Raw genomic sequence first — 56,364 nt, 5'->3', positions numbered from 1 at the left:
GTCGGGCACGGTCAGCCACTGCCCGACCAGCGTCTCGAGGTGGGTGGTGTCCGGCGTGGTCTGGTCGGACTGGGCGGAGGTGTCGTTCACGGGCACGAGTCTGCCACCGTTGGCCGAGCAACCGGTCACCGGTGGACCCAGCGCGTCAGCGTGTCCGGGTGTCCCTCGGGGTGTCAGCGGGAGCCGTGATCGACCGGGCCCGGTTGGTGAATTACACGGATGTACTTTTAGTTTAGTGCTCAAATGTGCGCTATCGTCACAGACGCCACAGCATTCACAGATGCAACAGCAGCCCCTCACGTGTGACGGCCCCACCCCTTCCGAACGCGCCTCCACGTCTTCTGCACCAGCACCGGGCCCCAGGAAAGGATTCCACCCCATGCCCTTCGCCGACGTCGCCGCGCTCGCCACGCCCGCCCACGCGGTCGTGGCCCCCGTGGCCGCCACGCCCTGGAAGACCGTCACCGTGCGTCCGGGCGACACCATCTGGCACCTCGCCATCGCCAACCACACGACCGTTCGCGCGATCGCCCAGAAGAACCGGCTCGCGCTCGGCGGCTCGCTCATCCACCCCGGGCAGAAGCTGCTCGTCCCCGGTCGAGACGCCTCGGCCGCGGCACCGACCAGATCCAGTGCGGCCGCGTCGAGCGCTCGCTCAGCCGCGCCGGCCCGGCCGTCGGCCCGCGACGCGGTCCACGTCGTGCGCACCGGCGACACCATGAGCGACATCGCGAAGAAGTACTCCGTGTCGCTGACCAAGCTGCTGGCAGCGAACAAGCTCCGCAGCAGCGCCCTCATCTTCGTCGGCCAGAAGGTCGTCGTCCCCGGGGCCGGATCCACGGCCGCCGCTGCCACCTCGGCACCCAAGCCCACCCCGGCGCCCCCGTCCGGATACTCCGTGTCGGCCCAGACGGCGAAGGCGGTTGCCGCCAGCAAGGCCAAGCTCGCAGCGGCGAAGGTTCCGAGCCGCACCGCGACGGCGGCGATCATCCGCGCCACGGCAACCCGACATGGGGTCGACCCCAAGCTCGCCCTCGCGATCGCCTGGCTCGAGTCGGGCTGGCACCAGCGATCCGTCTCCTACACGAACGCCGTCGGGGTCATGCAGATCATGCCCGTCTCGCAGAAGTGGGCCTCCGAGCTGGCCGGCCGGTCGCTCGACCGCTTCGACACCCGCGAGAACATCACGTCGGGCGTCCTCATCATCCGATCGCTCCAGGCGAGCGCCGATTCCCGTGAGCAGGCCATCGCCGGCTACTACCAAGGGCTCTACTCGGTTCGCACCAAGGGGCTGTACGAGGACACCAAGCGCTACGTGGCCAGCGTCCAGGCCATCTACGACCGCCTCTGACCGGGGTGCCGCTCCGCCAGCCGGCGGAGCGTCGGCGGGTGGTCTCGCGGCATCGTCGACGCGCCTCCGGGGCGGGCGGTGCGCCCGAGCCGCGAGACCCCTCCCCGGCTCGCCTGCGCGGGATGCGCCTCTTCAGCCCGTAAACTCCCGTGCGTGACGTCCAGCGTGGCGGACGCCCTCGTCGGTCGGGTGATCGACGGCCGGTACCGCATCCTCTCCCACCTCGCAGACGGAGGCATGGCCTCGGTCTACGTGGCGCTGGACGCACGGCTCGAGCGGGAGGTCGCGCTCAAGATCATGCGCCCCGGTCTCGCCGCCGACGACGTCTTCGTCGAACGCTTCCGCTCCGAGGCCCGCTCGGCGGCACGACTGAGCCACCCCAACGTCGTCGCCGTCTACGACCAGGGCCGGGACGACGGCGAGGTGTTCCTCGCGATGGAGCTCGTCGAGGGCAAGACCCTGCGCGACGTCATCCACGAGGAGGCGCCCCTCACCGCGCGGGAGTCGCTGGCCATCCTCGAGCCGATCCTGCTCGCCCTGCGGGCCGCCCACGCTGCGGGCATGATCCACCGCGACGTCAAGCCCGAGAACGTCATCGTGAGGCGCGACGGCGAGGTCAAGGTCGCCGACTTCGGGCTGGCGCGCGCGATCAGCAACCAGACCGCCACGAGCCAGACCGGGGTGCTGCTCGGCACGGTCTCGTACCTGTCGCCCGAGCAGGTCGAGAGCGGCGTGGCCGACCCTCGCAGCGACGTGTACGCGGCCGGGCTGCTGCTCTTCGAGATGCTCACGGGCCGCAAGGCGGTGACGGGCACCACGCCCATCCAGATCGCCTACAACCACGTCCACGGCTCCATCCCCTCCCCGTCGTCGCTCGTCTCGGCCGTCCCGGCCGACCTCGACGCCCTCGTGGCCCGGGCCACCGCAGTCGAGCCCGACGACCGCTTCGAGTCATCCGCCTCCTTCGTGGCGGCCGTCAGGTCGGTGCGACGCGGACTGTCCGCCGGAGAGCTCGACCGGCGCGGTGCGGTCGGCGGCTCGAACGCTCCCGGCTCGGCCACGTCCACGCTGCCCGCCCTGTCGACCACCAGCCGGCTGCCCGACGGCGTCCGCCGTCCCCCCGCCGAGTCAGGTGCTCCCGAGCGCAGCCGCACCCGGCCCAACGACGTACGCCGTCCAGGTGCCGTCGCCCTGGGCGGCCTACCGGTGCACGACGAGCGGTCCGGCCTCGAGCACACGGCCGCGATGCCCATCGACCGACGCACGCATCGCCGCAGGCGTCGGTGGCCCGTGTGGGCCGCGGTGGTCCTCCTCGTCGCCGGTGTCGGCTTCGGCGGCTGGTGGTTCACCGCCGGCCCCGGAGGCTCCACGCTCGTCCCCGGCGTGGTCGGACAGCAGGTCGGCAGCGCGGAGGCCGCCATGGAGCAGGCGTCGCTGCGCATGGACACCGTCGAGCAGTTCTCCGAGACCAAGGCGCAGGGGGTCGTGCTCCGGGTCGAGCCTTCCCCTGGCAGCGCACTGGGCAAGCAGTCGGTCGTGCGCGTCGTTGTCTCCAAGGGCAAGGAGCGCTACGCGGTCCCGCAGCTCGTGGGCACCGCCGTCACCACCGCAGGGCCCGCCCTCACCCCCGTCAACCTGCGCCTCGGCGAGACCCGCGAGGACTGGAGCGAGACCGTCCCCGAGGGCGTCGTCATCTCCCAGGATCCCGCTGCCGGGGCGTCGGTCCGGCGCAACGCCGAGGTCGCGGTCGTCGTCTCCAAAGGCCGTCAGCCGATCAAGGTCCCGACCGTGACCGGGGCCGGCTTCGACGCCGCGTCCGCTGCGATCACCAAGGCCGGCCTGACCGTCGCCCGCGCCGAGGACGTCAACAGCGACACCGTCCCGGCGGGCCAGGTCGTGTCGCAGAACCCGGCCAAGGGCACCGTGCACCGGGGAGACACCGTCACCGTCGTGGTGTCGAAGGGTCCAGTCATGGTGCCGGTGCCGAACGTCGTCGACCAGCAGGACACCGTCGCCGAGAAGACCCTGACCGACCTCGGGTTCAAGGTGCAGAAGCAGTACCCGTTCGGCGACCTCTTCGAGAAGAAGGTCCGCGCGCAGGACGTCCCGACCGGCACGCCTATGCCGAAGGGCAGCACGATCACCCTCACGATCGTCTGACGCACCGATGACACCCGTGGCGCGCACGCGCCTGGCCACGCTCCTCCTCGTCGCGCTCACCGCGGTGTGGGGCTCGACGTTCTTCCTCATCCGCGACCTCGTCGAGACCGTGCCTCCGGTCGACTTCCTCGCCCTGCGGTTCAGCCTCTCGGCGGTCATCATGGTCGTCGTCTTCTGGCGGCCGCTGCGTGCGCTGACCCGCAAACAGGTCCTCGTGGGCGTCGGTCTGGGCGCGCTCTACGGGCTCGCCCAGATCTTCCAGACCCAGGGGCTGGCGACGACGTCCGCCTCCGTCTCCGGCTTCATCACAGGCACCTACGTGGTGCTGACACCGGTCTTCACCGCGGTGCTGCTGCGCGAACGCGTCGCCGGATCCACTTGGGCGGCAGTCGGTCTCGCGACCGCGGGTCTGGCCCTGCTGTCGCTCAACGGCTTCGCCATCGGGGTCGGCGAAGCGATCACGTTGCTGGCGGCCGCCCTCTACGCCCTGCACATCGTCGGTTTGGGCCGCTACAGCGCCTCGGAGATAGCGACCGGGCTCTCGGTGGTCCAGATGGTCGTCATAGCCCTGCTCTGCGTCGTGGGCGCCGTGCCCGGTGGAATCGTCCTGCCGGCGTCACCGGGCCAGTGGGCGTCGGTGCTCTACATGGTCGTCTTCGCCAGCATCGCCTCGCTGTGGGTTCAGACCTGGGCGCAGGCCCACATGCCCGCCACCAGGGCCGCCATCGTGATGACCCTCGAGCCCGTCTTCGCCGCCTTCTTCGCCGTCACCCTGGGCGACGAGACCGCGACCCTGCGGATGGTGGCCGGCGGCGCACTCGTGCTGGCGGCGATGTATGCCGTCGAGCTCCTCGCCCGCCGCCGCCCCGGAGAGCTCCCCGTCGAGACCCTCCACCACGAGGTCTGACCCCGCGCTGCCGCGCGCCAACTGCGCCGAGGCGCACTTCCCGTCACCGCGCAACGCCAGAACACCGCGCCAACTGCGCCGTGGCGCACTTTTTGGTGACTCGGCGTGGGTCAGGCGCTGGGGGCGGACCGCAGCAGGGCGGTGAGGACGTCGATCGCGACGTCGGTGCCGGCGTCGTCGACGTCGAGGTGCCACACGAGGCGCACGGATCCGGGCCCGACGGCATACGTTCGCACTCCGGCGGAAAGGGCGGCATCGACGAAGGCAGCCGACGTCCAGCCTGCGGCAGCGACGTCGACGATGACGATGTTCGTCTCGACCGTGGCGAGGTCGACCGAGCCGGGCGCGGCCTCGGCCATCGCCTCGGCGGCGCGTCGCGCGCGGGCGTGGTCGTCGGCCAGGCGCTCGACGTTGTGCTCGAGGGCGTAGAGCCCCGCGGCCGCGAGGATGCCGGCCTGGCGCATGCCGCCACCGAAGCGCTTGCGCCAGATGCGCGACTCGGCCATCGCGTCGGCGGACCCGGCGAGCACACTGCCCACGGGCGCACCGAGACCCTTGCTCAGGCAGACCGACACGGTGTCGAACTCGCGCCCGTAGTCGCCGACCGTCACGCCTGACGCCACGGAGGCGTTGAAGAGCCTGGCGCCGTCGAGGTGCATGGCGACGCCGCGCTCGCGGGTGATGGTGCGCGCCCGGCGGATCTCGTCGAGCGACTGGACCGTGCCGCCGCCGAAGTTGTGGGTGTTCTMGACGATCACGAGCGCCGTGCAGACCTGGTAGGGCCCGGCGCCGGTGATCATGAGACCTGCAGCGTCGTCGGCCCGGAAGCGGCCGCGCGCGGACACCCAGGTGCGCGAGGAGATGCCGGAGAGCACGGCGGCAGCGCCGAGCTCGGCCCGGACCACGTGGGCCAGGGAGTCGCCGATGAGCTCCTCCCCCTGCTTGACGTGCAGGCGCACGCCGAGCTGGTTGGCCATCGAGCCCGACGGCGTGAAGAGCGCGTCCTCCTGTCCGAGCAGGCCGGCGACCCGCTCTTCGAGCGCACGCAGCGTGGGGTCCTCGCCGAAGACGTCGTCGCCGACCTCGGCGCCTGCCATGGCCGCGCGCATCGCCTCGCTGGGCTTGGTCAGGGTGTCGCTGAGCAGGTCCGCCTTGAACGTCGGCACAGTTGTCACGCGCGGGTCACGCCTGGCCGAGCATCTCGGCGACGACGAACGCGAGCTCGAGCGACTGCTGGTGGTTCAGGCGCGGGTCGCACACCGACTCGTAGCGCTTCTCGAGGTCGGAGTCGATGATCTTCTCCGCACCACCGAGGCACTCGGTGACGTCGTTGCCGGTGAGCTCGACGTGGATGCCGCCGGGGATCGTGCCGAGGGACTGGTGCACCTCGAAGAAGCCCCGCACCTCCTCGACGATGTCGTCGAAGTCGCGCGTCTTGTAGCCGGACGGGCTCTCGAAGGTGTTGCCGTGCATGGGGTCGCAGATCCACGTCACCGTGGCACCGGAGGACGTCACCTTGTCGACGATCGCGGGCAACGCGTCGCGGATCGTGCCGGCACCCATGCGCGTGATGAACGTCAGGCGGCCGGGCGTGCGGTTGGGGTCGACCTTGTCGATGAGGCGCAGCACTTCGTCGATGTCGGCCTTGGGCCCGAGCTTGACCCCGATCGGGTTGCTGATGCGGGACACGAAGTCGACGTGGGCACCGTCGAGCTGACGGGTGCGCTCGCCGACCCAGACGAAGTGGCTCGAGGTGTCGTAGAGCCGGCCCGAGCGGGAGTCGATGCGGGTGAGCGGGCGCTCGTAGTCGAGCAGGAGCGCCTCGTGGGCGGCGAAGAACTCGACCGTGCGCATGGCGTCGAAGTCGGCACCGCAGGCCGCCATGAAGCGCATGGCCTTGTCGATGTCCTTGGCGAGCTTCTCGTAGCGCGCGTTGGCCGAGTTGGCGACGAAGCCGCGGTTCCAGTCGTGCACGTGCCGCAGGTCGGCGAAACCGCCCGTGGTGAAGGCACGCACGAGGTTCAGGGTCGCCGAGCTCGCGTGGTAGGCGCGGACGAGACGCTGCGGGTCGGGGATGCGGGCCGCCTCGTGGAAGGCGAAGTCGTTGACCATGTCGCCGCGGAACGCCGGCAGCGTGACGCCCTCGCGGGTCTCGACCGTCGAGCTGCGCGGCTTGGCGTACTGCCCGGCCATGCGACCGATCTTGACGACGGGCACGGACGCGCCGTAGGTCAGGACGGCCGCCATCTGCAGGATCGTCTTGATGCGGTCGCGGATGTTGTCGGCGGTCGCCGACGCGAACGTCTCGGCGCAGTCGCCGCCCTGCAGCACGAAGGCCTCGCCGACGGCGGCCTGGGCCATGCGCTCGGTGAGGATGTCGCACTCGCCGGCGAAGACGAGCGGAGGATACGAGGCGAGCGTCTCGATGACCTCGGACAGCGCGGCGGTGTCGGGCCAGGCAGGCTGCTGCTGGGCCTCGAGCTCGGTGGCCGCAGCCGTGAGGGCGGCGAGGGCCTCGGACCCGTCAACGGGCTCGAGACCGACATCGGCGGTGACGCTCCTCATGTTCACCCCGCAAGCGTAGACGCCACCACGCGCGCTCCGGCCACGGGTCCGCATCCCGAAACCTTCGCGACGCGCGAGAACGTCCGAGAACGGCCGGGTACACCCGAGCCCGTATGCCGTCAGGCGGGCGACGTCGGGTCGGCGAGGTCGAGGCCGCGCTCCATGGCGAACCGGGCGAGCTCGACGCGGTTGTGCATCTGGAGCTTGCCGAAGATGTTCTGCACGTGGTTCTGGACGGTGCGGTGCGACAGGAACAGGGTCGCCGCGATCTCCTTGTAGCCCATGCCGGTGGCGACGTACTTCAGGATCTCGGTCTCGCGGTCGGTCAGCTCGGGAACCGGCCGCTCCGGGGTGCCGCCGCCAGCAGCCTTGACCCGTCGGAACTCGCCGAGGACGAGGCCGGCCAGCCCGGGTGTGAACACGGGCTCGCCGGCGGCGGTCGCGCGCACGGCGGCGAGGAACTCCTCGCGCCCCGCGGACTTCACGAGGTAGCCCAGGGCCCCGGACTTGACGGCGTCGAGGACGTCCTGGTGGTCGCCGCTCGCCGAGAGGATCAGGATGCGCGTGGGCACCTCTGCGTCCGCCAGGGCAGCGCAGACCTCGGCGCCGGTCAGCCCCGGCAGGTTGAGGTCGAGAACGAGCACGTCGGGCACCGTGGCTCGAGTGCGAGCGACGGCCGAACGCCCGTCGTCGGCCGTGGCGAGCACCTCGAAGCCGGCATCGGCGAGGTCGCGCGCCACGGCGTCGCGCCACATCGGGTGGTCGTCGGCGACGACGACGCGGATGTGCTCGGGCGGCGTGCCGCCGTCCTGGGGCATGGCGTCCTCCTGCTGCGTCACGGTGCTCCTCGTCGACGGGGCCGGGCGTCCGGTTCGTCACCATGGTGCCGGTTCGGACGTCGCTTCGTCCGCTGGTTCGGGATGCGCAGCTCGACGGTCGTGCCCCCGGCGGCTCCGGAGGTGATGCTCGCCGTGCCGCCGAGGTCGGCGAGCCGCCCGCGGATGCTGGACGAGACGCCGAGCCGGCCCTGACCCACTGCCTCGTCGAGCCGGCCGGCCGCGACCCCCCGGCCGGAGTCGCGGATCGTGACGGCGACGTCCTTCCCGTCGTCGTCGAGCAGCACCCAGGCTCGGGCGCTCTCGCCGGCGTGCTGGCGTACGTTGTCGAGGGCCGCCTCGACGGCGGCGACGACCTCGTCGGCGACACGGCGCGGCAGGAGCACCGCATCGGCGGGTGACACGAGCTGTACGCCGGTGCGCTCGACGTGCCGCAGCAGCACCCGCAGGTCGGCGTCACCGCTGACGGCGCGTCCGACCTCGGCGAGGTCGCTCTGGCTGACCAGGGTTCGCAGGATGCGCTCCTGCTCCCCCGCCATCGCTCCCAGGCGCGCGGCCTCACCACCGAGGTCGGACGCCCGACGGTGGATGAACGACAGGGTCTGGAGCACGCCGTCGTGCACGGTGCGTGCGAGACGGTCTCGCTCGTTGCGCGCCGCGTCGAGCCGCATGGCCTCCGCCAGTGCCTCGTGGCTGGCCCGGGCCAGGTCGACGCAGTAGCCGATGCAGCCTCCGAGCAGCAGGCCGAAGATCGAGTTCGAGATCGTGTTGGCGGTCGGCTGGACGACCTCGACGAACGAGGTCGCCGCCACGAGCGATGCGGCCGCCAGGCCACCTCGCCACCCGCGCAGGACGGCGAACCCGACGACCGCCGCCGTGGGCCAGATGGACGGGATGGTCTTGGCGCCTCCGGTGATGACGTCCGGGTCGTCGACGAGGCGCGTTGCGAGGATCGCGCCGCAGCCGATCACGAGCTCGGTCGTGTAGGCGCCGACCGTGCGCATGGGCCGCAACGCCTGGACCAGTGTCCAGACGGCCAGGACCGCGAGGATCGCGACGGCTCCGACGAGGTGGGCGATGTCCCCGTGCCGCTCCCACACCGCCCAGGTCGCATAGGCGAGGGCGAGCCACCGGAACACGTCGATGCCTCGCCACAGACCGCGCACGAGCACGTGCTCGTCGTCGAGGACAGGCGTCGACCGCTCCGGCTCGGCCGGGGCCGGCTGCTCCGGCGCCGCCGGGACGACGGCTGATACCGGCTCGATGGAACCCGAGCCCGCGTCGTGAGGGGCGCTCATGGGCTCAGGACGCCGCCACGACCGGGCCGTCGCCCTCGTCGTCGTCGTCGTCGAGCACAACAGTCGAGTCCTTGGGGGTCAGGTCGGCATCGAGGACTGGTCGCGCCTTGCCCTCCGCCGCGTCGAGAGCCTCCTCCAGCTCGGGCGCGGCGCTGCCGGGCTTGGCGGCCTCCTGCAGCTCTCGCGCCTTGGCGCGGGCCGCGGACACGAGGCGGTCCTTCATCGACGTGGCGTACATGTCGACGTACTCCTGGCCCGAGAGCAGCATCAGCTCGTACATGATCTCGTCGGTGATCGAGCGAAGGACGAAACGGTCGTCCTCCATGCCTTCGTAGCGTGAGAAGTCGAGGGGCTTGCCGACGCGCACGCCGACGCGCATGATCCGCGGGATGACCTTGCCGGTGGGCTGCGCCTTGTCGGTGCCGATCATCGCGACCGGGATGACCGTCACCTTGCCCTCGAGGGCCATCCGGGCCACCCCGGTGCGGCCGCGGTAGAGCCGGCCGTCGGGCGAACGGGTGCCCTCGGGATAGATGCCGAGCATCTCGCCGCGGCGCAGCACCTTGAGGCCGGAGCTGAGCGCGGCGTTGCTCGCCTTGCCGCCAGACCGGTCGACCGGCAGCTGGCCGACGCCCTTGAAGAAGGCAGCCGTGAGGCGGCCCTTGATGCCGCGACCGGTGAAGTAGTCGCTCTTGGCGAGGAAGGTCACGCGTCGCGAGACGACGAGCGGCAGGAAGATCGAGTCGGAGAACGACAGGTGGTTGCTCGCGAAGATCGCGGCGCCCTCCTCGGGGATGTTGTCCTCCCCCTCCACCCACGGTCGGAAGAGGAGCTTGATGATCGGCCCGATGACGATCGTCTTGAGGAACCAGTAGAACAACCGCGTCCGCCTTCCAACAGTGACGGCTCGAACTCTACGACACTCGCGCACTCACATCCGCGCATGCGAGGATCGACAGGTCCAGCCGTTTCGCCCGAGGAGCCCCTCCGTGACCCAAGCGACGGTCGTACCGACGCCCCGACTGGCGCCTGTGTGCTCACCGACTGCACCCATTGGGAGCCGTCGTGGCTGACCGCGACCTCGATGCCGAGTTCGAGCGCATCGTCGCGGGTTGGGACGACGAGGCGCCCGACCCCCAGGGCACCACGTCATCGGTCTCGACGGAGACCCCTGGCGCCGACGGCACCACGCGCAGCGAGCCGACGGACACCCTGACCGACGGCGCCGACCCAGCCGCCCAGACCGTCGCGCTGGAGCCGTCGCCCGCCGAGACCCAGCCTTCGGAGACCCCGGACGCCCCACCCCCCACCACGCCGTCATCCACCTCCGCGTCGTCCACCGGCGGGTCGGAGCGGCTGGAGCTGCCCATCGCCCCGACGACCTCGCACGCCTGGCGCGGCAACAGCCCTCGCCGTGACGACGCGGACGACCTGCTCGACGCGACCGACCCGGACGACGACCACTTCGTGCCTCCGTCGGAGATCGACCTCCCGTCCGCCGAGACCGACCCGATGTTCTGGGCCATCGTCGGAGGACTGGTGGGCGGCCCGCTGCTCCTGCTCTACGTGCTGTTCTTCGACCGCGACGGCAGCGGTTGGTGGGTGGTCACGGCCCTCGCCATGGTCGTCGTCGGATTCGTCCTGCTCGTCCTGCGTGGAGGCACCGAGCGCGACCCCTTCGACGACGGCACGCGGGTCTAGCTCGGCAGGTCCCCCACCGACCCATGGCTGAGGTCGAGGTCGACCCAGACCGGGCGGTGGTCCGAGCCGCGGGAGAGGTCCCGGTCTGTGACGTCGGCCGGCGCGTCGTCGAGGACCGTGAGGTCGGGGCTCGCGAAGACCATGTCGAGGGCCGACGTCGGTGCGTGAGCCGGGAAGGTCGGGGCCTGACCCGATACGAGACGCAGAGGCCCGGACACCACGGCAATGGCACGTCCGTCACTGCCTTCGTTGAGGTCGCCCGCGAGGACCAGGCCCGTAGCCGGCAACCAGGAGCCGCCGCTGGACGCGAACCGCTCCACCACCGCCGTCGCATGCCGGACGCGCTCGTCGGCTCGTAGGCCGAGGTGGACGCTCACGATCGTCACACGTCGGGCCGCGCCCTCGGTCACGGGCAGCGTGACGGTGGCGGCGGCATACCCTCGGCTGCGGTCGGGAAAGCGCACCGGAAGTCGGCCCCGAGTGCGCTCGACCTGGGCGACCCGCGGGCTGACGAGCACAGCCGTGCCTCCGGTGCCGAGGCGGCCTCGTCCCCACGCCATGCCGCAGGCCCGGGCGAACCGTGGAAGGCGGATCTCGGTGGTGAGGCGGCGCGGCACCTCCTGGAGGCAGAGGACGTCAGGCTCGACCGACCGGACCACTCGCGCCGCGGCCGCGGTGTCGTCGCCCAGGTCGTGCAGGTTGTAGCTCATGACCCGGAGGACGTGCCCGGGTCGTTGGCCGGCCATCGGTCAACGACCGGCCCGGGCCAGCTCGGCCGCCCCGATGAGTCCCGCATCGCTGCCGAGCACGGCACGCACGATCCTCGCCTCGGGCCGGTAGCCGCGGCCGGGCAGCTGCCGCCGGAAGGCCTCACGGGCCGGACCGATCAGCATCTCGTCGGCGGCGCTGACGCCTCCACCGATGACGAACAGTCCGGGGTCGAAGGCCGACGCAAGGTTGGCCAGGCCGATGCCGAGCCACCTGCCGATGTCGGCGAGCAGCTCGCGAGCCGTCGGGTCGCCGTCACGGGCGGCCTCGGTGATGAACGGCCCGGTGAGGGCCGTCGCGTCGCCACCGAGCCGGGACAGCAGGTCCGCCACCACCGGCGACCCGGCCTCGATCATCGCCCGTGCCTCGCGCACGAGGGCGTTGCCGCTGGCGTACTGCTCCCAGCAGCCGCGGTTGCCGCACTCGCAGCGCACGCCGCCGGGCATGATCTGCATGTGGCCGAACTCGCCGGCGATGCCGTGGCGGCCCCGCTGCACGGTGCCGTCGATGATGAGGGCGCCACCGATGCCGGTGCCGAGCGTGATGACGACGACGTGCGACTCTCCGCGGGCGGCCCCGAAGGTGGCCTCGGCCCAGGCGGCCGCGTTCGCGTCGTTGTCGACGGTGGTGGGCAGCGCGATGCGCTGCGCCAGTGAGTCACGCAGCGGCTCGTTGCGCCACGACAGGTGCGGGGCGAAGACGACGGTCGCGCGGTCCTCCGCGACGAAGCCGGCCGCCCCGATGCCGACGGCCACGACGTCGTCGCCGTCCACCTGCGCCAGCAGGTCCTCGACCGACTCGACGATGGTGTTCTCGACCACCGAGGGCGAGGTCGACCGGTGCGGCGTGTCGCGACGTGTGCGGTGGGTGATGACGCCGGCCTCGTCGACGACACCGCCCGCCACCTTGGTGCCGCCGATGTCGATGCCGATGGCGAGCCGTCTGCTCATGATGGGTCTCCCCGTCGCGTCGTGTCCGTCTCGTCGTCGCCCGCCTCGGGCCGTCGTTCGCGCTGAGCCGTGGCGAGGTCGCGCAGGGCTGTCGCCGCGAAGCCGACGAAGTCTGCGACCCGGTCGATGGTGTCGGGGTTGACCTGCTGCACGAAGGCGATCAGCTGGCACACCGGGCAGACACGGCAGGCCGCCGGCGTGGTGCCCCCGCACGTGCACTCCGACCCGGAGTTGCTCGGGCGATCCGTGGGGTCGCCGGCCGAGTGTCCACTCGTGTCGTGGGCCGAGCCACCGGCGGACTGGCCGTTGGCGTCCGGCGGGGCTGACGGCGTACGCGAGGAGCCTCCCCAGCCGCGCTGGGAGAGCAGGTCGACGAGGAGCGCCGCCTCCTCGGCTACGGTGCCCGGTCGGGTCTCCGACCCGGGCGCATCATGGGAGGTCACCGTCGCTCAGGCCTCGACGCGCTTCTTCAGCTCCTTGAGCGCGGTGTCGACGATGACCTTCTCCGCCTTGCGCTTCAGCAGCCCGATCATGGGGATCTTGACGTCGACCGCGAGGCGGTAGGTGACCTTGGTGCCGGTGCCGTCGCCGTCGCCGGCCAGCGTGTAGGAGCCGTTCATGGCCTTGAGCACCTGTGCCGACACGAGCGACCAGGAGATGACCCCGGTGCCGTCCTCGACGACGTCCCACTCGTAGTCGAGCACGTAGGTGTCCTTGATGGCGCCCGCGTCGAGCGTGAACTGCACCTGGTCGGCCCAGCCGTCGCCCTCCTCGGCGAGCACCGAGACGTCCTTCACCTCGGCCGCCCACTCGGGGTAGGCCTCGAAGTCCGCGATGACGTCGAGCACCTCACCGGGCGGTGCGTCGATGACGATGGAGGACTCCGTGCGATCGGCCATGCGCCGAAGGCTATCGCGTCACCCGCAGCACCACGGTGCTGGACCGGACGCCTGTCACGGCGCGTCGGCCGCATGCGAAGATGTGGTCGGCTGCCGCCTCAGGGGCCGGACTTTGCTCCGGATGCCGCTGTGACCTTCACGACGTGGCCCGGATAGTTACCGCTCGGTAAGGTGCAGCACAGCTTTCCCCACGCGATCAGGAGTGACAGTGAAGGACAACGTCGTCGCAGCACTTGCCCCCGTCACGACGGAGGGCAGCCTCGCCGATCTCCCGGCACGCAACGCCACGGAGTCCGGCGGTGAGACGGCGTTCTCACGCAAGACCCCTTCGGGCGGGTGGACGCACATCACGTGGTCCCAGTTCGCCGCCGACGTAGCCGCCGTCGCCAAGGGCCTCGTCGCCTCGGGCATCAATCCCGGCGACCGCGTGGCCCTCATGTCGCGCACCCGCTACGAGTGGACCCTCGTCGACTTCGCCGCCTGGAGCGCGGGGGCCGTCGTGGTCCCCATCTACGAGACCTCCTCGGCCGAGCAGGTGCAGTGGATCCTCTCGAACTCCGACGCCCACCTGGCCGTCGTCGAGACCGAGGCGCACCGGTCCGTCGTCGAGCAGGTCCGCAGCGACCTCCCGTCCCTGCACGAGATCGTCACCATCGACGGCGGCGGGCTCGACGCTCTGCGCGAGAAGGGCCGCGAGATCAGCGACACCGACCTCGACGAGCGCCGGGCCGGCCTCGACCGCGGTTCGCTCGCGACGATCATCTACACCTCGGGCACCACGGGGCGGCCCAAGGGCTGCGAGCTGACCCACGGCAACTTCCTCGACCTCGCCGAGAACGCCATCGAGAAGCTCGGGCAGGTCGTCCTCACCGACAACGCGTCCACGCTGCTGTTCCTGCCGCTCGCCCACGTCTTCGCCCGGTTCATCGAGGTGCTCTGCGTGGCCGGCAAGGCGCGCATGGGGCACTCGGCCGACATCAAGACACTCCTCGACGACTTCGCGGGCTTCCAGCCGACCTTCGTCCTGGCCGTGCCACGCGTGTTCGAGAAGATCTTCAACTCCGCGGAGGCCAAGGCGTCGGCCGACGGCAAGGGCAAGATCTTCCTGCGCGCCGCCACCGTCGCCATCGCCTACAGCGAGGCCCTCGACGCCGGCGGTCCCGGCCTGGGTCTTCGCGTGCAGCACGCGATCTTCGACCGGCTCGTCTACGGCAAGCTACGGGCGGCCATGGGCGGCAAGGTCCGCTACGCGGTCTCGGGCGGCGCGCCGCTCGGCACCCGCCTCGGCCACTTCTACCGCGGCATCGGCGTCGTCATCCTCGAGGGCTACGGGCTCACCGAGACCACCGCCCCCGTGGCGGTCAACACCCCCGACCGCATCAAGATCGGCACCGTCGGCCCGCCGCTGCCGGGCACCGGAATCCGCATCGCCGATGACGGCGAGGTGCTGCTCAAGGGTGTCGGCGTCTTCGGCAGCTACCACGGCAACCCCACCGCCACGGCGGACGCGCTCGTCGACGGCTGGTTCCACACCGGTGACATCGGCGAGATGGACGACGACGGCTACCTCCGCATCACCGGACGCAAGAAGGAGATCCTCGTGACGGCGGGCGGCAAGAACGTCGCCCCCGCCGTGCTCGAGGACCGCCTGCGCGCCCACCCGCTCGTGTCGCAGTGCATCGTCGTCGGCGACCAGAAGCCGTTCATCGGCGTGCTGCTGACGCTCGACGACGAGATGTGGCCGCTCTGGGCGAAGACGCACGGCCTCGACGCCGTCTCCCTCGAGCAGGCCCGTTCGAACCCCAAGGTCCTCGAGGCCCTGCAGGAGGCGGTCGACCGCGCCAACGAGGCCGTGTCCAAGGCAGAGTCCATCCGCAAGTTCGCGGTGCTTCCAGGTGACTTCACCGAGGCGAACGGCTACCTCACCCCGTCGCTCAAGCTCAAGCGCAACGTCGTCATGAAGGACTTCTCCGACCAGGTCGACGCGCTGTACTCCTGAGCCGTCTGCCTCGGACCAGGGCGACTCGCCGCGGCGGACCGCTCAGCGCAGCAGACCGCGTAGCCGTTCCTGCCACTCCATGACGAGGCGGCCCCGCGTGGTTCCGATGGTGCTCCTCAGGGCGTCGTCGACGATGCCTTCGCGGTCGTCGAGGCGGCCGGTGGGCACCGCGAGCCCGCCCGCCGCCGCACGGTAGAGGTCGACGACGGAGCGGGTGCCGTGTGCGTCGGCCAGGGTGCGCACGGCCAGCAGGGAGAGGCCGTATGCCGCCTGGAGGGTCGGGGTGCCCGGGGCGAAGTCGGCGTCCGTGGGCAAGGAGGAGGGCATCCCCGTGGTTCGGACCAGCGTGACCGCCGGAGCGACGACCGCCTTCTCGGGCAGGTCGATCGGCGTGTAGGCGACGAGCTCGGCGAACCCTTCCGAGAGCCACACCGGCACTCCGCGGGTGGTCGAGCCGCGGACGGTGACGTGGGTCAGCTCGTGCGTCATCACCACGTCACGCCCGTCGGGCCGGAGCGAGGTCCAGGCCTTGGGCACGAGGATGATGCGGTCTGCTCCGGCCGGCTCGCCGGGCGTCAGCGGCCCGTCGGTGGCTGCGGCAACACCGCCGAGGCCGGAGGGCCCTGCGCTCCGGCCGAGCAGCCGGCCGGCGTCGACGTCGCTGGCGGGCGCGATCCAGACCGCGGGGCGGGCGCTGCCCCACACCGTGGCGACCCGCGAGGCCGCTGTGCGTGCGCGGCGGGAGATCTCGTCGACCCGCGACACGTCGCCGACGGCAAGCACGAGAGCTGTCGGTGTGCGTCGGACCTTCAGGCCCTCGAGGTCCCAGGGCTGCGGGCGCCCTGACGGCGCGCTCGCGGTGATCTGCGGACGTTCCGGCACCGCCGGATCAGCCTTCAAGGTGAGGTCGAGGTCGAAAGCCCGGGACGCCGTGTCGAACCCGTGGATCCTGTAGCTGAGGCTGACCCTGACGTCCCACTCCACCGACGTGCCCGCCGGAGCCGGAACCGGCGCGGTCGTCTCACGCACGGCGCCGAGCCGGAGGTCGTCGACCCCGATGGCGGTCATCCGCTGGAGCACGGCGGCCTGCGTGCGTCGGAGTGGGGCCGGCGACGAGCCGCCGAGCGGCGCCAGCCACCCGGACTCGTCGCCGCGCTGCGCCGCCGCGAGCCGGTCGCGAACCAGCGCCGTGACGGACTGCTGCCTCGCGGATGCCCACTGTTCAGGTGCGATCCCCGCGTCGGGCGTGGCCGGCAGCGTGGCCGCACCGGCGGCGGGCGGAGCAGACGCGACGTTCGGCGCACCGGCGAGCGTGGACGGCTCGGCCGTGCACGCTGTCAGCGCGAGGCCAGCGAGTACCGCGCCGACGGCAGTCGGGAACGCCCGCCGCCTCGCGGCCGCGCTCGGTCGATGGGTCTGGCTCGGCACCGCGTCATCGTGCCACGGCCGCTCCCGAAGAGGATGGGCCTGAGGTCAGACCGCCCAACGGCCGGGATGAAGCTGCGTGGGGGCCGCCACCTCCTGGTCGAGCTCGGCACGGGCGGCGTTGGCGGTCGTGGTCGTGACCAGCCCGGCCGCGAGGAAGGCCGACACGGCGCGACGCTCGGCGCGGTCGAGCGGCACGGTGCCGGGCGTCGCGAGCGACGGCGCCGCGAGGTCGGGGCGTTCCGCGCCGGTCGGTCGAACGCCCGGTCGGAACGGGGTCGCGTGGAGCGCCGTCACCATGCAGTCGGCGCACTGGACGTCCCGCACGGGGCAGGTCTGGCAGTCGACGAGCATCATCGTTGTTTCCACCCTTCGTCTCTCGTTGCGATCTGTCGTGGAAGACGCTAGGGGCCCCCACCGACAACACCCGGCCGCGGCCGAGTCGGCACCCGTCCGGAGGTGCGGGTCCGGCACGAGCCGACCGGTCCAGGTCTTTCCACGGACGGACGCCGCGCCTCCGGGTCGATGTCGGCGCCCCCGCCTACCGTCGGGGGCATGCAGGCGATCCAGGCGACGTTCGATGACCTCGGCACCTCACTTGCCGGCGTCACCTTCGTCGTCGTCGACCTCGAGACCACCGGCGGCACCCCCGCGCAGTGCGGCATCACCGAGATAGGAGCCGTCAAGGTGCGCGGCGGTGAGGTGCTCGGCGAGTTCCAGACGCTCGTCAACCCGGCAGAGCCGATCCCGGCGTTCATCTCGGTGCTCACCGGCATCACCGACACGATGGTGCGCGACGCACCGCGCATCGAGAGCGCGCTGCCCGCCTTCCTCGAGTTCGCCGCGGGCAGCGTCCTGGTGGCCCACAACGCGGGCTTCGACATCGGCTTCCTCAAGGCGGCAGCCGCGCGGGTCGGCGCCCCGTGGCCGGGCTTCGCCGTGCTCGACACCCTGCAGCTCGCGCGACAGCTCGTCGTGCGCGACGAGTCGCCCAACCACCGGCTCGCCTCCCTGGCCCAGGTGTTCGGCTCCCCCACCACCCCCGACCACCGTGCGCTGCACGACGCCCGAGCCACCGTCGACGTCCTCCACGGCCTCATCGAACGTGTCGGCAACCTCGGCGTCCACACGCTCGAGGAGCTGTCCAGCTACAGCTCTCGCGTGACGCCGTCGCAGCGGCGCAAGCGCTTCCTCGCCGACCCGCTGCCCAGCTCCCCGGGGGTCTACCTCTTCAAGGACGGCGCCGATCGCGTCCTCTACGTCGGCACGAGCCGCGACATCCGCACCCGCGTGCGCACCTACTTCACCGCCTCGGAGCAACGCAGCAGGATGGCCGAGATGGTGCGGCTCGCTCACGTCGTCCACCCGATCGTCTGCCAGACCCCGCTCGAGGCCCAGGTGCGCGAGCTGCGCCTCATCGACGAGCACAAGCCCCGCTTCAACCGGCGGTCCAAGGACGGCCGCAGGGCGGTGTGGGTCAAGCTCACCCAGGAGCGGTTCCCCCGGCTGTCCATCGTCAAGCAGGTCCGCGACGACGACGCCCACTACATCGGCCCGTTCCGTTCCCGGGTCACCGCGCAGGCCGCGGTCGACGCGGTCCACGAGGTGGTCCCGCTGCGCCAGTGCACCGGCCGTGTCACCGGCCGCGGCACCGCCTGCGCTCTCGCCGACATGGGCCGCTGCGGCGCTCCCTGCACCGGCGCCCAGTCCGAGGGCGACTACGCCGTCGTCGTCGCCGACTGCCGCGCGATCTTCACGGGCAACGCCAGGCCCGGCGCCGAGCTGCTTCGCGCCCGACTCGAGGAGCTCGCCTCGCAGGAGCGTTTCGAGGACGCCGCCCGGGTGCGCGACCGGTTCCTCCAGCTGGTCCGTGGTGCGGCCCGGGCCCAGCGGCTCGCGCCCCTGACGCGATCTCCCGAGATCGTCGCGGCCCGGCGCAGTGACGCGGGCGGCTGGGAGCTCGTCACGATCCGCCACGGTCGCCTCGCGGGCACCGCTGTCAGCCCGCGGGGCGCCGACCCGATGCCCTTCGTGGCCTCCATGCAGGCCACGGCCGAGGTCGTGCCGGCACCGACGCCCGACCGTCCGTCCGCGCTGACCGAGGAGACCGAGATCCTGCTGCGCTGGCTCGAGGCCCCGGGCGTGCGCATCGTCGAGCTCGACGGCCTCTGGACCTGCCCCGTTGGCGGCGCCGGGTCCGTCCGCAGCGAGCTCGAGCCCGCAGTCGCCTCGGCACGCGACGTCGTCGGCTTCGACGACGACGTGGCCGCCGCTGGGAGCCCTGGACGCGCTGGCGGTGGGCCGTCCGGGCGGGGCGGTCACGGCCCGGGCGGCGGCCGACGCGGCGGCCTGCGCCGCGCCGGATAGGGGCCGGATCGCCTGGAGTCGCTACGGCTAGGGTGTCCTCGTGATCACCGCCATCGTCATGATCAGCTGCGAGGTCGACCGGATCCCCGAGGTGGCCGAGGCCATCGCCGAGATCCCTGCCGTGTCCGAGGTCTACTCGGTGACCGGCGACGCCGACCTCATCGCCATGGTGCGGGTCAAGGCGCACGAGGAGTTCGCCGACGTCATCGCCGACCGGCTCAACAAGGTCCAGGGCATCGTCGGAACCTCTACCCACATCGCCTTCCGCACCTACTCCTCGCACGACCTCGAGGCTGCCTTCAGCCTCGGCCTCGAAGGCGAGTAGCAGCGGCGTCGAGGGCTGAGCGGCTCGGCTCAGCCGGTCACCCTGAGGTGCCCGACCACCTTGTACTCGGAGTCGGAGAGCTCGTGCTCCGTGCCGGGCTCGAGCTCCATCTGCTTGAGTGCACCGGCCCAGAAGCGCAGGATCCGCCCGACCTCCTGCTCAGGAGCTCCGCTGACGGCGTCCAGGTCGATGTCGATGACGAAGCGCATGGCCACGACGCTAGACCCGACGGGCCGTCGGGTCGATGTCGAGGACGGCCCGCCTCGTGGACGCGGCCGGCGTCTGCGTCAGCGGGAGGTTGCCGCCACCCAGCGCTCGACGAGAGCCGCCGCCGCACCGGTGTCGATGGCGTCGGCTGCGAGGTCCATGCCGGTGCGCAGGTCTGCGTCGAAGTCCGAGGACGACGTGCCCGAGTCGGGTCGGGTCAGGGCGAGGGCGATGCCGGCGTTGAGCAGCACCGCGTCGCGCACCGCACCGGTGGCGCCGGCGAACGTCGCACGCACGACCTCGGCGTTGTGCGCGGCGTCGCCGCCGCGCAGGGCCTCGATGGGGTGCAGCTCGAGCCCGAGCCGGGTGGGGTCCACCGAGCGCTCGGTGACCGCACCTGCGCGAACCCACCAGACGTGCGTCGTGGTGGAGACGGTGACCTCGTCGAGACCGTCGTCGCCGCGGAACACGGCGGCGTCCTTGCCGCGGTCGGCGAAGACCCCCGCCAGCAGCGGGGCCATGCGGGCGTCGGCACAGCCCACGGCGGCATACGTCGGCTGCGCGGGGTTGGTGAGCGGCCCGAGGAAGTTGAACGCCGTGCCGATTCCGAGGTCGCGCCGCGGGACGGCCGTGTGACGGAACGAGGGATGGAACGTCTGGGCGAAGCAGAAGGTGATGCCCGCCTCGTCGGCGACCTCGACCACCCGTTCGGGCGGAAGCGACAGGTCGATGCCGAGCGCCTCGAGGACGTCGGCCGAACCGGACGACGAGGAGGCGGCCCGGTTGCCGTGCTTGACCAGGCGTACGCCGGCGGCCGCGGCCACCATCGACGACATCGTCGAGATGTTCACGGTGTGGGCGCGGTCTCCCCCGGTGCCGACGATGTCGAGGCTCGGGCCGGGGACCTCGATGCGCCGGGCGTGGGCGAGCATCTGCTCGGCCAGGCCACGCATCTCGTCGATGCTCTCGCCCTTGGCGCGGAGTCCGACGAGGAACCCCGCGACCTGCGAAGGGGTCGCCTCCCCCTCCATGATCTGGTTCATGGCCCACTCGGCCGTGGGGCGGTCGAGGTCCCGACCCGCGATGAGGTCGGTCAGCAGCCCTGACCAGGTGGTGTCGTCCTGACCCACGATCAGGCGGTGGGCACGCCCGCGCGGGCGAGCGTGGCGATGGCCGAGGTCAACGCGATCGGGTCGAGCGGGTGCGGGACGGCCAGGTCGGCCTGCGACCACGCCGCGAGCCAGCTGTCCTGTGGGCGACCGGTGAGCACGATGATCGGCGGGCACTCGAAGATCTCGTTCTTCAGCTGGCGCGCGAGCCCGAGGCCGCCGACCTTCGCCGCCTCGCCGTCGAGCACGAGGATGTCGAAACGCTCGGAGTCGACCGACGAGACCACCGCGTCGGCGGTGGCGCACTCGTGCCAGCGGGTCACCTCGACGTCCTTGGCAGGTCGGCGACCGACGGCCGCGCGCACGGCGTCACGGGTGGTGAAGTCGTCGCTGTAGAGCAGCACGCTCACCTTCGCCACCTGGCTGGTCGACTCGTCGGTCGTGGCGATCTCGGTGGACGTTCCCTGCGCTGCACTGTCGTTCGAGGCGGTCATGCGCCTGATGCTACCGGGCAGGTCACGCCGCACCGCAGGGACCTCCCGGCCCTCGGGACGACGTCGTCGGACCCCGGCGAAGGTCGCGCCGGACGGCGTGGGAGGGTGGCTCCCGGACGGCCCCGAGCACGGCTGTTCAGGGTTCGTGTCGGAATGGTCACGAATCCTCTACACCCGCGCGAGAAACCTCCCCCTAGCGGGGGGTCCCTCGCACAGCCGGACAGGAATGTGGGAATAATGTCCAACGTGGCGACAGCATCAGCAGTTCCTTCAAGCGCAGTAGCGACTTCGGCCCACCACGGACCGGCGACCCGTCCCAACATGGTCGCCGTCGGCACCATCGTGTGGCTCTCCTCGGAGCTCATGTTCTTCGCGGGTCTGTTCGCCGTCTACTTCCAGCTCCGATCGGTGCGCGGCGACCTCTGGGCCGTGCAGACCGAGAAGCTGAACCTGCCGTTCGCGAGCGTCAACTGCCTCGTGCTCGTCATCTCCTCCGTGTGGTGCCAGCTCGGCGTCTGGAAGGCCGAGCGCGGCCAGAAGGCCCGCACCGGAAGGCTTTTCGACCTCAAGGGCTGGGGCATGCGCGAGTGGTACGTCCTCACGTACCTCTTCGGCGCCTTCTTCATCGCCGGCCAGGTGATGGAGTACTCCGAGCTCGTCCACGAGAACGTGACGCTCAGCTCCGACGCGTACGGCTCGGTGTTCTACATGGCCACCGGCTTCCACGGCCTGCACGTCACCGGCGGCCTGATCGCGTTCCTGCTCATCATCGCCCGCACGTTCACCACCCGGCGTTACACGCACGCCAACGCCACCGGCGCCGTCGTGACGTCCTACTACTGGCACTTCGTCGACGTCGTGTGGATCGCCCTCTTCGCGACCATCTACATCCTGCGCTGATTCGCGAGCCGGTTTCACGCATGAGCGCCCCGCTGCTGCACCCGACCACCACCACCATGGACGACAGGACCCCACAGTGAACGCCTTGGCCGCCCGACGTCGACACCCCGCCGCGATCGCGGTGCTGCTGCTGATCGGCCTTCTCGTGACCGGTGGCGCCTACTCCTTCCTGGCGCCCAGGGATGCCAACGCCGCAGCGCCCACCGCTGCGGCCGACGCGGTCTCCGAGGGCAAGGACCTCTTCGTGGCCAACTGCGCCACCTGCCACGGCCTCAACGCCCAGGGCACCAAGTCCGGCCCGTCCCTCGTGGGCGTGGGCGCGGCGTCGGTCGACTTCCAGGTCGGCACCGGACGTATGCCGCTCGCCGGTCCCAACGTCCAGGCCCCCGTCAACAAGGTGAAGTTCGACGACGAGCAGATCGGCGCCCTCGCCGCGTACGTCGCCTCGCTCGGCCCCGGCCCGTCGATCCCCGAGACCAAGTGGACGACCGTCATCGAGCCCGGCACGGCCGAGAACAACAAGGCGATCGCGGAGGGCGGCGAGATCTTCCGCGTCAACTGCGCCATGTGCCACAACTTCGCCGGCGCCGGTGGCGCCCTGACGCGCGGCAAGTACGCCCCGGCCCTCGACGAGACGACGCCCAAGCACATCTACGAGGCGATGGTCAGCGGTCCCCAGTCGATGCCCGTCTTCAACGACACCAACCTGACTCCCGAGGCGAAGCAGAAGGTCATCTCCTACCTCAAGGCCCAGGAGTCGCAGACGAACGTCGGCGGCCTGACGCTCGGCAACCTCGGCCCCGTCTCCGAGGGCCTCTTCGCCTGGGTCTTCGCCCTCGGCATCCTCATCGGCTGCGCCGTCTGGCTGGGCAAGAAGGCCGCATGACCCCGCGCTGCATCGTCCAGATCACGAACGACGACAGGACCACGACCCGATGAACGACCACGAGACCACGGAACACGGGACGAGCACCGCACTCGTCCCGGCTGCCGGCGACGGGCACGACCTGCTCCCCGCGTCGATGATCCGCGACGCCGACCAGTTCGAGAACCCCGGTCTGCCGCCGCACGTGCACCGTCTCGCCGACGACCACCCCGACGCCGCCAAGCGCGCCGAGCGCCAGGTCGCGACGATGTTCGGCCTGTCGATGCTTGCGACGCTGGTGTTCTTGGTCAGCTACTTCGCGGTCCCCGACGAGGCGACCTTCTTCTTCCCCGGCATCGGCGTGGCGAAGACGCAGAACGTCGTGCTCGGCCTCTCGCTCGGCTTCGCGATCTTCCTCATCGGCATCGGGGCCGTGCACTGGGCCAAGACGCTGATGTCCGACGAGGAGATCGTCGAGGAGCGCCACCTGCAGGCCTCCACCGGTGAGCAGCGGGCGAAGGCCGTCGCGGCGGTCACCGCGGGGGTCGAGTCCACGCAGCTGACGCGCCGTCCCGTCCTCAAGTACTCCCTCGGCGGGGCGCTCGGCCTCTTTGCGCTCCCCCTCGGCCTCCAGGTGGCCGGATCGCTCGGCCCGGTGACGGTCGAGGAGCTCAAGCACACCATCTGGGACCTCTCGGAGAACGGCGGCAAGCCGATCCGGCTCATGCGCGACCCGGAGATGACGCCGATCCGTTTCGACGAGGTCACCGCCGGCTCGGTCTTCCACGTCATGCCCGAGACGCTCCAGAAGCACATCGACGAGGGCAAGCACGTCCTCGAGGCCAAGGCCAAGGCTGCGGTCATCCTCATCCGTCTCGACCCCGACCTGATCAAGGTGCAGAAGACGAAGGACTGGGGCGTCGACGGCGTCGTCGCCTACTCCAAGATCTGCACCCACGTCGGCTGTGCGGTCGGCCTGTACGAGCAGCAGACGCACCACCTGCTCTGCCCGTGCCACCAGTCGACCTTCGACCTCACCGAGGACTGCGCAGTCATCTTCGGCCCGGCCAAGCGGCCCCTGCCGCAACTCAAGATCACCGTCGACGACGCGGGCTACCTCGTCGCCCCCGAGGGCTTCCACGAGCCCGTCGGACCGAGCTTCTGGGAGCGTGCGCGATGAGCACCACAGAGACCCGCCCCGCTGACGCCCTCCGCGCCGGCGACCGCCAGGCAGACGAACGAGCATCTGCCGCAAAGCCGCTCGGCGGCATCGCCGGCTGGGTCGACGACCGCGTCGGCGCCGCCAAGGGCGTCTCCTTCCTCGCGAAGAAGGTCTTCCCCGACCACTGGTCGTTCATGCTCGGCGAGATCGCCATGTACTCGATGATCGTCTGCCTGCTCACCGGTGCGTTCCTCACCTTCTGGTTCGTCCCGAGCGCCAGCCAGGTCGTCTACGACGGCAGCTACGTGCCGCTGCAGGGCGTGACGATGTCCGACGCCTATCGCTCCACGCTCGGCATCTCGTTCGACATCCGTGGTGGCCTGCTCATCCGGCAGATCCACCACTGGGCCGCGCTGATCTTCGTCGTGTCGGTCTTCGTGCACATGGCGCGCGTCTTCTTCACCGGCGCCTTCCGCAAGCCGCGTGAGATCAACTGGGTCTTCGGCACCATCCTGTCGATGCTCGCCTGCATCGAGGGCTTCGCGGGCTACTCGCTGCCCGACGACCTGCTCTCCGGCACCGGCATCCGGGCCATGAACGGCTTCGTGCAGTCGGTGCCGGTCATCGGCTCGTACATGTCCTACTTCATCTTCGGTGGGGCGTTCCCGGGCGAGGCGATCATCCCCCGCCTCTACTCGGCGCACGTTCTGCTCATCCCGGCCATCCTCGTGGGCCTTTTCACGGCACACATCCTGCTGGTGTTCGTGCACAAGCACACCCAGTTCCCCGGCCCGGGACGCACCAACAACAACGTCGTCGGCTACCCCCTCCTGCCGGTGTACATCGCCAAGGCGGGTGGCTTCTTCTTCATCGTCTTCGGCGTCATCACGCTGATCTCCGCGGTCGTGAGCATCAACCCGATCTGGGCCTACGGCCCCTACGACCCGTCGCCCATCACGGCCGGCTCCCAGCCGGACTGGTACATGGGCTTCGCGGACGGTGCGCTGCGACTGCTGCCCGGCTTCCTCGAGTTCCAGACGTTCGGCTTCACGTGGAGCATGAACATCTTCCCGGGCTCGATCCTGCTCCTGCCGATCATGTGGGGCATCATCGGCGCCTACCCGTTCGTCGAGGCCTGGGTCACCGGCGACAAGCGCGAGCACCACCTGCTCGACCGGCCGCGCAACGCCCCGACCCGCACCGCGATCGGTATCGCCGGCATCACGATGTACGTCGTGCTCTTCCTGGCCGCGGGCAACGACCTCATGGCGATCAAGCTGCACCTCTCGATCAACGACATCACGCAGACCCTGCGCGTGCTCTTCTTCATCGGGCCGCCGATCGCCTTCTGGATCACCAAGCGCATCTGCCTCAGCCTCCAGCGGGCCGACCGCCAGAAGGTGCTCCACGGTCGCGAGACCGGCACGATCTGGCGTCACGCCGACGGCAAGTTCGAGGAGATCCACGCCCCGCTCACGCCGCAGGAGCGCTGGGTCCTGGTCCAGCACGAGGCGCACGAGCCGCTCCAGCTCACGGCCGGAACCGACACCAACGGGGTCGACAGCCCGGTCGCCCGCAAGGAGCGCCTGCGCGCGAAGTTCTCGAACTTCTACTTCAAGGACCGCGTCGCGCCGGCCACGCCGAGCGAGCTGGAGGCCGCCCACCACGAGCACGACGGCCACGACGACCACGACGCTGCCGCGACGGGCGAGCACGAGGCCATCGAGTCACGTGGTGCGGGCCAGGAGCGCGAGACCATCAAGGCTCGCCAGCACGACTGAGCCGCAACGCATCTCGTGCGGAAGGGGCGCGACCCGCTGGGGTCGCGTCCCTTCCGCACGTGCGAGACTGCACAATGTGGTGCACCTCTCCGAAGCCGAGTTCGACGACGCCGTCGGCGATGCCCTCGACTCCATTCCGACGGGGCTGGCACGAGCGATGGACAACGTGGTCGTGCTGGTCGAGGACGAGCCGCCGGCTGACGACCCCGACCTGCTCGGGGTCTACGACGGCACGCCCCTCACCGAGCGTGACAGCTGGTGGGCCGCGGGCGCCCTCCCCGACCGCATCACCATCTTCAGGGGGCCGCTGCAGCGGATGTGCGAGACCTCCGAGGAGCTGCGTGAGGAGATCGCCGTCACGGTGGTGCACGAGGTCGCTCACCACTTCGGCATCGACGACGACCAGCTGCACGACCTCGGCTGGGGCTGAGTCACGGGGCGACACGGTGCCGCCTGACAGTCGTGCACCAAGGGTGGACAGAAGTCTTTACGGGGGCCCACAGGGGGTTTACCGTCGAGGGACACAACCGATCGGACGGAGGTGCCAATGTTCACTCCCATACGATCGCACTGCGAGCCCGAAGGGCCGTGAAGAGCAGTGACGACTGAAGGGGAAGGCGCGCGCCTTCCCCTTCGTCATGTCCGGGGACGTCTCAACGGCGGCGCTCATGCCGTTAGGCCAGCGCGAGATCCGGGACATGAGGCCCGACTCGTGACTGTTTGACCCGAATCGTCCTCTGCGGCTGGGGATTCGGGGCATGGACGCTGTCTCTCGGGACCGGCAGACTGGGACCTCGTAGGGGGAATGGTCACTCGGGGATCGTGGAGGATTCGCCGTGTCCCACAGAGCAACCACCTCTAGCAACCGACGACTGCTGCCGCGTCGACGCATCGCCTCCCTCGGATGGGCCGTCGTCGTCATCCTGGCCCTCGCCATCCCCATCGTCCTGCTCGCGCGCACCGGGGTCCTCTCCGGCCTGCCGTTGCTGCACGTGCTCTCGCTCGTCACCGGGCTGATCGCACTGTCGCTGCTCGTGGCGGCCTTCCTGCTGCCATCCAGGGTGCGCACCCTCACGAGCCAGCTGGGCATCGAGCGGGTGCTGAGGACGCACCGAGCGCTGGCGATCGGCACCGGCACGGTGGTGCTGGCGCATCTCGTCTTCGCCGTCGCCCACTCCCCCAAGGGCATCGGCCTGCTCGACCTGCGTGACGCGCCGCCCAGGGTGTGGTTCGCCCTCACCGCAACGGTCTCGCTCGTGGCCATCGTCGTCCTCGCGTGGACCCGGCGTCGGCGCCGTCCACGCTACGAGGGGTGGCGCCTCTCCCACGTGATCCTGGCCAACGTCATCGTGCTCGCCACCGCCATGCACGTGTGGCTGCTCGACGACTTGGTCAACAACGCCATCGTGCTCGTGTGGTTCACGCTGCTCGCCGTGCTCGTCATTGGGCTCTGGGTCTATCGATGGTGGTGGCGTCCTCGGCGACAGCGCCAGAACGCGTACCTCATCGACGAGATCCGACAGCACCCCGACAGCTCGGCCACGCTCGTCCTCCACGCGGAGGGGCACGAGGGCGTGCCCTTCCGCCCGGGCCAGTTCGCGTTCCTCAAGATCGGTGCCTCGCCGCACGTCTTCGAGGAGCACCCGTTCACCATCGCCTCCGCCGCGACCGAGCCGTGGCGCAAGGAGTTCACGATCAAGGCCCTCGGCGACTTCAGCGAGCTCGTCGCCGGCATGAAGGCCGGTCGTCGGGTCTACCTCGACGGCCCCCACGGCTCGTTCACCGTCGACGGACTCGCCTCCGAGGCCATCGTGCTGATCGCCGGCGGGGTCGGTGTGACGCCGATGCTGAGCATGGTGCGCACCCTCGCCGAGCGACGTGACCAGCGGCCGGTCGCCCTCTTCGTCGCCGGACGCACCGCCGACGACCTGCTGCACCGGGAACGCCTCGACGGCCTGGTGCACGACCTCGACCTCCACATCGTGGAGATCCTCGAGGAGCCCCCCGAGAGCTGGGACGGCGAGGTCGGCTGGCTCACCCGGCCGATGCTGAAACGGCATCTGCCGATGCGACGACGGCTCCGCATCGACTACTTCATCTGCGGGCCGGGGCCGATGGTTGCTGCCGTGACCCGCACCCTCGAAGGGCTTGGGGTGCGCAACAGCCGGATCCACACCGAGCTGTTCGACGTCGTCTGAGGGCGAAGCACCCGGCATGCGAAAGGACCCGGTCGCCGAGGCGACCGGATCCTTTCACGACACCCGACGGGGTCGCGTGTCTCAGATGGAGTACTCGCCCGAGAAGGACTCGAACACCCAGAGGCACACGGCGACGACCCCGAGGAACGCGCCGATGATGAAGAGCCACCACCCGACGGCGAGGCCGGCGAACATGATGGCCCCCGAGCCGGCGAGCCAGAGCGGGGTCCACGAGCTCGCGACGAAGTAGCCGTAGTTGCCCTCGGCGTCCTCGATCTCACCCGAGGCGTTGTCCTCGGGACGCAGCGGGAGCTTCTTGCCCGTCATCCAGAGGTAGAAGCCGGTGAGGGCGAAGAGGAGGGTGGTGAGCAGCAGGGCAACCACACCGATCGGCTCGGACCACTTGGACCAGAAGCCGTAGATCAGGGTGACCGGGACGAAGAAGACGACCAGGTAGAGGAACAGCTTGGTTTCGACGCGCATCGTGTCAGCCCTCGCGCTTCTCGGTGTGGGCGGCCTTCTCGGGGGCGGCCACGTCGGCCGGCCCCATCACCTGCACCAGGGTGTTGCGGTCAGCGACCGGCGTGCCGCCGGCCACCGACTCGGGGTGGTGCAGGTCGAACGCCGGGCGCTCCGAACGGATGCGCGGCAGCGACGTGAAGTTGTGCCGCGGCGGCGGGCACGAGGTCGCCCACTCGAGCGAGGCGCCGTAGCCCCACGGGTCGTCGGACTTGACCAGAGGAGCGTGCTTCCAGGTCTTCCAGACGTTGTAGACGAACGGGATCATCGAGGCGCCGAGCAGGAACGCGCCGACGCTGGAGACGATGTTGGCCGCTTGGAAGCCCTCTTCCGGCAGGTAGTCGGCGTAACGACGGGCCATGCCCTCGACGCCGAGCCAGTGCTGGATGAGGAACGTCATGTGGAAGCCGATGAAGAGCATCCAGAAGTGGATCTTGCCGAGCGTCTCGTCGAGCATCCGGCCGGTCAGCTTGGGCCACCAGAAGTAGTAGCCGGAGAACATCGCGAAGACCACGGTGCCGAAGACGGTGTAGTGGAAGTGCGCGACGATGAAGTAGCTGTCGGAGAGGTGGAAGTCGAGGGCCGGGCTCGCGAGGATGACACCCGTCAGGCCGCCGAAGAGGAAGGTGACCAGGAAGCCCATCGCCCAGAGCATCGGCGTGGCCATGACGACCTTGCCGCCCCACATCGTGCCGATCCAGTTGAAGAACTTCACACCGGTCGGCACGGCGATCAGCATCGTCATCACCGAGAAGAAGGGTAGGAGCACTTGCCCGGTGACGTACATGTGGTGCGCCCAGACGCTGGCCGAGAGCGCAGCGATGGCGATCGTGGCGAAGACGAGGGTCTTGTAGCCGAAGATCGGCTTGCGTGAGAAGACCGGCAGGACCTCGCTGATGATGCCGAAGAAGGGCAACGCGATGATGTAGACCTCGGGATGGCCGAAGAACCAGAAGAGGTGCTGCCACAGCATGGCGCCGTTGTTCTCGGCGTCGAAGATGTGCATCCCGAACCGGCGGTCGCCACCGAGGGCGAAGAGCGCCGCGGCGAGGATCGGGAAGACGAGGATCGCGAGCAGCGAGGTGACCAGCACCGTCCAGGTGAAGATCGGCATGCGGAACATCGTCATGCCGGGCGCCCGCAGGCAGATGATCGTCGTGATGAAGTTGACGGCACCCAGGATCGTGCCGAAACCGGCCATGGCCAGACCGAAGACCCAGAGGTCACCGCCCAGGCCCGGGCTGTAGCTGACGTCGGACAGCGGCGCGTACGCGAACCAGCCGAACGCCGCCGCGCCCTGCGGCGTCAGGAAGCCGACGGAGGCGATGAGGCCACCGAAGAGGTAGAGCCAGTAGGCGAACATGTTGAGGCGCGGGAAGGCGACGTCGGGGGCCCCGATCTGCAGCGGCATCACGGCGTTCGCGAAGCCGGCGAAGAGCGGCGTCGCGAAGAGCAGCAGCATGATCGTGCCGTGCATCGTGAAGAGCTGGTTGTACTGCTCGGGGTTGTCGACGATCTGCAGGCCCGGCGCGACCAGCTCGGCACGGATGAGCAGCGCCATGACGCCGCCGAGCAGGAAGAACACGAACGAGGTGATGAAGTAGAGGTTGCCGATGACCTTGTGGTCAGTCGTCGTCACCCACTTCACGAACGTCTGGCCCTTGGCCGCTCGCGGCCTGGACGTGGTGAGGGGCGTGGACTGCGCCTCACGCCTGAGGGTTGCGGACGTCATCAGTTGCTCCCAGTGCGGGCGGGTGCGGGGATCTTGTCGATGTCGGACTGGACCATCTTCTCGCGGCTGACGTCGACGGGGATGAGGCCCTCCTGCCCGATGGACTTGAGGCGGGCCATCTCCTGGTCGTACTCGGCCTGCGGCACGACCTTGACCATGAACAGCATCTGTGAGTGGTAGGCGCCGCAGAGCTCGGCGCACTTGCCCTGGAAGGTGCCGGTCTGCGTGGGCGTCAGCTGGAACTTGTTCGTCTTGCCGGGGAGCATGTCCATCTTCATCATGAAGGCCGGCACCCAGAAGCTGTGGATCACGTCGCGGGCGTTGAGCACGAACTCCACGCGCTTGTTGACGGGCAGGTAGAGCACGGGCATCTGCGCGCGCTTGCCCTCGCTGCCGTCGAGCTCGGTGTGGACACCGCTCTCGTGGACGTTGGAGTCGACGTAGTTGAAGTCCCAGCTCCACTGCTTGGCGACGACGCTGACCGTGAGGTCCTGCTTCGTGCTCGTGTCGACGAGGGCGGCCTCGTCGCGGGCGGTGTAGTAGAAGAAGACGGCCACCATGAACACCGGGATGACGGTGTAGAGCAGCTCCATCGGCACGTTGTAGCGCAGCTGCACGGGGAGGGTCTCGTCACCCTTGCGCTTGCGGAAGCGGATGGCGGCGTAGAGCATCAGGCCCCACGTGATGGCCCCCACGCCGAGGACGGCGATCCAGCTGCCGATCCAGAGGTCGGTGACTCGCTGCCCGCTGTCGGAGACCACGGGAGGCAGATAACCGTTGGACACCTGACCCTGGCATCCCGCCAGGGCGAGACTCGCCAGGGCCGCGAGTCCAACGATGCGGACCGGCGCGCGTCGCCGCCTGGTCTCCCCTACCACTGGCGTCACCGCCGGCGTCGCCACCGGGGTGTCTTCGTGCTCAGGCACCAGGTGCACCTTTCGTTCCGTACGTGGGCGCGCAGGGCGCGCGTCAAACGTGTTCACGTCAAACCGTCAGGGCAGCCAAGGCCCACGTCGGCAACCCTACCGCCCCTCTCGTCACGCTGTCCGCAGGGGGCGGCTAACGTTGCGGCGTGGTCAGTCACGATCCGGGAACAACCCCTGGACAGGGTGCCGCGAGCCTGTCAGGGCCCTCCCGCGCGGTCCCTCCGGTGGCCCGTCGACGCCTGCTCGACGCCGCTGCTGGGCCGCTCCACCCGGTGGCTCGCGACACGCTGCTGGCCGCCGTGGAGGTGGGTTGGGCCGACCCTGCCCGGCTGCACGCCGAGGGCCGTCGTGCAGGGGCGCTGCTCGACCGTGCGCGCGAGGTCGTGGCATCAGGGCTCGGGGTGCGACCCAGCGAGGTGAGCTTCCTGCCGAGCGGCCCCACCGCACTCACCAGGGCGGTCGAGGGAATCGCGTATGCCGCCCGGCGGCGCGGGGCGCGCACCGTGGCCTCCGCGGTGGAGCACTCGGCAGTGCTCGTCCCGGCCCGGGCTCGGGCGGCCGCGGCCGACGACGCACGGCTGCTCGCCGAGGTCTCCGTCGACGCCGTGGGACGGCTCGACCTCGACGCCTGGCAAGAGGCTCTCGCAGCGCCCGGCACGGTCGTCGCCGCCCTGCAGAGCGCGAACGGCGAGGTCGGCACGCGGCAGCCGCTCGGCCCAGCCCGCGAGGCGGCCGCCGCACACGGCATACCCCTGGTCGTCGACGCGATGGCGTCGCTCGGACGCGACGCCGTGCCGACCGACTGGGACGTCCTCGTCGGCGACGCTCGCTCGTGGGGCGGGCCCCCGCTCGGCATCCTCGCCGTCCGTGAGGGTGTGCGCTGGCAGTGGTCCGGGTCGCGGGCCGATGTCGAGCACGGTCGCTGGGACGTCTCGCCATGGGTGCCGCTCGCCCTGGCCGCGGCCGAGGCCTGGCAGCAGACGTCGGCCACTCGCGAGTCCGACTCCGAGGTGACCCGGGGCCTGGTCGACGACGTGCGATCCGCCGCCTCGCAGGTGCCCGACACCGAGGTCGTCGGCGACCCCGAGGACCGGCTCCCCCACGTGGTGACGTTCTCGAGTCTCTACGTCGACGGCGAGGCGGTCGTCAGCGCCTTCGACGCCGCCGGGATCTCCGTGGCGAGCGGGTCGGCGTGCACGTCGAGCACCCTCGAGCCCAGCCACGTCCTCGCCGCGATGGGCGTGCTCACCCACGGGAACGTCCGGGTGACCCTCCCGCTGCCGGCGGTGTCCCCCACGCTGACCGACGACGTCGCCGACTTCGCCGCCGCACTGGCGCCGACGATCAGGTCGGTGCGCGACCAGCTCGGTGTGGGTGACCTGTGAGCCCGCAGCCCGGCAGCGACCCGGGCCCTGTCGAGGAAGGCCCCGAGGAAGGCCCCGAGGAAGGCCCCGAGGAAGGCCCCGAGGAAGGCCCCGAGGAAGGCCCCGAGGACGGCCCCGAGGTCGACCGCGTCGTCGATGCCCGCGGCGAACGGTGCCCGCTGCCGGTCATCCGGCTGGCGCGGCTCGTGCGCGAGGAGCCCCACGTGCGCCTGGTGACGGTGCTGGCCACCGATCCGGCGGCCGCCCATGACATCCCGGCCTGGTGCCGCATGCGCGGGCAGCGCTTCGTCGAGGCACGTGCGGAGGACGACCACACGGCATACGTCGTGGAGGTCGTCAGGCCCAGCACGCCGGAAGAGGCGCGCTGAGCACCGTCGGCAGGGTCGCGAGGTACTCGTCGCGGGGAACCTCACGCACCCCCAGCGTGGCCAGGTGCGGCGTCTGCCATTGGACGTCGACCAGCCGCCGCGGGTCGTTGTCGACCCGAAGCAGTGCACAGAGCCCCACGAGCGCGACCTTCGAGGCGTCGCGCACGTGATGGAACATCGACTCCCCGGCGAAGAGGCCACCGATCGCCACCCCGTAGAGGCCGCCGACGAGGACGTCGTCCTGCCAGGTCTCCACCGAGTGAGCCCACCCGGCATCGTGCAGCGCGACGTACGCGTCGACGATGTCGTCGGTGATCCAGCGGCCCTCTCGGTCGGGGGCTGCGCACGCCTCGACGACCGAGCGGAACTCGGTGTCGACCCTGACCTCGAAGTGGGCCACCGCCTTGCGCAGGGACCGGCTGACCACCATCTCGCGCGGGCGCAGGACCCCGCGGGGGTCGGGTGACCACCAGCCGATCGGTGCGGCGCCGTGGTCGCCGACGCCCATCGGGAACACCCCGATGGAGTACGCCTCGAACAGGGTCGCGACGTCGAGGTCGGCGCCGATGCCGATGAGGTCCTCTCCGTGCGGCACGCGGTCCAGCGCGAAGTCCCAGGAGGTGGGCGGCGGAGGCGTGGGCACGGGGGCTCCCTGCTGTCGAGGGGTGCGCTTCTCGTGGGGTGGCGGTCAGCGGCCGAGCGACGACGTCGTCACGGGCGCGGGCAGGTGATGTGCGGGCCGATCTCGTCGGCCGACTCGCTGCCGTACGCGTCGGCGAGGCGCTCGAGGAAGCGCTCCTTGCCGAGGACGTACTCCTGCGTGCCGACCGTCTCGATGACGTAGGTCGCCAGCATCGAGCCGAGCTCGGCGCAGCGCTGCACGGGCAGGCCGGCCGCGAGGCCCGTCAGGTAGCCGGCGCGGAACGCGTCGCCGACGCCCGTGGGGTCGGCCTTGCGCACCTCGCGGGCGATGCCGACCTCGACGGTCTCGCTCTCGCCCCGCACCCGGACGGTGACGCCGTCCTTGCCGCGGGTCTTGACCTGCACCCGGACCCGGTCGGCGAGCTCGTCCTCACTCCACCCCGTCTTCTGGCAGGCCAGGTGGCTCTCGTACTCGTTGGTGAACAGGTAGTCGGCGCCGTCGATGAGCCGGGCGATCGTGGGACCGTCGCAGAAGGCCAGCTGCTGGGACGGGTCGGCCGCGAAGGGGATCTCACGGGACCGGCACTCGTCGGAGTGGCGCAGCATCGCCTCGGGGTCGTTGGCGCCCACGACGACGAGGTCGAGGCCGCCGGCGCGCTTGGCGACCGGGGCCAGCTCGATGTCGCGGGCCTCGGTCATGGCACCGGCGTAGAAGGTGGCGATCTGGGCCATGTCGCGGTCGGTGGTGCAGATGAAGCGGGCGGTGTGCTGCGACTCGGAGTAGTGCACCCCGCCGCAGTCGACGCCGTGGCGCTCGAGCCAGCTGCGGTAGTCGGTGAAGTCCTCGCCCACCGCGCCGACGAGCAGGGGTCGCTGGCCCAGGTTGGCCATGCCGAAGGCGATGTTGGCCGCCACCCCACCTCGCCGCACCTGGAGGTCCTGGGTCAGGAACGAGAGCGAGATCTTGTCGAGCTGCTCCACGACGAGCGAGTCGGCGAACAGTCCGTCGAACGTCATCAGGTGGTCGGTGGCGATGGAACCGGTGATAGCGATCTGCACAGGCATGAACCTACCCGCCATGGTGGTGCCATCGGTCACGGCCGCACCGGACGCACCGCGGGCACTGAGCGCACCGGACGCACGGGGTGCGGAGAGCGAGCGGAAGAGGCCCGGAGACGGCGAAGGGCCCGACCGTGACGGTCGGGCCCTTCGGGTGGCGTCGCGTGGTGGTGGCCGACGCCGTGCGGCTCAGCTGAACGAGTCGCCGCAGGCGCAGCTGCTGCCCGCGTTGGGGTTGTCGATCGTGAAGCCCTGCTTCTCGATCGTGTCGGCGAAGTCGATCGTGGCGCCCTCGAGGTACGGGGAGCTCATGCGGTCGACGACGACCTCGACACCGTCGAAGTCGCGGACGAGGTCACCGTCGAGGGTGCGCTCGTCGAAGTAGAGCTGGTAGATGAGGCCGGAGCAGCCGCCCGGCTGGACACCCACGCGCAGGCGGAGGTCGTCGCGACCCTCCTGCTCGAGCAGGCTCTTCACCTTCGTGGCCGCGACGTCCGTCAGGACGACACCGTGGGCGGGAGCCTCGGTCTGAACCTCGGCGGGAGATGCGTTCGTCTCGACACTCATGTGTTGGTCCTTCACGTCGTGGAGCATGGGTCAGGAGTGACAACCCATGCCGTATCGGATGTGTTCCCGACTCCCACAGGATACGTCGGGCCACCGACGATCCGTGCATCGTGCCGGACGTCGGGGGGGTCGGTCGCTCAGGATGTGGACGGCGACCAGGTGCGAGCGACGCGGGCGGCGCGGGCGGCGAGGCGTTCGGCCGGTTCGGCGAGGGCTGCGGCGACCTGGTCGGGACGCTCTGCCACGGCATACACGCCAGAGAGCCCTGCTGCCATGGCCTCACGCCGACCCACGAGCGTCTGGCCCGGAACCGCGATGACGGGGACCCCGACGCGAGCAGCAGCTTCGGCGACCCCCACGACGACCTTGCCGCGCAGCGACTGCCAGTCGAAGCTGCCCTCCCCCGTCACCACGAGGTCGGCACCGGCGACGAGGTCGGCGAAGTCGACGGCGTCGAGCACGGCCTCGACGCCCGAGACGCGTCGCGCGCCCAGCAGGTGGAGGGCGTAGCCGAGCCCTCCAGCGGCGCCGGCGCCCGCCTCGCGCTCGGGCTTCAGCAGGTTGCCGGTGAGCAGGTCCCGCGCCGGGGGTCGGACGCGTGCGACGACGCTGGCGAAGTGGCCGAGCGCGTTCTCGAGCCGTTGGGCGTCCTCCTCGGTGGCACCCTTCTGCCGGCCGAAGACGGCGCTCGCTCCCTTGAGGCCGAGCAGGGGCGAGTCGACGTCGCTCGCGATGACGAGGTCGACGCCCCGCAGTCTCTCGCGGGCGGCGTCGAGCCCGGCGACGTCGTCGAGGGTCGTCGCCTCGAGCGCCAGGCCGCCTCTGCCGAGCCGCGCGACGGGCCCGGCGCCGAGGGCTGCGAGCAGGCCGGCGCCGGCGTCGTTGGTGCCTGACCCGCCGAGCCCGATGACGATGCGACGCGCCCCCGCATCGAGCGCCGCCAGCACGAGGGAACCGACGCCGACCGTCGACGTACGCGTGGGGTCACGTTCGTCGGGTGCGAGCAGGTGCAGCCCGGCAGCCTGGGCGGACTCGATGTAGGCCGTGCGACCTCCGGCGCCCGAGGTGATCAGGATCGTGGCCGGCACCTCGCGCCCGAGCGGGTCGGTCGTGACGACGGCGTGCACCTCGCCGTCGAGGTTCTCGGCCAGCACGTCGACGAAGCCGGGGCCGCCGTCGGAGAGGGGCACGCGGGTGAGCCGGTCGTTCGGTGCGGTGCGGGCCCAGCCCTCGGCCATCGCGTCCGCTGCCTGGAGCGCCGTGAGGGTGCCGGTGTAGCAGTCCGGGGCGATGATGACGTGCACAGCCGGCATCCTCCCACCGCCCCGGCCCACTCCGTCACGCTCGGCGTGCAACGAAGCGTTCTCTCGATTGAAGGACGGGTCCGATCGAGAGGACACTCCGTCACGCTCGGCGTACAACCAGGCGTTCTCTCGATCGGGTCTTCAGGGACGGCGCGGGAGGAAGAGGCCGGCGTCGCCGAACTCGTGCCAGGCGTAGCGGTGTGCGACGGCCTCGTCGTAGGCGCGCTGCGTCAGCGCCTCACCCGCCACGGACTCGACGAGCAGCAGGTGCGACGCGTCCGGGTTGTGCCACCCGGTGACGAGGCCGTCGACGACCCGGGGCGGCCGCTCGGGTGAGATGACGACCTCCGTCCAGCCGGCCGCCGCGTGCACCGTGCCGTGCTCGTCCGCCGCGGACTCGATCGCGCGGGTCGCCGTCGTGCCGACCGCGACGATGCGGCCGCCACCGGCCCGCACGTGGTTGACGAGTGCGGCCGTGGCGCCGGAGACCGCGAAGCGCTCCGGCTGGGGCGCCTCCCCCGCCTCCTGCGACGACAGCCCGGTGTGCAGGGTGATCGGCGCGACCAGCACTCCCGCACTCACGAGCTCGGTGACGAGCTGCGTCGTGAACGGCCTCGCCGCACTCGCCATCTCGGCGCTGCCGGGCACCGAGGCGAAGACCGTCTGGTACGCCTCGACGGGGAAGCGCTCACGCAGGTAGCCGTACGCCACCGGCCGGCCGTGGCTCTCCAGGTGGTGGGCCAGCGTGCACTCGTCGAGCTCCACGGCGGTCCAGAGCCGGTTGCCCCTGCCGGTCGGCGAGGAGCCGGCACGCGGGTACGGCGCGACGAGGCGTAGCCGTGGTCCGTCGACCGCCGCCCGGCGACCGACGCGGCTCCCGATCAGCTCGACGACGTCACCCTCTGCTGCGTCGAGGACCGGGTGGGCCGCATCCGGGGCGGTGCGCAGCTCGACCACCCACGTGCAGTCGTCCAGCTCCGTCGCGACGTGGACGACCACCGCGCCGCGTCCGGCGAGCCGGCCGTCGACCTCGGCCGCGATCGTCGCGGAGTTGTTGACGAGGAGCAGATCGCCGGGCCGCAGGTGGTCGCCGAGGTGTGCGAACGTCGTGTGCTCGATGGTGGTCGAGCCGTCCGTCGCCTCGGTGGCGACGAGCAACCGCACCCCGTCGCGACTCAGCCCCCGAGCCTCCGGAGGTGCCGCGGCCGTGAGGTCCTCGGTGCTCCGGAAGACCGTGTGCGGGGCGTGCGCGAGCGTCGTCGTCACGAGGCCACCCCCGTGGTCGTCGCGGGGAGCAGGTCCGCCGCGCGGTAGCGACCGCTCGCGGGGCGCGCGTCGAGGAGCGCCATCACGGCCGGCACCGCGACGTCGTCCGGCAGCGGCCGGTCGGAGATGTCCTCGCCGGTGAACGCCGCCTGGTGCATGGCCGTGCGCATGTCGCCTGGGTCGACGGCGTACGCCCTGATGCCGGGTTCCTCGGCCGCGAGCGTCAGGGTGAGGTGGTCGAGCGCGGCCTTGGACGCGCCGTAACCGCCCCACGTCTCGTAGTGCTCGACGCCCGCGTCCGAGGATACGTCGATGACCACACCGGAGGCCGTCACGATCAGCGGCAGGAGGTCGCGCAGGAGCGCGTGCGGGGCGAGGACGTTGACGGCGAGCACGGCGGCCAGGTCGTCGGTCGTCAGCTCGCGCAGGGGCCGGAGCGGAACGGGGCCCAGCGCGCTGGCGTTGTTGACGAGCAGGTCGAGCCCGCTCGGGCCGGCCATCTCGCGGACGACGTCGACGACCTCGCTCCGGTGGACGGCGTCGCTGACGTCGCCGGCGACCCCGACTGCTCCGTGCCCGTGGTGGCGCAGTGACTCGACGGTCTCGGCGACGTCGGTCGCGGACCGGGCGGTGACGACGAGGTCCCAGCCCCGAGCGGACAGGGCATCGGAGAGCGCTCGGCCGAGGCCGCGTGTGGCACCCGAGATGAGAGCGGTGGGCATGTGGACTCCTAGGTTCGTGAGGTCGATGTCCACAGCGTCAGACATCAAGTCGACTTGAAGTCAAGGGCGTATGCCGGGACCTGCGTCGGGCGGTGACGGCGCCTCCTCACCCGGCGGCATACGATCTGGGCATGACGACGGCACCGGCCCCGCTCCCCCTCCTCGTGCTCGGGCAGGGCACCGACCTGCACACCGAGCGCGGGGTCGAGTGCCCCGGCGACCTCCCGGCCCCGTCGGACCCCGACCTGGTGTCGCGGGCACGGGCCGCGAAGGCCGCCCTGGGCGACCAGGTGTTCGTGCTGGGACACCACTACCAGCGCGACGAGGTCATCGAGTTCGCCGACGTCACCGGCGACTCCTTCAAGCTGGCCCGCGACGCCGCCGGCCGGCCCGACGCGCCCTACATCGTCTTCTGCGGCGTGCACTTCATGGCCGAGTCGGCCGACATCCTCACCAGCGACGAGCAGACCGTGATCCTGCCCGACCTCGCCGCCGGCTGCTCGATGGCCGACATGGCCGCGATCGCCCAGGTCGAGGACTGCTGGGACCAGCTCGCCGCAGCCGGCGTGGCCGACCGGACGATCCCGGTCACCTACATGAACAGCTCGGCGGCCATCAAGGCCTTCACCGGCCGTCACGGCGGCACCATCTGCACCTCCTCCAACGCCCGCACCGCCCTCGACTGGGCCTTCGACCAGGTCGGCGGCGTCGGGCTGGACGGGAGCGGCACCGGCAAGGTCCTCTTCCTGCCTGACCAGCACCTCGGCCGCAACACGGCCGTGCGCGAGCTCGGCCTCTCGCTCGACGACTGCGTCGTCTGGGACCCGCACCGCCCGAACGGCGGCCTGACGCGCGAGCAGCTCGAGAACGCCCGGATGATCCTGTGGCGCGGCCACTGCTCGGTCCACGGCCGCTTCTCCGTCGAGGCCGTCGAGGCGGCCCGCCGCGAGATCCCCGACGTCAAGGTGATCGTGCACCCCGAGTGCCGCTACGAGGTCGTCGACCTCGCCGACGAGGTCGGCTCGACCGAGAAGATCATCCAGACGATCGAGGCGGCACCCGACGGCACCTCATGGGTGGTCGGCACCGAGCTCAACCTCGTGCGTCGCCTTGCCAGGCAGTTCCCGAACCAGCGGATCGCCTTCCTGGAGAAGAACGTCTGCTACTGCTCGACGATGAACCGCATCGACCTGCCGCACCTGGTGTGGGCGCTCGAGTCGCTCGTCGAGGGCCGCGTCGTCAACCCGATCCGCGTCGACCCGACCGTCGCGGCCGAGGCACGGGCCGCACTCGACCGGATGCTCGCCCTGCCCGGCAAGACCCACAAGGACTGAGCCCGTGGCGCTGCCGCTCGACCGCATCGCCGTCATCTCCGACGTCCACGGCAACGTCACCGCCCTCGAGGCCGTCCTCGCCGACATCGAGGCGCGTGGCATCACCCGGGTGCTCAACCTCGGCGACGTCGTCGGCAAGGGACCTCGCGGCGCCGAGGCGATCAAGAGGACGCGCGTCACGTGCGAGGTCACGGTCCGCGGCAACTGGGACTCGCTCATCGGGGACTGGGAGGGCTTCGTCGCACGCGGCGACGTGCCGCGGTTCGAGGCCGGCCAGTGGACGCGCGACGAGCTCACCGAGGAGGACGCCGCCTGGCTCGTGTCGCTGCCCAACGCGTACGACCTGGTCATGAGCGGCAAGCGCATCCGGCTGTTCCACGCGTCGCAGACGAGCGAGTTCGTACGCGTGCGCTGGGAGCACACGATGGACGAGTTCCGCGGCATGTTCACCAACACCGACTTCACCGGCCCCTGGGCACCGGCCCTGCCCGGGCACCCGTCCGACGCGTGGCCTGAGGGCACAACACCGGACGTCGTGGGCTACGGAGACATCCACGGCGCCTACCTCGAGGCCGACGAGGGGCTCCTGCTCTTCAACGCCGGGGCCGTCGGCAACCACCTCGACGGGCCCACCGCGCCCTACTGCATCCTCGAAGGCGTCACCGACTCCCTGGTGCCCCAGAGCTTTTCGGTCAACTTCGTGCGAGTGCCCTACGACATCGAGGCCGAGGTTGCCGCGGCCCGCGACCTCGGGATGCCCGACGTCGACGCGTACGCCCTCGAGCTGCGCGAGCAGGTCTATCGAGGTGCCGGCAAGCCCGCCTCCTGAGGCGGGCCTGCCGAACGACCTGAGCGTCAGCCGCGCTGCAGTGCGCCCAGACGGGCGAGGAAGACGGCCTCGGCCACGCACACCTTCTCGAACTCGTCGAGGTGCAGGGACTCGTTGGCCCCGTGGGCCCGCGTGTCGGGGTCCTCGACGCCCGTGACGATGATCGCGGCGTCCGGGAAGCGCGCGGAGAAGTCGGAGATGAACGGGATCGACCCGCCGACGCCCATGTCGACCGGCTCGGTGCCCCACGCGTCGGCGAACGATGCCCTCGCCTGGTCGTAGACGGGCCCGTCGGCGTCGGCCGCGAAGCCGGAGCCGTGCTCCTCGAGCTCGATCGACACCCGCGCACCCCAGGGGGCGTTGGCCTCGAGGTGCTCGCGCACGCGCTCGAACGCGGCCATCGGGTCCTGAGTCGGCGCCAGACGCACCGAGATCTTCGCGGCGGCCTTGGCGGACAGGGTGTTCGAGGCCTTGTCGATGCTCGTCGCGTCGATGCCGATCGTCGTGATCGAGGGCTTGTTCCACAGTCGCGACAGGATCGAGCCGGACCCGATGAGCGAGACGCCGTCGAGCAGGCCGGACTCGCTGCGGAAACGCTGCTCGTCGTACGCGATGTCGGCGGCCTCGCCCGCGTCGAGGCCTGCGACGGCCACGTTGCCCTCGTCGTCGTGCAGTGAGGCGAGCAGGCGCACGAGTGCCGTGACCGCGTCCGGCGCCGCGCCGCCGAACATCCCCGAGTGGACGGAGTGGTCGAGCGTCTGCACCCGGACGACGACGCGGATGCCGCCGCGCAGCGTGGTCGTCAGCGCCGGCGTGCCGATGTCCCAGTTGCCCGAGTCGGCGATCACGATCGCATCAGCGGCGAGCCGGTCGCCGTGCTTCTCCAGGATCGTGCCGAGCGACGGGGAGCCGGACTCCTCCTCGCCCTCGACGAAGACCGTCACGCCGACGGGCAGGTCGCCCGCGTGTGCCCTCAGGGCGGCGATGTGTGCCATCACCCCCGCCTTGTCGTCGGCAGCCCCGCGGCCGTAGAGCCGGCCGTCGCGCTCCTGGGGCTCGAACGGGGCGCTGTCCCAGTCGGTCTCGTCGCCGGGAGGCTGGACGTCGTGGTGGGCGTAGAGGGTTACGGTCGGGGCGCCCTCGGGCCCTGCGAGGTGCCCGATGACGGCCGGACGGCCGCCCTCGACGACGACCTCGACGTCGAGGCCCTCGCGGCGCAGCAGCTCCGCCACGGCGTCGGCGCTGCGAGCGACCTCGCCCTGGTCGAACGACGCGGCCGAGACGCTCGGGATGCGCACGAGGTCCTCGAGGTCGGCGCGGACCTGGGGCATCAGCCCCGCCACGCGCTCGCGGAGCTGCTGGATCTGGTCGGGGGTGAGTGCATCGGTGGTCACGGAGCGACCCTACCGAGCCGGGTCTGGGCGGCGTCGGTGGTGGTGTGTACGTTCACCCGATGGCAGACAACACGTTCGTGGCCGGCCAGCGGCCCTGGCTCCAGCGGCTGGGCAACCTTCGCAACGTGGTCCGTCAGGAGATGGTCACCCGCCAGCTGGCCGCGCACCTGCCTCGCGGTCCCCTGCGGGTGCTCGACGTCGGCGCGGGCCAGGGCACGCAGGCCCTGCACCTCGCGCGGCTGGGGCACACCGTGACGGCCGTCGAGCCCGACGGGCGGATGAGGACTGCGTTCGAGGAGGCGGCGGCGCACCTCACCGACGCCCAGCGTGACCACGTCACCCTGCTCGCGACCGACCTGGCCGGGCTGGCCAGCGTGACGCAGCCGACGGCATACGACGTCGTCATGTGCCACGGGGTGCTGATGTACCTCCCCGAAAGCCGGCCTGCCGTCGCCGCGCTCGCGCGCCGGGTCGCACCCGGGGGCGTCGTCTCGGTCGTGGCCCGCAACGGCGACGCGATGGCCTGGCGTCCAGCCGCCCGCCATGACTGGCCGGCCGCGCTCGCGGTCCTCGACGAGACGCGCCGCGCGGTCGACGAGGGCCGAAGTGCCCGTTACCGCAACGAGATCGGCGTCGATGCCCGCGCCGACACCAGGGCGTCGCTGACGGCCGACTGTGAGGCGGCCGGCCTCGAGGTCACCGCCTGGTACGGCATTCGCGTCGCGAGCGACAACGTGCCCGTCGACGAGCCCGCCCCCGAGGGCGACGACCTCGCCGCCCTCCTCGACGTCGAGGAGCGGCTGGGGTCGACCGACCCCTACCGCGCCCTTGGCACCCTCGTGCACGTCGTCGCCCGCAGAAGGGGCTGACGGGCCGGTCCTGTCGTGCTTGGCTCGGAGCATGGACGCCGTGGACGCCGTCGACGCCGCCTTCGAGGCGGTGCCGCGCGAGGGTTTCCTCCCCCGCAGAGCGCGGTCGCGGGCCGGCCACGACGGCCCCATCCTCATCGGGCACGGACAGACCAACTCGCAGCCGCGCACCGTCGCCGACATGCTCCGCCTCCTCGACGTGCGCCCGGGTCAGCGAGTCCTCGACGTCGGCTCCGGCTCGGGCTGGACGACCGCGCTGCTCGCCCACCTGACCGGTCCGCAGGGCGCCGTCCTGGGCGTCGAGCTGGAGCCCGACCTCGCCCGTTGGGGGGCCGAGAACGTCGCAGCCCTGCGTATGCCGTGGGCCAGCGTGCGCGAGTCCCTTCGAGGGGTGCTCGGTGACCCCGAGCACGGGCCCTGGGACCGCATCCTGGTGTCCGCCGAGGCAGAAGAGCTTCCCCCGTCCCTGGTGAGGCAGCTGGCGGACCCCGGGCGGCTCGTCATCCCCGTCGCCGGCACCATGACCCTCGTGGTCCGCGCCGGCGGCGACGTGTCGACGAGCGGGCACGGTCGCTACCGGTTCGTCCCCCTGAGGCAGCCTCACGCCGGCACGACCTGAGCGTCCGCCTCGCGCTCGCAGCCCGGCGCCGACGCGTACCGAACCGTGCAAACCGGGGGGAACGTGACTCTGCGCCTTCTGGGTTCGCGCGTTCTTGGCTGGGAATACCATGAATGCCAGGCGCCGGCAACAGCGGTTGGTTGTACGAGCGTCGACTTGGCCTCAGTCCCCGGGGGTGGGGGCGTCTGGATGGCCGCACTCTGACGGACCGTCGCGGGCACGCGATCAGCGACGTCCGCGCCCGGTGCGCAGACAGGAGGTCGGCAGGGATGAACCACGCACCTGAGGCGCGGACCACGCGCCCGGCCGAGATCCTCTCGGCCGAGGATTTGCGCAAGACCTGCGGGGAGCGAGTGGCCCTGAAGGGCCTCACGTTCTCGCTCGATGCCGGCAGGGTCCTGGGATTCCTCGGACCCAACGGCGCCGGCAAGACGACGTCGATCAGGATCCTCACGACGATCCTCCGACCGACGGCGGGCCGGTTCGTCGTCGACGGCATCAGCTCCGACCATCCGGTCGACATACGCCGCCGCATCGGGGTGCTGCCCGAGGGGCTGGGGTTTCCCCGGCAGATGACCGCCCACAGCTACCTCGTCTACTTCGGCCAGCTCTACGGTCGACCGGTTGCCGAGGCCCGACGCATCGCCTCGGGCCTGCTCGACGACGTCGGGCTGCAGAACCGCCGGGACTCGAGCATCGGCTCCTTCAGCCACGGCATGCGGCAGCGCCTGGGCATCGCGCGAGCACTCGTCAACGACCCGGCCGTCGTCTTCCTCGACGAACCCACCCTGGGACTCGACCCGCGTGGCCAGCGCGAGCTGCTTCGACTGGTGCAGAGGATCGCGAAGGAGCGCAACAAGGGCGTCGTGCTGTGCAGCCACCTCCTGTCGGAGATCGAGGGAGTCTGCGACGACGTGGTCATCATGAACGCCGGGGTCGTCGTCGCCAAGGGCACCGTCGCCGAGGTCGTCGGACAGGCGAATCCGGAGCTCGGCCACGTCGTGCGCATCCGCGTGCCGGCCGAGTTGGTCCCGAGGGCCCAGGGCCTGCTCGAGGTGCTCCCCGGCATCGAGGGAACGGAGCCCGCCCCAGGGGCGCCTGGATGGCTGGACGTGAAGCTGCACCCGAACGGATCCGGCCCGGAGCCGCAGGTCGGGAACGACCTCCTCGAGGCCCTCATCCGTGGAGAGGTTCCCGTCCTGGGACTCGACACCGGCGGCGGACGGCTGGAGGACGTGTTCCTCAGGCTGACCGCGGAGGCGATCCGGTGAGCCACGCCCTCGCCCCCAGTGACGCAGGCCCGGCGGCAGGAAGGGTCGCTGCTCCTTGGTGGCTGGTCTTCAAGCAGGACTTCGTCGAGATGTGGGCAGGGGGCCGCGTCCTCAGGTTCCTCACGCTCTACACGGTCCTGATGTCGGTGACGGCCTACCTGCTGGCCACGAACAACGAGCTCAAGCTGGTGACCTTGCGGGCGTCGGTCGTGGTGGCGGTCACGTCGACGATCACGTTCGGCCTGTTCATCGGGCTTGTCATCGGCGCGGAGAGCATCAGCGGCGAGCGCGAACGGGCAACCCTGGAGCCGCTGCTCCTCACCCCGACGGGTCACCGGCAGGTCGTGCTGGGCAAGTTCGTCGCAGCCCTCTCCCCCTGGCCGGCAGCCTTCCTCCTGTCGGTGCCGTACGTCGTGACCCTGTCGCACGGTGACCCCGTGGTCTGGAGCGCGCTGCTCTGGAGTGCCGTGCTGGGGACGCTGCTTGCCATCGCGTTCGTGGCTTTCGGCATGCTGGTCAGCATCTGGTCGGACTCGAGCCGCGTCAGCCTCTTCGTGTGCCTGCTCGTCTATGCCGGGATGCTCATCCCGGCTCAGCTGCCCACCGAGTTCCTCAGCTCACCCGGCGGGGTCCTCGTCTCGGCGCTGGACCCGGTGGAGTCCGCGAGCCTGCTGCTGACCAAGGTCGTCGACGAGGGCAAGTCCCTCGGCGAGGCCTGGGTCTACCTCGTCGCCCCGACCGTGATGACGGTCCTGATCACCGGGGTGCTGTTCCTCTACTTCGCGCCGCGCGTACGCCTCGCGGCGGAATGACAGGGCCCGCAATGAGCCGGCTGCGGTCAGGAGCCGACGAACACCGCATCAGGGGGCTAGGCAGGGAGGCATTCTCATGAGCGTCGCAGTGAAGCAGCACAGCGCGCAGGTCGAGGTGGCGGAGCGGCACCGGGGTGCGCCTCCGGTGTGGTGGCTGGTGTTCAGGCGGGAGTTCGTCGACCTGTGGACCGGAGGTCGGGTGCTGCTGCTGCTCGTCCTCTTCAGCCTCGTGATGTCCGTGACCTCCGCACTCCGGGAGCTGGAGAGCGGACTGAGCCTGATCCCACCGGTGGAGATGGCGTTCCTCACCATCCTCAGCGGCATCTCCTTCGGGCTCTTCGTCGGGATGGTCATCGGTGCGGACGGCGTCAGCGGCGAGCGTGAACGGGCGACGCTGGAGCCCCTGCTGCTGACTCCCGTCAAACCACGTCAGATCGTGCTCGGGAAGTTCCTTGCCGCGAGGTCGCCGTGGCCCGTGACCTTTCTGCTGACGATCCCGTACGTCGTCGTCCTCGCGCACGGGGACGACAGCGTGAAGGAGGGACTGCTGCTGGGAGCCCTCCTCGGCGGTCTCCTCGCCATCGCGTTCACCGGCTTCGGGCTGCTCCTCAGCATCTGGGCCAGGTCGAACCGGGCGAGCCTCTTCGCGAGCCTGGTCGTCTATCTCGTCTTCCTCATCCCGACCCAGTGGCCCGGCAGCGCCCAGAAGGGCGACCTCGGCTACCTGATCCAGCAGTTCAACCCGCTGCAGGCCTCGAGCGAGTTCCTGGAGAAGGTGCTCGTGAACAACAGGACCGTCGCCGAGAAGATGCCCTACCTGCTGGCCGCGATCTTCTCCGCCGTGGGCGTGCTGGCAGTCCTCTTCCTGTATGCCGCCCCGAGGCTTCGTCTGGACCGGGACGCCTCACGTCACTCGGCGTCCAGAGTGGGACGGGTGGCAGGTGTCCTCCTCGTCTCGGGCGTCACTCTGGCGATGGTGGCCGCGCCGGCGACTCGGGCCGCGGCTGCCCCGGCATCCTCGGCAGCATCGGTGCAGCGGCTGCAGATCTCGGTGGACCTCGAGTACAAGACCGTCAGTGCCGGTGACGAGGTCGAGTTCGACACGGTCGTCACGAATGCAGGCACGGTCGACACGGCGCCGCTCAACGTGGCCATGAACATCGTCAAGACAGGCAAGGGCGACCCGGTCGACCCCGAGGACTGGTCGCCTGAGCGCACCCAGCAGGTCGACGCCCTCGCCCCCGGCGAGTCCAGCGACCAGACCTGGACGGTCGAGGCGATCCTCGAGGGCGACTACCTCGTGTACCTGACGGTGCTTCCTCAGCCCGCCGGGCGGAACGCGACCTCGCAGCCCGTCTCGAGTCCCGCCATCCATCTCACCGTCAGGCCCTTCGCGACGACCAACCCCGGGGGCGTGCTCCCCGTGGCGATCGCCACCCCGGCCGCCCTGATGCTGATCGCCGTGATCCCGATGCTGCGCCGCCGACGGTCACGGGACCAGGCGCCCGCGGACGAGAGCTGACTCGCGGGCGCCGGCGCACGACCGCGTTACCGACCGGACCCGAAGGGGAGGAAGCCCAGATGACCAGTGCACGCATACCGAGTCCAACGCGACGCCGTCGTCACCTGCTGACGAGCGTGACGGGGATCGTCGCCTGCAGCGTCCTGGCTGCCGCCTGCAGCGGAGCCCCTCAGCCGAATGTGCCCCCTCCTGCTGCGGCCGCGTCGGTGGAGTCCTCGACGTCGACCGGTCCGGACCCCGACGAGGTCGGCACGGCCACGCAGGATCCTGGCGCCACCCAGCCGGTCGCCGCAGGCACGATCAGGGTGGAGGTCGGCTCCGCGACCGGCGCCACCGAGTACCGCTACGACAAGGTGACGCTCGCCGAGCCCTCCGGTGTGAAGATCCGGCTGAAGTTCGTCAACCACACGGACGCCAAGGACGAGATCGGCCACAACTGGGTTCTCGTCGAGCCCGGACAGGAGAACAAGGTCATCGCGAGCGGCAAGGCGGCTGGTGACGACAAGGACTGGCTCGACGTCGACGACCCGGCCATCCTCGCGCACACCCGACTGATCGAAGGTGGGCAGAGCAACACGGTCACCTTCAAGGTCCCGCCGGGCACCTACACCTACCTGTGCACCTTCCCCGATCACTATGCGGGCGGCGAGAAGGGCACGTTGGTCATCAAGTAGCCGGTCGTCGTCACTGGGGCGCGATGCGGGGCTACCGCCGGGTTCGGCTTAGAGTGACTCCGTGTTCGGACGCAAGAAGACCCTCAACGACGAGCTCGCCACCTCGGCCGAGACCGACCCGGCCCGCCCCGGCGCCAAGAACCGGCCCACGCCGAAGCGGCGCGAGCAGGAGGCCCTCAACAAGCGTCCGCTCATCGTCACCGACCGCAAGGCGGCCACGAAGCAGGACAAGACCGCGCGACGCGAGGCGATGGCCAAGCAGCGCGCCGGCATGCTCGTCGGCGACGAGAAGTACCTCCCCGCCCGCGACAAGGGCGCGCGCCGTCGCTTCATCCGCGACTCGGTCGACTCCCGCTGGAACATCGGCGAGTTCATGCTGCCGATCATGCTCATCGTGCTGCTGCTCAGCTTCGTCCGCACGAGCTGGGCGCTGCTGCTCGTCTTCGTGCTGGTCTACGGCCTCATCCTCGTGGCCATCGGCGATGCCGTGCTCATGTGGCGCCGCACCCGCCGCAAGGTCGAGGACAAGTTCGGCCAGGCCGAGAAGGGCGACGCGTGGTACGCCATCATGCGCGCCTTCCAGATGCGACGCACCCGCATGCCGAAGCCGCAGATCGACCGCGGCAACCCCCCGGCCTGACTCGGCCGAGTTCCCCAGCCAGCCCACCGGACCGACCCTGCAGGCCAGTCCTGCAGGTCAGTCCTGCAGGTCGGCGAACGCCAGGGGCTCTCGCGTGACGGCATACGTGGCGAAGTAGAGCTTCTGGACCGTGCCGTCGCTGTCCCGGACGACGTCGAGCACCTCGCCGCGCTCGCGCCCCTCGACCGCGCGGTAGCGGTCGGGACCCTCTGCGGCATACCTCGTCTCCGAGAGCGTGTCGTCGTCGCTCAGCCGTGACCACAGCTGACCCCCGCGCACGAAGAAGGTGAGGGGGGAGCCCTCGGACCACCAGAGCCCGAGCAGCTCGGTGAGCGCGGGCTGGTCGACCTCGGGAACCCAGGCGCCCAGGAGCGACGGCTCGGCATCGACGACGGCCTCGACCAGGTCGGTCGCGAGGGCGAGTGTCAGCGCCCCAGACGTCGCGTTGGCGAAGACGATCGCCCCGATGCCCTCGTTGCGGCGCACCCGCAGCCCGGTGAGGAAGCCGGGCATGGCCCCCCCGTGGCCGACGAAGACCCGGTCGCCACGCCGGCCCATGCCGAAGCCCAGGCCGTAGGCGCCGCCCCAGCCGTCGACGTCGGTCATGATGATCGGCCGGCACATCTCGTCGAGCGTCTCTGGCCTGACGACCCGGTCGTCGGGTGTCGCGACGTAGGCGGCGTAGCGGGCCATGTCGGCCACGGTCGACCAGAGGCCACCGAGCGGCGCCGTCGCGTTGAGCGTGAAGAGCGGCTCCTCGCGGGCGGTGCCGGCATACGGGTCGACCTGGTAGCCGAGGGCGCGGTCGTCGGCCGGCGCCAGCCCGGTGCGCGTCATCCCGAGCGGGTCGAGCACGCGCTCGCGCACGACCGCCTCCCAGTCCTGTCCGGTGACTCGCTCGACGACCTGGCCGAGCAGCCCGTACGCGAGGTTGGAGTAGTGGAACGCATGGTGGGCCGGCAGCACCTGCTCGGCCTCCTCCACGCCGGCGAGGAACGCCTCGCGCTCGGGCGCCTCGAGGCTCTCCCAGATGTTGCCGACCGGCTCGCGCTGCAGCCCTGAGGCGTGGGCGAGCATCTGCCGCAGGGGAACCCGTGCGTGCCTGCTGCCGGGAACGTACGCGTCGAGGGTGTCGTCGAGCGAGAGCCGGTCCTCGTCACGCAGCGACATGACGGCCAGCGCGGTGAACGTCTTCGTGACCGAGCCGATCATGAACTGGGTGTCGTCGCCGGCCGGAGCCGGCTGCTCGCCGACACGCGCCGATCCGACGTGGGCCGACCACACGAGGGCTCCGTCACGCACGACGCCGACGCTGACCCCAGGGGCACGCCAGGACCGCTGGGCGGTGACGACGCGGGCGAGCAGGTCGCGCTCGAGGCCGGCCGACAGCGCCGCCGTCGCCGTCCGGCTCACTCGGACGCCCGCAGGCTCATCGGGCCGTAGACGTCGGTGCCGTCCTCGCGGAGCGTGACCGCCTCGACACCGCCCTTGAGCAGCTCCTTCCACGACTCGCCGAGATAGCTCTCGGCGTCGCTCTGGGTCGGGAAGCCGCTGGTCGTGAGCCCCTCCCCCTGCATCGGCTCGCCGTGGGCGTCGAGGAACAGCCAGGTCCAGTCAGCGCTCATACGGCCACCCTAGACGGCGCCGTGTTTGACGTGCGGCAGGCCACCGTGCCACGGTTCGCGTAACCGAAGGACGATGGGGCAAGCCGGTGCGACTCCGGCGCTGACCCGCAACCGTGATGCCATCCCCCTGCCGCTGCGCGGCCCGGGGTGACCAGCCGGAAAACCCGCGTCCCACCGGCTCCTTTGTCAGTCTGTCGTGGAATGCGGACCGGAGTCACCCGCCGGGCCGGCAGCAGCCACCAACCCGACACGGTGTCCGACCCGCGAGGAGGAAACGTGTCCGTTGCCCGTCGTGCCCCGTTGCGAGTCGTGCTCGCCGCCCTCGTGGCGGCCTGCCTCGCTGCCCTGACCGTCGCACCGGCTCACGCCGCTGCCTTCCGGTTCTGGGGCTTCTACCAGCTCACGAACGGTGCCTGGGCCTTCGCCCAGAAGGGCTCGGACCAGACGGTTCCGAAGGACGGCAGCGTCGACGGCTGGCGCTTCGCCGTTGCCGACGAGGCCTCGACCCGCTTCCCCCGGGCCGTGCTGACCTTCGACCAGATCTGCGCCGCGACCCCCGCCCAGACGGGCAAGAAGCGCGTCGGTGTCGTCGTCGACTTCGGACGACCCGCCGACTCCTCGGACAACGCGACGCCCCCCGAGCCCAAGGCGGTGTGCGCCGTCGTCGCGACGGACGCGACGAGCTCCGTCGTGCTCGCAGCCGCGGGCGAGGTGCGCACCGAGAAGGGTCTCGTCTGCGGTGTCGCGGGCTACCCGGCGACGGAGTGCGGGGCGCCCGTCAAGACCGTCACCCCGGAGGCGAAGGCACCGGACCAGCCCGTGACGATCGCGGCGCCGGCCGCCACGCCCACTGCAGCGGCGTCGACCCCAGCGTCGGCGAGCACCGGTTCCGACGTCGCCGCGGCCCCCACCGCAGCGAGCTCGGGAACGAACACGACGGCATACGTCATCGCGATCATCGTGCTGCTCGCGCTCATCGGCTACCTCGTCTTCCGCTCGCGCTCCCGCGCCCGCGCCCGCGCCCGCCAGGACGGCTGAGGCCGTGGAGACGACGCCGGCGTGACACAGCAGCGTGCGCGGCTCCAGCACCCAGCAGCCTGGTGGCTCTGGGGGCTGGGCCTCGCGACGGCTGCCTCACGCACGACGAACCCGGCCGTGCTCCTGCTCGTCATCGGCGTCTGCGTGCTCGTCGTCAGCGAACGCCACGACCCGGCCACGCCCAACCCGCTGCCGGCCTTCCTCGTCATCGGTGCCGTCATCCTCGCGTTCCGCCTCGTCATGACCGCCGTGCTCGGCAACGGCATCGTCGGTGACACGGTGGTCGTCACGCTGCCACGCGTCCCGCTCCCCGACTGGGCGGCCAACGTCCGGCTGGGCGGCGCGATCACGCTCGAGGCGCTGCTGTATGCCGCCTACGACGCCCTCCGGCTCGGCGCGATCCTCGCGTGCCTCGGTGCGGCCAACGCCCTGGCGAGCCCTCGCCGGCTGCTGCGCTACCTGCCCGCCACGCTCTACGACGTCGGCACCGCCGTCGTCGTCGGCCTGACCTTCGCGCCGCAGCTGCTCACGGACGCGCGCGACGTCCGGGCCGCCCGCACTCTTCGCGGTCGCGACGGCCGCGGGCTGCGCGAGACGGCGCGGCTCACCGTGCCGGTGCTCGAGACGGCGTTCGAGCGGTCCCTGGGGCTCGCCGCGTCGATGGAGTCGCGCGGCTACGGGCGCGCCGTCACGTCGTCGTCCACCAGCCGGCGCACGGCCACCGGGCTGGCGCTCGCAGGCCTCGTCGGCGTGCTCGCCGGGCTGTACGGGCTGCTCGACGCCTCCGCCGGCGGCCTGCTGGGCCTGCCGGTGCTCGTGCTGGGGGCGGCCCTCGCGACGGCGAGCCTCGTGGTGGGCGCCTCGCGCGACGTGCGCTCCGGCCACCGCCGTGACCGCTGGGCGTGGACCGAGACCGTGACCGTGGCGTCCGGGCTGGTGCCGGCGGCCGTTCTCGTCGTCGGGTCGGTGCAGGGCTGGGACGGCGTCGTGCCGTCGCAGCAGGCCGAGCTGCCGGCCCTGCCCCTGCTCGCGGTGGTCGCCGTGCTGGTGGCCGCCATCCCCGCGTGGGCGACCCCGCCGCCGCGAGAGGCCGCGCCGTGATCACCTTCGACCGCGTGTCGGTCCAGTACGCCGACGCCCMGTCCCCCAGCCTGCACGACGTCACGCTGGAGATCCCCGAGGGCGAGCTCGTCCTCGTCGTCGGGCCCACCGGCAGCGGCAAGTCGACGCTGCTGCGCACCGTCAACGGCCTCGTCCCGCACTTCAGCGGGGGCACCCTGACCGGGCGGGTCACCGTCGACGGCCTCGACACCGCCGAGCACCGTCCCCGCGACCTCGCCACCGTCGTCGGCCTCGTCGAGCAGAACCCGACCTCGACGTTCGTCACCGACGTCGTCGAGGACGAGGTCGCGTACGGCATGGAGACCATGGGACTCGACCCGACGACGATCCGCCGCCGCGTCGAGGAGACCCTCGACCTCTTCGGGCTGACCCCGCTGCGTGGGCGATCCCTGCGCGCGCTGTCAGGCGGTCAGCAGCAGCGCGTGGCTATCGCAGCCCTCTTCGCCGCCGGCCCGCGGGTCCTCGTTCTCGACGAACCCACCTCGGCACTGGATCCCGTTGCGGCAGAGGAGGTTCTCGCATCCCTGCATCGCATCGTCCACGACCTCGGCGTCACCGTCGTCCTGGCCGAGCACCGGCTCGAACGGGTGGTGCACCACGCCGACCGGGTGCTGCTCGTCGACGACGGCCACGTGTCCGAGCTGCTCGAGCCTGCCGAGGCGATGCTGCGCTCGCAGATCTTCCCGCCGGTCGTCGGGCTGTCGCGGCTCGTCGGCTGGTCCCCCACCCCGTTGTCGATCCGGGACGCCCGTCGCAAGGCGGCCTCGCTGCGCGAGGCGCTGGGAGGGTCCACACCTGTCACGACGTCAGACCGTCGGGTCATCGGTCCCGACGACGCGGTCGTGCTCAACGGGGTGCGGGTCGGGCGTGGCGGCAGGACGGTGCTCGATGCGATCGACCTCACCGTCTCGCGAGGCTCGGTCACCGCGCTCATGGGGCGCAACGGGGCCGGCAAGTCGACGATGCTCGGTGCCATCGCCGCCCAGCACCGGCTTGCCGCCGGCCGCGTCAGGGTCGGGGCCGCTGCGACGGACCCCCATGCCACGCTGCCCAGAGACCGGGTGCGCACGGTCGGGCTGGTGCCGCAGCAGCCCGAGCTGCTCCTCTACGCCGACTCCGTGGTGGGCGAGTGCGCCGCGGCCGACTCCGACTTCGCCGCCCCCGCCGGGACCTGCAGCGCCCTCCTCGACCGCATCTCGGGAGGCATCGACCCCACCACGCACCCCCGTGACCTGTCGGAGGGCCAGCGCCTCGAGCTCGCCCTGTCGGTGATCCTGTCCGGCTCTCCCGAGGTCCTGCTGCTCGACGAGCCCACCCGTGGGCTCGACTACGGAGCGAAGCGACGGCTGGGTGAGGTGCTGACGGGGCTCGCCGCGGCCGGCACCACCGTCGTGCTCGCCACCCACGACGTGGAGCTCGCGGCCGAGATCGCCGACCGCGTCGTCATCCTGGCCGACGGCGAGGTCGTCACCGACGGACCCGCCCGTGAGGTGCTGTCGTCCTCGCCGGCCTTCGCCCCCCAGGTCACCAAGGTGCTGCTCCCCCAGACCTGGCTCACCGTCGCCGAGGTCGCGGGTGCACTGGAGCGGATCGCATGACCACCCGTCGCGTCATCCCGCTGCGCTGGCCGGCCGTCGTCGCCGTCGCCGTGGTGGGTGTCGTCGGCCTGGTCGCCTTCACGTGGCCCTTCTTCGTCACCGGCGACGTCGCCCGCGACCACGGCAACGACGCCCCCTGGCTGTTCGCACTGCTGCTGGCCCTGCTCGCCGTCGTCTGCCTCGCCGAGGTCACCGCCGGGCGCCTCGACGCGAAGACCATCGCCGTGCTCGGGGTGGCCGCCGCAGCCGGCGGCGCCCTACGACTGCTCAGCGCCGGCACGGCCGGCCTCGAGCCGATGTTCTTCATCGTCATCGTCGCGGGGTGCGTGCTCGGCCCAGGCGTCGGCTTCGTGTCCGGTGCGCTGGCTGTCACGACCGGCGCCCTGCTGACCGGCGGCGTGGGGCCCTGGCTGCCGTTCCAGATGATCTGCGCGGGCGGGATCGGTCTCGGGGCAGGACTCCTCCCGGTCCGCGCCGGCGGCCGCGCCGAGCGCTGGCTCGTGGCGGCGTACGCCCTCGTCACCGGACTCGCGTACGGCGTCTTCATGAACCTGTGGTTCTGGCCGTTCCTCGGCACCAGTGCGCCGACCGGCATGGGCTTCGTGCCGGGGGCGTCGCTCGTCGACAACCTCGGTCACTACGCGCTCTTCTACGTGACCACCTCGCTCGGCTGGGACCTGCCCCGCGGAGTGCTCAACGCCGTGCTCGTGCTGGTGGGCGGTCCAGCCCTGCTTCGCGTCTTCCGTCGGGGCGCCCGGCGGGCCGCGTTCGGAGTGCCCGTCGTCTTCGCACCCACCGCCGAGAAGCCGCTGCAGGACGCTGGTGGGGCGCGATGACGTCTGCGGCGCCGCGTCGAGCCGCCACCACGACCCTGGTCACCGGACCCGTGCGCAGTGGGAAGAGCCGCCACGCCGAAGACCTCCTCTGGCTGTCCGAGTCGGTCACCTACGTCGCGACCGGCCGCCGCGCGACACCTGACGACCCCGAGTGGAGCCGTCGGGTGGCGGACCACCGCACGCGCAGGCCGGAGTCGTGGCGCACCGTCGAGACCGCGGACGTCGCGGCCACGATCGACACCGCCGCAGGGCCGCTGCTCGTCGACTGCCTCGGCACCTGGCTCACGGCTCTCGTCGACGAGTCAGGGTGGGACGACCTCGTCGCCGCCGCCGAGGTCGTCCACGCCGCCGGTGACCGGCTCGTCGAGTCGCTCTGCGCTGCAACCGTGCCGGTGGTCGTCGTCACCAACGAGGTCGGCTGGTCGCTCGTCCCCACGACGGCGTCCGGGCGGTTCTTCCAGGACGAGCTCGGGCGCCTGAACGCCCAGGTCTCGTCGGTGGCGGCGGGCGTCCACCTCGTGGTGGCCGGGCGCGTGATCGACCTGTCGGACGCGCCCGTGGTGCCGACGCAGCCGCGGCCGAGGACGCTCGATGCGTGATGCCTGGCGGCTCGCGCTCGGCACGTTCACGGCCCTGCGCGTCGGGCCGCCGCGCCGAGTCGACGAGCGGGTGCTGGGTGGCGCGATGCTGTTCGCACCGGTCACGGCCCTTCCCGCCGCGCTCGTCTGGGTCGGTCTCGGGCTGCTCGCAGGCATCTCGGTGCTGCCGGCTGCAGTCGCCGCGGGCCTCGCCCTCGTCGTCACCGCCCTGCTGTCCCGGGCCCTGCACCTCGACGGTCTCGCCGACCTCGCCGACGGCCTGACCTCCGGACACGACCCTGCACGCTCGCTCGACGTCATGCGTCGGGGCGACACCGGCCCGGCGGGGGCTGCTGCGCTGGTGCTCACGCTGCTGCTCGACGCCGCCTGTCTTGCAACGCTCTTCGCCACGGGCGTCGGATCCTCGCTGGCGGTGACCGCCCTGGTTGCCAGCAGGCTCGCGTGCGCGCTGTGCGCCCGACGCGGCATTCCGGCCGCTCGGCCGAAGGGTCTGGGGCAGGGCGTGGCCGGCACCGTCTCCCGGCGTGCCCTGACACTCCTCGTCAGCGTGGTCGCCGTCGTCGCGGCCGGGGCCGGCGCTCTTGCCGGGCACGCCACCGAGCAGTCGCTGTATGCCGTCGCGGCAGCTCACGCGCTCGTCGTGGCGGTCGCCGCCGGTGCCGCCGTCGCCGTCCGTCGGCACGCCGTGCCCCGGCTGGGGGGCGTGACCGGCGACGTCATCGGCGCGGCCATCGAGATCTCGCTGGCCGCCTCCCTCGTCAGCGCCTCCGTCGGGGCTGAGCTCCTCCGCTGAACACCCTGACACCGGCCGCTCGACACGCCCCG

Annotated in this window: 57 protein-coding genes and 1 riboswitch (1 of these 58 running past the window's edge); of the genes, 30 read left to right on the top strand and 27 right to left on the bottom strand. The window is 71.1% G+C overall.

Features of this window, described 5'->3' with window-relative positions; translation table 11 throughout:
- Positions 1-90, bottom strand: the beginning of a protein-coding gene (locus tag AC1DE0_RS09970) for an Rv2175c family DNA-binding protein (RefSeq protein WP_478099881.1). Its footprint begins 312 nt before the window's first position; 90 of the gene's 402 nt are visible here — the first part of the coding sequence; the start codon lies at positions 88-90; its stop codon lies beyond the left edge, outside the window.
- Between the two features lie 289 nt (positions 91-379).
- Here AC1DE0_RS09970 and AC1DE0_RS09965 point away from each other — a divergent pair, with 289 nt between their 5' ends.
- The 3 genes from AC1DE0_RS09965 (at position 380) to AC1DE0_RS09955 (ending at position 4,418) form a co-directional block, all read left to right on the top strand.
- Positions 380-1,351, top strand: coding sequence for a LysM peptidoglycan-binding domain-containing protein (locus AC1DE0_RS09965; RefSeq protein ID WP_478099879.1), 972 nt, complete (start codon positions 380-382; stop codon positions 1,349-1,351).
- A 153-nt stretch (positions 1,352-1,504) separates the two neighbouring features.
- Positions 1,505-3,511 carry a Stk1 family PASTA domain-containing Ser/Thr kinase gene (pknB, locus tag AC1DE0_RS09960; protein WP_478099877.1) on the top strand — a complete coding sequence of 669 codons (2,007 nt, stop codon included), beginning with the start codon at positions 1,505-1,507 and terminating at the stop codon, positions 3,509-3,511.
- Positions 3,512-3,518: 7 nt separating this feature from the next.
- Positions 3,519-4,418, top strand: a complete 900-nt coding sequence (locus tag AC1DE0_RS09955) for a DMT family transporter (RefSeq protein ID WP_478099875.1) — start codon at positions 3,519-3,521, stop codon at positions 4,416-4,418.
- Positions 4,419-4,528: 110 nt separating this feature from the next.
- Here the strand turns inward: AC1DE0_RS09955 and AC1DE0_RS09950 are convergent, their stop codons facing one another.
- The 5 genes from AC1DE0_RS09950 to AC1DE0_RS09930 form a co-directional block, all read right to left on the bottom strand.
- A complete protein-coding gene (locus AC1DE0_RS09950; RefSeq protein WP_478099873.1) occupies positions 4,529-5,593 on the bottom strand; it encodes a threonine aldolase family protein in 1,065 nt (354 codons plus the stop codon).
- 7 nt (positions 5,594-5,600) lie between these two features.
- Entirely contained in the window at positions 5,601-6,983 is a 1,383-nt protein-coding gene (locus tag AC1DE0_RS09945; protein ID WP_478100127.1) for a class II 3-deoxy-7-phosphoheptulonate synthase, read from the bottom strand.
- A gap of 119 nt (positions 6,984-7,102) precedes the next feature.
- Entirely contained in the window at positions 7,103-7,801 is a 699-nt protein-coding gene (locus tag AC1DE0_RS09940) for a response regulator (RefSeq protein ID WP_478100125.1), read from the bottom strand.
- A 17-nt stretch (positions 7,802-7,818) separates the two neighbouring features.
- On the bottom strand, positions 7,819-9,117 hold the full coding sequence (gene macS / locus AC1DE0_RS09935) for a MacS family sensor histidine kinase (protein WP_478099871.1): 1,299 nt from the start codon (positions 9,115-9,117) through the stop codon (positions 7,819-7,821).
- 4 nt (positions 9,118-9,121) lie between these two features.
- On the bottom strand, positions 9,122-9,997 hold the full coding sequence (locus AC1DE0_RS09930) for a lysophospholipid acyltransferase family protein (RefSeq protein WP_478099869.1): 876 nt from the start codon (positions 9,995-9,997) through the stop codon (positions 9,122-9,124).
- A 185-nt stretch (positions 9,998-10,182) separates the two neighbouring features.
- On the opposite strand from AC1DE0_RS09930, the gene AC1DE0_RS09925 reads away from it, so the two are divergent.
- Positions 10,183-10,818, top strand: coding sequence for a hypothetical protein (locus AC1DE0_RS09925; protein WP_478099867.1), 636 nt, complete (start codon positions 10,183-10,185; stop codon positions 10,816-10,818).
- Here the strand turns inward: AC1DE0_RS09925 and AC1DE0_RS09920 are convergent.
- Genes AC1DE0_RS09920 through AC1DE0_RS09905 form a run of 4 tightly spaced genes read right to left on the bottom strand, consistent with a single transcriptional unit; the run spans position 10,815 to position 13,435 of the window.
- Complete coding sequence (locus tag AC1DE0_RS09920; RefSeq protein ID WP_478099865.1) at positions 10,815-11,528, bottom strand: endonuclease/exonuclease/phosphatase family protein; 714 nt, start codon at positions 11,526-11,528, stop codon at positions 10,815-10,817. The genes AC1DE0_RS09925 and AC1DE0_RS09920 overlap by 4 nt on opposite strands.
- A 39-nt stretch (positions 11,529-11,567) precedes the next feature.
- Positions 11,568-12,536 carry an ROK family glucokinase gene (locus AC1DE0_RS09915; RefSeq protein ID WP_478099863.1) on the bottom strand — a complete coding sequence of 323 codons (969 nt, stop codon included), beginning with the start codon at positions 12,534-12,536 and terminating at the stop codon, positions 11,568-11,570.
- Entirely contained in the window at positions 12,533-12,979 is a 447-nt protein-coding gene (locus tag AC1DE0_RS09910; protein WP_478099861.1) for a hypothetical protein, read from the bottom strand. The genes AC1DE0_RS09915 and AC1DE0_RS09910 overlap by 4 nt, the downstream gene beginning before the upstream one ends.
- Before the next feature lie 6 nt (positions 12,980-12,985).
- Entirely contained in the window at positions 12,986-13,435 is a 450-nt protein-coding gene (locus AC1DE0_RS09905; protein ID WP_478099859.1) for an SRPBCC family protein, read from the bottom strand.
- A 208-nt stretch (positions 13,436-13,643) separates the two neighbouring features.
- Between AC1DE0_RS09905 and AC1DE0_RS09900 the strand changes: the two genes are divergently transcribed.
- Positions 13,644-15,434 carry an AMP-dependent synthetase/ligase gene (locus AC1DE0_RS09900; protein WP_478099855.1) on the top strand — a complete coding sequence of 597 codons (1,791 nt, stop codon included), beginning with the start codon at positions 13,644-13,646 and terminating at the stop codon, positions 15,432-15,434.
- Between the two features lie 42 nt (positions 15,435-15,476).
- Here the strand turns inward: AC1DE0_RS09900 and AC1DE0_RS09895 are convergent, their stop codons facing one another.
- Together AC1DE0_RS09895 and AC1DE0_RS09890 are read right to left on the bottom strand one after the other, a co-directional pair.
- Positions 15,477-16,862 carry a serine/threonine-protein kinase gene (locus AC1DE0_RS09895; RefSeq protein ID WP_478099853.1) on the bottom strand — a complete coding sequence of 462 codons (1,386 nt, stop codon included), beginning with the start codon at positions 16,860-16,862 and terminating at the stop codon, positions 15,477-15,479.
- Between the two features lie 45 nt (positions 16,863-16,907).
- Positions 16,908-17,228 carry a hypothetical protein gene (locus AC1DE0_RS09890; protein ID WP_478099851.1) on the bottom strand — a complete coding sequence of 107 codons (321 nt, stop codon included), beginning with the start codon at positions 17,226-17,228 and terminating at the stop codon, positions 16,908-16,910.
- Positions 17,229-17,414: 186 nt separating this feature from the next.
- Here AC1DE0_RS09890 and AC1DE0_RS09885 point away from each other — a divergent pair, with 186 nt between their 5' ends.
- Both AC1DE0_RS09885 and AC1DE0_RS09880 read left to right on the top strand, forming a co-directional pair.
- Entirely contained in the window at positions 17,415-19,226 is a 1,812-nt protein-coding gene (locus AC1DE0_RS09885) for a DEDD exonuclease domain-containing protein (RefSeq protein WP_478099849.1), read from the top strand.
- A gap of 40 nt (positions 19,227-19,266) precedes the next feature.
- A complete protein-coding gene (locus tag AC1DE0_RS09880; RefSeq protein ID WP_478099847.1) occupies positions 19,267-19,551 on the top strand; it encodes an Lrp/AsnC family transcriptional regulator in 285 nt (94 codons plus the stop codon).
- Between the two features lie 29 nt (positions 19,552-19,580).
- Here AC1DE0_RS09880 and AC1DE0_RS09875 read toward each other — a convergent pair whose 3' ends face one another.
- The 3 genes from AC1DE0_RS09875 to AC1DE0_RS09865 form a co-directional block, all read right to left on the bottom strand.
- Positions 19,581-19,760 carry a hypothetical protein gene (locus AC1DE0_RS09875; RefSeq protein ID WP_478099845.1) on the bottom strand — a complete coding sequence of 60 codons (180 nt, stop codon included), beginning with the start codon at positions 19,758-19,760 and terminating at the stop codon, positions 19,581-19,583.
- A 78-nt stretch (positions 19,761-19,838) separates the two neighbouring features.
- Complete coding sequence (gene trpD / locus AC1DE0_RS09870) at positions 19,839-20,888, bottom strand: anthranilate phosphoribosyltransferase (protein ID WP_478099843.1); 1,050 nt, start codon at positions 20,886-20,888, stop codon at positions 19,839-19,841.
- A 2-nt stretch (positions 20,889-20,890) separates the two neighbouring features.
- Positions 20,891-21,361, bottom strand: coding sequence for a PleD family two-component system response regulator (locus tag AC1DE0_RS09865; protein WP_478099841.1), 471 nt, complete (start codon positions 21,359-21,361; stop codon positions 20,891-20,893).
- 237 nt (positions 21,362-21,598) lie between these two features.
- Here AC1DE0_RS09865 and ctaE point away from each other — a divergent pair, with 237 nt between their 5' ends.
- From ctaE to AC1DE0_RS09835, 6 genes are all read left to right on the top strand, one after another.
- Positions 21,599-22,261, top strand: a complete 663-nt coding sequence (gene ctaE, locus AC1DE0_RS09860) for an aa3-type cytochrome oxidase subunit III (protein WP_442292440.1) — start codon at positions 21,599-21,601, stop codon at positions 22,259-22,261.
- 76 nt (positions 22,262-22,337) lie between these two features.
- The gene (gene qcrC, locus AC1DE0_RS09855; protein WP_478099838.1) at positions 22,338-23,147 is read left to right on the top strand and encodes a cytochrome bc1 complex diheme cytochrome c subunit; all 810 of its coding nucleotides are present in this window, start codon (positions 22,338-22,340) and stop codon (positions 23,145-23,147) included.
- Positions 23,148-23,196: 49 nt separating this feature from the next.
- Positions 23,197-24,306 carry a cytochrome bc1 complex Rieske iron-sulfur subunit gene (gene qcrA / locus AC1DE0_RS09850; protein ID WP_478099836.1) on the top strand — a complete coding sequence of 370 codons (1,110 nt, stop codon included), beginning with the start codon at positions 23,197-23,199 and terminating at the stop codon, positions 24,304-24,306.
- Entirely contained in the window at positions 24,303-26,069 is a 1,767-nt protein-coding gene (gene qcrB, locus AC1DE0_RS09845; protein ID WP_478099834.1) for a cytochrome bc1 complex cytochrome b subunit, read from the top strand. The genes qcrA and qcrB overlap by 4 nt, the downstream gene beginning before the upstream one ends.
- A gap of 76 nt (positions 26,070-26,145) precedes the next feature.
- Positions 26,146-26,499 carry a metallopeptidase family protein gene (locus AC1DE0_RS09840; protein WP_478099832.1) on the top strand — a complete coding sequence of 118 codons (354 nt, stop codon included), beginning with the start codon at positions 26,146-26,148 and terminating at the stop codon, positions 26,497-26,499.
- 406 nt (positions 26,500-26,905) lie between these two features.
- A complete protein-coding gene (locus tag AC1DE0_RS09835; RefSeq protein ID WP_478099829.1) occupies positions 26,906-28,267 on the top strand; it encodes a ferredoxin reductase family protein in 1,362 nt (453 codons plus the stop codon).
- 81 nt (positions 28,268-28,348) lie between these two features.
- On the opposite strand, the gene AC1DE0_RS09830 is transcribed toward AC1DE0_RS09835, so the two are convergent.
- Genes AC1DE0_RS09830 through ctaC form a run of 3 tightly spaced genes read right to left on the bottom strand, consistent with a single transcriptional unit; the run spans position 28,349 to position 31,405 of the window.
- Positions 28,349-28,750: a cytochrome c oxidase subunit 4 gene (locus AC1DE0_RS09830; RefSeq protein WP_478099827.1), complete on the bottom strand. Its 402-nt coding sequence runs from the start codon at positions 28,748-28,750 to the stop codon at positions 28,349-28,351.
- Between the two features lie 4 nt (positions 28,751-28,754).
- Positions 28,755-30,518 (bottom strand): aa3-type cytochrome oxidase subunit I, encoded by a 1,764-nt coding sequence (gene ctaD, locus AC1DE0_RS09825; protein ID WP_478099825.1) that lies wholly within the window; start codon positions 30,516-30,518, stop codon positions 28,755-28,757.
- On the bottom strand, positions 30,518-31,405 hold the full coding sequence (ctaC, locus tag AC1DE0_RS09820) for an aa3-type cytochrome oxidase subunit II (protein WP_478100123.1): 888 nt from the start codon (positions 31,403-31,405) through the stop codon (positions 30,518-30,520). Before ctaC ends, ctaD begins: the two co-directional genes overlap by 1 nt.
- 263 nt (positions 31,406-31,668) lie before the next feature.
- On the opposite strand from ctaC, the gene AC1DE0_RS09815 reads away from it, so the two are divergent.
- The gene (locus tag AC1DE0_RS09815) at positions 31,669-32,829 is read left to right on the top strand and encodes a cysteine desulfurase family protein (protein WP_478099823.1); all 1,161 of its coding nucleotides are present in this window, start codon (positions 31,669-31,671) and stop codon (positions 32,827-32,829) included.
- Positions 32,826-33,197, top strand: coding sequence for a sulfurtransferase TusA family protein (locus AC1DE0_RS09810; RefSeq protein ID WP_478099821.1), 372 nt, complete (start codon positions 32,826-32,828; stop codon positions 33,195-33,197). The genes AC1DE0_RS09815 and AC1DE0_RS09810 overlap by 4 nt, the downstream gene beginning before the upstream one ends.
- Here the strand turns inward: AC1DE0_RS09810 and aat are convergent.
- The 6 genes from aat to AC1DE0_RS09780 form a co-directional block, all read right to left on the bottom strand.
- Positions 33,166-33,840, bottom strand: coding sequence for a leucyl/phenylalanyl-tRNA--protein transferase (gene aat / locus AC1DE0_RS09805; RefSeq protein ID WP_478099819.1), 675 nt, complete (start codon positions 33,838-33,840; stop codon positions 33,166-33,168). The genes AC1DE0_RS09810 and aat overlap by 32 nt on opposite strands.
- Before the next feature lie 68 nt (positions 33,841-33,908).
- Positions 33,909-34,898: a carbohydrate kinase family protein gene (locus tag AC1DE0_RS09800; protein ID WP_478100121.1), complete on the bottom strand. Its 990-nt coding sequence runs from the start codon at positions 34,896-34,898 to the stop codon at positions 33,909-33,911.
- 189 nt (positions 34,899-35,087) lie between these two features.
- Positions 35,088-35,465, bottom strand: coding sequence for an iron-sulfur cluster insertion protein ErpA (erpA, locus tag AC1DE0_RS09795; RefSeq protein WP_045192555.1), 378 nt, complete (start codon positions 35,463-35,465; stop codon positions 35,088-35,090).
- A gap of 137 nt (positions 35,466-35,602) precedes the next feature.
- Positions 35,603-36,769: a glycerate kinase family protein gene (locus AC1DE0_RS09790; RefSeq protein WP_478099816.1), complete on the bottom strand. Its 1,167-nt coding sequence runs from the start codon at positions 36,767-36,769 to the stop codon at positions 35,603-35,605.
- Positions 36,770-36,910: 141 nt separating this feature from the next.
- On the bottom strand, positions 36,911-38,035 hold the full coding sequence (locus AC1DE0_RS09785) for an S-adenosylmethionine:tRNA ribosyltransferase-isomerase (RefSeq protein ID WP_478099814.1): 1,125 nt from the start codon (positions 38,033-38,035) through the stop codon (positions 36,911-36,913).
- Complete coding sequence (locus AC1DE0_RS09780; RefSeq protein WP_478099812.1) at positions 38,032-38,757, bottom strand: SDR family NAD(P)-dependent oxidoreductase; 726 nt, start codon at positions 38,755-38,757, stop codon at positions 38,032-38,034. The genes AC1DE0_RS09785 and AC1DE0_RS09780 overlap by 4 nt, the downstream gene beginning before the upstream one ends.
- 131 nt (positions 38,758-38,888) lie before the next feature.
- Between AC1DE0_RS09780 and nadA the strand changes: the two genes are divergently transcribed.
- Together nadA and AC1DE0_RS09770 are read left to right on the top strand one after the other, a co-directional pair.
- Positions 38,889-40,091 (top strand): quinolinate synthase NadA, encoded by a 1,203-nt coding sequence (gene nadA, locus AC1DE0_RS09775; protein WP_478099810.1) that lies wholly within the window; start codon positions 38,889-38,891, stop codon positions 40,089-40,091.
- 4 nt (positions 40,092-40,095) lie between these two features.
- On the top strand, positions 40,096-40,920 hold the full coding sequence (locus AC1DE0_RS09770) for a metallophosphoesterase family protein (RefSeq protein WP_478099806.1): 825 nt from the start codon (positions 40,096-40,098) through the stop codon (positions 40,918-40,920).
- Between the two features lie 26 nt (positions 40,921-40,946).
- Here AC1DE0_RS09770 and AC1DE0_RS09765 read toward each other — a convergent pair whose 3' ends face one another.
- Positions 40,947-42,314 carry a M20/M25/M40 family metallo-hydrolase gene (locus tag AC1DE0_RS09765; RefSeq protein WP_478099804.1) on the bottom strand — a complete coding sequence of 456 codons (1,368 nt, stop codon included), beginning with the start codon at positions 42,312-42,314 and terminating at the stop codon, positions 40,947-40,949.
- A gap of 59 nt (positions 42,315-42,373) precedes the next feature.
- Here AC1DE0_RS09765 and AC1DE0_RS09760 point away from each other — a divergent pair, with 59 nt between their 5' ends.
- From AC1DE0_RS09760 to AC1DE0_RS09730, 7 genes are all read left to right on the top strand, one after another.
- A complete protein-coding gene (locus tag AC1DE0_RS09760) occupies positions 42,374-43,183 on the top strand; it encodes a methyltransferase (protein ID WP_478099802.1) in 810 nt (269 codons plus the stop codon).
- Positions 43,184-43,214: 31 nt separating this feature from the next.
- On the top strand, positions 43,215-43,802 hold the full coding sequence (locus AC1DE0_RS09755; RefSeq protein ID WP_478099800.1) for a protein-L-isoaspartate O-methyltransferase family protein: 588 nt from the start codon (positions 43,215-43,217) through the stop codon (positions 43,800-43,802).
- Between the two features lie 269 nt (positions 43,803-44,071).
- Positions 44,072-45,073: an ABC transporter ATP-binding protein gene (locus tag AC1DE0_RS09750; RefSeq protein ID WP_478099798.1), complete on the top strand. Its 1,002-nt coding sequence runs from the start codon at positions 44,072-44,074 to the stop codon at positions 45,071-45,073.
- On the top strand, positions 45,070-45,885 hold the full coding sequence (locus tag AC1DE0_RS09745) for an ABC transporter permease (RefSeq protein WP_478099796.1): 816 nt from the start codon (positions 45,070-45,072) through the stop codon (positions 45,883-45,885). The genes AC1DE0_RS09750 and AC1DE0_RS09745 overlap by 4 nt, the downstream gene beginning before the upstream one ends.
- Positions 45,886-45,961: 76 nt before the next feature.
- On the top strand, positions 45,962-47,407 hold the full coding sequence (locus tag AC1DE0_RS09740) for an ABC transporter permease (protein ID WP_478099794.1): 1,446 nt from the start codon (positions 45,962-45,964) through the stop codon (positions 47,405-47,407).
- A 59-nt stretch (positions 47,408-47,466) separates the two neighbouring features.
- On the top strand, positions 47,467-48,081 hold the full coding sequence (locus tag AC1DE0_RS09735; RefSeq protein ID WP_478099792.1) for a plastocyanin/azurin family copper-binding protein: 615 nt from the start codon (positions 47,467-47,469) through the stop codon (positions 48,079-48,081).
- 61 nt (positions 48,082-48,142) lie between these two features.
- Positions 48,143-48,721 carry a DUF3043 domain-containing protein gene (locus AC1DE0_RS09730; protein ID WP_478099790.1) on the top strand — a complete coding sequence of 193 codons (579 nt, stop codon included), beginning with the start codon at positions 48,143-48,145 and terminating at the stop codon, positions 48,719-48,721.
- A 57-nt stretch (positions 48,722-48,778) separates the two neighbouring features.
- Here the strand turns inward: AC1DE0_RS09730 and AC1DE0_RS09725 are convergent, their stop codons facing one another.
- Together AC1DE0_RS09725 and AC1DE0_RS09720 are read right to left on the bottom strand one after the other, a co-directional pair.
- Positions 48,779-50,134, bottom strand: a complete 1,356-nt coding sequence (locus AC1DE0_RS09725; RefSeq protein ID WP_478099788.1) for a serine hydrolase domain-containing protein — start codon at positions 50,132-50,134, stop codon at positions 48,779-48,781.
- The gene (locus tag AC1DE0_RS09720; RefSeq protein WP_478099786.1) at positions 50,131-50,346 is read right to left on the bottom strand and encodes a hypothetical protein; all 216 of its coding nucleotides are present in this window, start codon (positions 50,344-50,346) and stop codon (positions 50,131-50,133) included. The genes AC1DE0_RS09725 and AC1DE0_RS09720 overlap by 4 nt, the downstream gene beginning before the upstream one ends.
- A gap of 53 nt (positions 50,347-50,399) precedes the next feature.
- A riboswitch (cobalamin riboswitch) is annotated at positions 50,400-50,514 on the top strand.
- Between the two features lie 108 nt (positions 50,515-50,622).
- On the opposite strand from AC1DE0_RS09720, the gene AC1DE0_RS09715 reads away from it, so the two are divergent.
- Genes AC1DE0_RS09715 through AC1DE0_RS09690 form a run of 6 tightly spaced genes read left to right on the top strand, consistent with a single transcriptional unit; the run spans position 50,623 to position 56,332 of the window.
- Positions 50,623-51,384, top strand: coding sequence for an SCO2322 family protein (locus tag AC1DE0_RS09715; protein ID WP_478099783.1), 762 nt, complete (start codon positions 50,623-50,625; stop codon positions 51,382-51,384).
- A gap of 21 nt (positions 51,385-51,405) precedes the next feature.
- Positions 51,406-52,485, top strand: coding sequence for an energy-coupling factor transporter transmembrane component T (locus AC1DE0_RS09710; protein WP_478099781.1), 1,080 nt, complete (start codon positions 51,406-51,408; stop codon positions 52,483-52,485).
- The gene (locus tag AC1DE0_RS09705) at positions 52,482-54,104 is read left to right on the top strand and encodes an ABC transporter ATP-binding protein (RefSeq protein WP_478099779.1); all 1,623 of its coding nucleotides are present in this window, start codon (positions 52,482-52,484) and stop codon (positions 54,102-54,104) included. The genes AC1DE0_RS09710 and AC1DE0_RS09705 overlap by 4 nt, the downstream gene beginning before the upstream one ends.
- Complete coding sequence (locus AC1DE0_RS09700) at positions 54,101-54,940, top strand: ECF transporter S component (protein ID WP_478099777.1); 840 nt, start codon at positions 54,101-54,103, stop codon at positions 54,938-54,940. The genes AC1DE0_RS09705 and AC1DE0_RS09700 overlap by 4 nt, the downstream gene beginning before the upstream one ends.
- Entirely contained in the window at positions 54,937-55,539 is a 603-nt protein-coding gene (locus AC1DE0_RS09695; RefSeq protein WP_478099775.1) for a bifunctional adenosylcobinamide kinase/adenosylcobinamide-phosphate guanylyltransferase, read from the top strand. Before AC1DE0_RS09700 ends, AC1DE0_RS09695 begins: the two co-directional genes overlap by 4 nt.
- Positions 55,532-56,332 carry an adenosylcobinamide-GDP ribazoletransferase gene (locus AC1DE0_RS09690; RefSeq protein ID WP_478099773.1) on the top strand — a complete coding sequence of 267 codons (801 nt, stop codon included), beginning with the start codon at positions 55,532-55,534 and terminating at the stop codon, positions 56,330-56,332. The genes AC1DE0_RS09695 and AC1DE0_RS09690 overlap by 8 nt, the downstream gene beginning before the upstream one ends.
- Positions 56,333-56,364: the final 32 nt, after the last annotated feature.

The organism is Terrabacter sp. 05T424 (genome assembly GCF_056396225.1).
Note: the sequence above shows the minus strand (reverse complement) of the source record. Positions and strands in the feature narration are given on the sequence as shown.

Coding starts and splice junctions, on each gene's coding strand:
- nadA (WP_478099810.1), top strand. CDS start 38,889: ATGACGACGGCACCGGCCCCGCTCCCCCTCCTCGTGCTCGGGCAGGGC.
- AC1DE0_RS09915 (WP_478099863.1), bottom strand. CDS start 12,536: ATGAGCAGACGGCTCGCCATCGGCATCGACATCGGCGGCACCAAGGTG.
- ctaE (WP_442292440.1), top strand. CDS start 21,599: ATGTCCAACGTGGCGACAGCATCAGCAGTTCCTTCAAGCGCAGTAGCG.
- qcrB (WP_478099834.1), top strand. CDS start 24,303: ATGAGCACCACAGAGACCCGCCCCGCTGACGCCCTCCGCGCCGGCGAC.
- AC1DE0_RS09780 (WP_478099812.1), bottom strand. CDS start 38,757: ATGCCCACCGCTCTCATCTCGGGTGCCACACGCGGCCTCGGCCGAGCG.
- AC1DE0_RS09830 (WP_478099827.1), bottom strand. CDS start 28,750: ATGCGCGTCGAAACCAAGCTGTTCCTCTACCTGGTCGTCTTCTTCGTC.
- AC1DE0_RS09700 (WP_478099777.1), top strand. CDS start 54,101: ATGACCACCCGTCGCGTCATCCCGCTGCGCTGGCCGGCCGTCGTCGCC.
- AC1DE0_RS09965 (WP_478099879.1), top strand. CDS start 380: ATGCCCTTCGCCGACGTCGCCGCGCTCGCCACGCCCGCCCACGCGGTC.
- AC1DE0_RS09690 (WP_478099773.1), top strand. CDS start 55,532: ATGCGTGATGCCTGGCGGCTCGCGCTCGGCACGTTCACGGCCCTGCGC.
- AC1DE0_RS09720 (WP_478099786.1), bottom strand. CDS start 50,346: ATGAGCGCTGACTGGACCTGGCTGTTCCTCGACGCCCACGGCGAGCCG.
- AC1DE0_RS09695 (WP_478099775.1), top strand. CDS start 54,937: ATGACGTCTGCGGCGCCGCGTCGAGCCGCCACCACGACCCTGGTCACC.
- AC1DE0_RS09940 (WP_478100125.1), bottom strand. CDS start 7,801: ATGCCCCAGGACGGCGGCACGCCGCCCGAGCACATCCGCGTCGTCGTC.
- AC1DE0_RS09760 (WP_478099802.1), top strand. CDS start 42,374: ATGGCAGACAACACGTTCGTGGCCGGCCAGCGGCCCTGGCTCCAGCGG.
- ctaD (WP_478099825.1), bottom strand. CDS start 30,518: ATGACGTCCGCAACCCTCAGGCGTGAGGCGCAGTCCACGCCCCTCACC.
- qcrA (WP_478099836.1), top strand. CDS start 23,197: ATGAACGACCACGAGACCACGGAACACGGGACGAGCACCGCACTCGTC.
- AC1DE0_RS09875 (WP_478099845.1), bottom strand. CDS start 19,760: ATGCGCTTCGTCATCGACATCGACCTGGACGCCGTCAGCGGAGCTCCT.
- AC1DE0_RS09945 (WP_478100127.1), bottom strand. CDS start 6,983: ATGAGGAGCGTCACCGCCGATGTCGGTCTCGAGCCCGTTGACGGGTCC.
- macS (WP_478099871.1), bottom strand. CDS start 9,117: ATGAGCGCCCCTCACGACGCGGGCTCGGGTTCCATCGAGCCGGTATCA.
- erpA (WP_045192555.1), bottom strand. CDS start 35,465: ATGAGTGTCGAGACGAACGCATCTCCCGCCGAGGTTCAGACCGAGGCT.
- AC1DE0_RS09885 (WP_478099849.1), top strand. CDS start 17,415: ATGCAGGCGATCCAGGCGACGTTCGATGACCTCGGCACCTCACTTGCC.
- AC1DE0_RS09905 (WP_478099859.1), bottom strand. CDS start 13,435: ATGGCCGATCGCACGGAGTCCTCCATCGTCATCGACGCACCGCCCGGT.
- AC1DE0_RS09755 (WP_478099800.1), top strand. CDS start 43,215: ATGGACGCCGTGGACGCCGTCGACGCCGCCTTCGAGGCGGTGCCGCGC.
- AC1DE0_RS09865 (WP_478099841.1), bottom strand. CDS start 21,361: ATGACCGCCTCGAACGACAGTGCAGCGCAGGGAACGTCCACCGAGATC.
- AC1DE0_RS09920 (WP_478099865.1), bottom strand. CDS start 11,528: ATGAGCTACAACCTGCACGACCTGGGCGACGACACCGCGGCCGCGGCG.
- AC1DE0_RS09740 (WP_478099794.1), top strand. CDS start 45,962: ATGAGCGTCGCAGTGAAGCAGCACAGCGCGCAGGTCGAGGTGGCGGAG.
- AC1DE0_RS09735 (WP_478099792.1), top strand. CDS start 47,467: ATGACCAGTGCACGCATACCGAGTCCAACGCGACGCCGTCGTCACCTG.
- AC1DE0_RS09955 (WP_478099875.1), top strand. CDS start 3,519: ATGACACCCGTGGCGCGCACGCGCCTGGCCACGCTCCTCCTCGTCGCG.
- AC1DE0_RS09750 (WP_478099798.1), top strand. CDS start 44,072: ATGAACCACGCACCTGAGGCGCGGACCACGCGCCCGGCCGAGATCCTC.